Genomic DNA, 56,470 nt, shown 5'->3' on the forward strand with positions numbered 1-56,470 from the left:
TGGTCTGGTTACGCATATAAGAGACACGCCCTAGAACACGTGCACCGTAAAAAGTAAAAATCCCCACAACACAGCGTAGCGGTTAACCGCTACGCTTCTTTTATGCTCTTCCTATGCCCCAACTTTGCAACAGCACCAATAAACTGGCGCCCCGGTTATAAGTTGGGGCGCCAAGTCGATGTGCTCGAGTCGGGGGATGTTAGTGGCCGGTGCCAAACCGGCCAGACAGGCGGTTCAGCCGGTCCTGACTGGGACCGTCGAGCCCGATAATGGACACGGTTTTGCCTCTGTCCTGGAACTTCTGCGTAATCGCGTCAAAGGTCGCGACCGTGGAGGCATCCCAGATCTCCGCCTCAGTGAGATCAATAGTGATATGACGGGCAGAATCGGTGTAATCAAAGCGATAAACCAGGTCATTGCTTGATGCCCAAAACAACTGGCCATGCACCCGGTAGGTACGAGTATCAATCTCTCCATCGCCGTCGCCGTCGATCTCGGAGACCTTTTCAATGGAAGCGATATGTGCCATCCGACGGGCGAACATGATCATCGCAGTGAGCACGCCCAGCACCACGCCGATGGCCAGGTTGTGGGTGGCCAGGGTGGCGATGATGGTCACGGCCATGACAATGGTTTCGCTCACCGGCATGAGCTTCAGGGTGCGTGGATGCACGGAGTGCCAGTCGATCGTGCCGACCGAGACCATGATCATGATCGCGACCAGTGCGGCCATGGGGATCATGCCGACAATATCGCCCAGGGCCAGGACGAGGATGAGCAGGAAGACACCCGAGAGCAGGGTGGATAGTCGGGTCCGGGCGCCGGATTCGCGGACGTTGATCATGGTCTGGCCGATCATCGCGCAGCCACCCATGCCGCCGAAGAAGCCGGAGGCGATATTCGCGACACCCTGGCCGAGGCTTTCGCGGGTCTTATCGGAGTGGGTGTCGGTGAGGTCGTCGACGAGCTTGGCGGTCATCAACGATTCCATGAGACCGACCACGGCCATGGCCAGGGCATAAGGCGCGATGACCTGCAGGGTCTCCAACGTCCACGGCACGTTCGGAATAAACAGGGACGGTAAGGTCTCCGGCATCTTGCCCATGTCCGAGACCGTCGGGACAGTCAAACCGGCGGCAATGACCAAACCGGTGAGCACGATAATCGTGACCAGCGGGGCGGGGATCACACTGGTGAGCTTGGGGAAGAAAATCATGATCACCACACCCAAGCCGACGAGTGGGTAGACTATCCAAGGCACATCAATGAGGTGTTCGAGTTGGGCGGTGAAAATCATAATGCCCAGTGCATTGACGAAACCCAGCATCACCGATCGGGGGATAAAACGCTGAAGTTTCGCCACACCGAGGGCGCCGAGCACGATTTGTAGGACACCGCCCAACAGGACGGTGGCGATGAAATAATCCATCCCGTAACCACGCGCCACAGGAGCAATGACTAGGGCAATAGCCCCGGTGGCGCCGGTGATCATTGCCGGGCGGCCACCGGTAAAGGCGATCGCAATGGCCATGACTACCGAGGAAAACAGACCCATGGCTGGGTCAACACCGGCAAGGATGGAAAAGGCAATGGCCTCAGGGATCAGCGCCAGGGATACCGCCAGTCCGGCCAGAATCTCTATACGGATACGGGCGGGGGAAGAAAATGCGTAACGGAAGGATGCGATGATCCCGGTAGGGGCATCAGCGCCGTCTGGACTCAGGAGGGGGCGGGGGGCCGCCGTGCTAGTTTCAGTCATAGATGTCCAATCTTTGAGGGGATAGGTAACTGGGCGAACGCCCGAAAGGAATCCAACCCTCTAGTAACTTTAGGTTTGGTGATGGTGGTCATGGTAGCGGGAGTTTTACTCAACCGCCAACCCAGGCACAGGAACCCGTGGGCAACATCACCGTGAAGGAGAACAGGCAATGCAAAACAGTAATTTCAAGATCGGCGAGGTCGTTGACCAGACGGGGTTGTCGATTCCCACCTTGCGTTATTATGACAACGTCGGCCTGATTACCCCATCGGGGCGTAGCCCTGGTGGGTTCAGGCTTTATAGTGAGGCTGATGTACGTCGTGTTTTGCTGGTGCGACGGATGAAACCGCTGGGGTTTACTCTGGATCAGATGCGGGAATTCCTGGAAGCTGCGGAGATTCTTCATAGTTCAGATGGCGGGCAGGACAGTGATACCGCACAGCAGGCACGGAGTAATGCCAAGGCCACCCTTGCCGACATTCGTGAGGAGACGCGCACCCGCTACGAAAAGCTACGCAAGCAAATTGCCTACGCTGAGGAATTCCTCGATCTGGTCAACACCCTGGTACCCTAAACTGCCCCCATCCTTCGCAGGGAGAAAAAGACCATCGTATTGAATGCGCTCTGTCGAATCGCGTTCCAGATGAAGTGGACGAACGCCCGCGGCCTCTCCGGAGTGGATGGCGATAGTACAGAGGACTTCTGAAATCCGTGCAGACGACTCCTCAAAACGACACAGTCATCCAAGGTCACAAAATCGAAAATTGTCACTTAACCCCATCACTTCCAAACCGGCTTAAGTGACAAAATGCCATCGCTAAAGTCCCGATTTGAGTCCCAGGACGTGCGCCTTAAGAGAAATAACTAAAGCCCCTACCAGTGTTTCTCCTGGTAGGGGCTTGGAAGTTGGTAGCGGGGGCAGGATTCGAACCTACGACCTCTGGGGTAACAAGAGCCGTGTCATACTTCCTGCGAACGCCACGGTTGAGCAGTGTCGCCCCCGATACACGAAGGCAGATCTCCCCCGAACTGCCGGCTCCCGTGGCGTTCCTTCGTAAGAGCTTTGCGCGCCGCAGCGCATGCGCGCGATTGTTGACGTGTCACACACTGCAACCTAGTTCCACACGATCTGCACCGATTCAGGGTTAAAGGTCTTGGTGCCGCGCACGCCACGGCGCAGGCGCACCTGGCACAGGGTATTGATGACTCGGCGCTGCACGGCAAGCTCTGCGTTGTCGAAGGCATCCACGGGCGAGGCGTAGCCGGTTGTGTCGAGCAGCGCCGATGCGCCAGCAAGACGGGCACGGCGCGTTTCGAGTTTCTCGATCTGCGGCTCATAACGGTTTCGCGCGCGCTTGAGGTCACGGGCCTCGATAAGCTCCTCATCGTAGTCAGCCTGGACGCGGGCGAGCTTTGCGCGAAGCTCAGCGAGTTCGTCGTCGATGGCGTTGACCTCGTCGTCGTCCACAGTCGGCAGCAGGTCCGCCAGGTCGTCACGGCCAAGGCGGGCGCGGATCACGGCGAGCACAAAATCATCGACGCTATGTGTGCGCACTAATCCACAGGCGGCGCAGCGGTAGCGGTCGGCATGTGTGCGCACGGGGTTGCCACACTCGTCGCAGACATACAGACCCGAGCCGAGATGGCGGCGAGTGTTCCGGCGCTCCTTGTTGGTCAGCCGGTCGGGATCGTCGAGCACGTTCTGCACGCGCCACCACAGATCTGGTGTGACGATCGGCTCCCACTGCCCTTTCACCGGCTCGCCGGTATCGGGGTCGCGGACGATATGCGTGACACGGCGGTATTTGTTCTTCACGCCTTTGCGCTTGGCCTTCTTATAAGTGGAGTAACCCGCATACACGGGGTTGCGCAGGATCGAGTGCAACGACGTGTAGGCCCACGGCTGCGCGTCGGGAACCGGCTTTTCTTCCTGGCCTTCAGCGCGGCGTCGAGCGTTGCGCTCTGTGACCACGGTGTACATATGGCGCGGCGTGGTCGGGATATCCGGCAAGCCCGGTTGATCGACCCCAGATAAGGCGCGCGCAATGTCGCGCATGGAGTTGCCCCTCTCGACAGCGCGGAACATACCGAGCACGGCGGCGGCTTCGGATGGAATGATCTCGCCGGTGGAGGTGTAGCCGATAGGGCGCACACCGCCGGAGTACCAGCGGCCCTGCTCGGCGCGTTGCTGTTGCGCACGAGACTGGCGCATGCTCTTTCGCTCGATCTCGCCGCGTGCCACGGCTGCTTTGATGCGCGCGTACATTCTGCCGCCGTCGGTGGCAAGGTCAGCATCACCGTTCGCAGTGACGAGTTTCAGCCCCTGCTCCTCTGCCCTGTCGATCCACTCTTCGAGCTGCCAGGGCTGCCGTGTGAGGCGGTCGAGGTCCCAGCAAATGATCGCGTCGATCTCGCCGCGCTCAAAGGACGCCACCATCGCGTCGTAGTCGGGGCGGTCCACGTCCTTCTTCGACGCGGAGATCGACTGATCGACGTAGGTATGCACGACGTCCCAGCCGCGTTGCTCGGCAAGGGCTTCGCAGTCCTGGCGCTGCCGGTCGATGGCGAGGCCGTCCATGGCAGCATCGAGCGAGATACGGAGGTAAATAGCAGCACGTGTTGTCATGCCGCTAACACTAGCGCGCCTCAGGTTACATTGAAACGAAACTCCACCACGTCACCGTCGGCCATAACGTAGTCTTTGCCTTCCATGCGGACCTTGCCGGCGGCTTTCGCCTCGTTCATCGAGCCCAGGTCATCGAGGTCTTCAAAGGACACGATCTCAGCCTTGATGAAGCCCTTCTGGAAGTCGGTGTGGATGACGCCGGCAGCCTCGGGAGCGGTCCAGCCCTTGCGGATGGTCCACGCACGTGCCTCCTTCGGCCCGGCAGTCAGGTAGGTCTGCAGACCAAGAGTGTCGAAGCCAACGCGAGCCAGCTTGTCCAGACCAGGCTCGTCCTGACCGGTAGATTCGAGCATTTCGGCGGCTTCTTCAGGATCCAGCTCAATGAGTTCAGCTTCGAACTTCGCATCGAGGAAAATCGCCTCAGCCGGAGCCACGAGCTCGCGCAGCTGCTTCTGCATGTCCTCATCAGCCAGGCCCTCTTCATCAGTGTTGAACACGTAGATGAAGGGCTTTGCCGTCATGAGCTGCAGTTCGCTCAGCAGCGAAACATCAATCCCGGCTTTCTCCGCACCCTGGAACAGGGTGGTGCCGTCTTCAAGAAGAGCCGCGGCTTTATCCATCGCTTCAAGCACCGCACCGTCAATGAGCTTGCGCTTGACATCCTTTTCAATGCGCGGACGAGCGTTCTCCAGCGTCTGCAGGTCAGCCAGAATCAGCTCGGTCGAAATCGTGTCGAGGTCACCCGCCGGGGTCTCTGAACCTTCAACCCGGGTGACATCCGGGTCGGAGAAAGCGCGCGTCACCTGGCAGATGGCATCGGCTTCGCGAATATTGGCCAGGAACTTATTCCCCAGGCCCTCACCTTCCGAGGCGCCCTTGACGATGCCCGCAATGTCCACAAAGCTCACGGTCGCCGGCAGGATCTTCTCGGAACCGAAGATCTCAGACAGGCGGTCCAGCCGCGGGTCAGGCAGCGGCACAACGCCCACGTTCGGGTCAATCGTTGCGAACGGGTAGTTCGCCGCGAGAACTTCAGCACGGGTCAAAGCGTTAAACAGGGTCGACTTGCCCACATTGGGCAGTCCCACAATTCCAATAGTCAAAGCCACGCGGACATTTTAGCCCGCGCCCGGCACACGCTCACCGACGGGCGTGCCTCGGGAGAAGGCGCGTCCGTCCCACGACCGTCCGCCCGCGCTTTCAGCTTTCTGTGCGGACTTGTTCAGCCGATGTCCTCCTGCACGCCGCTTTGAATCCATAAGCTGAGCAGATCAGCTCGCTGTGACGAGCTGTGTTCAGACCCGCCGACACCGCACGGAAGGAATCCCGTGGCACCAGCCGAGCACACCGGCCCCGCTGATCCTCAGCAGCCTAACCGCAAGCCCACCCCCGAAGAATGGGCTCAGGCTTTCCGCACCTCCCAGGGGCGGCCGCCGACGGTCGAGGAGTACCGGGCAGCTCTTGACCGCGGCGAGATCCACAATGATCAGCACCAGTCCTTCGACCAGTTCGGCGAGCAGCTCAGCTCCGGCTTCCGCAACTTCACTGCCAGCGCGAAGGACGCCTACACCACCCATGTTGCGCCGACGGTTGAACGCTCCAGCGCAGAAGCGCAGGACTTCCTCAACAAGCACGGCGCACAGGGCAGCGGCAAGATCGGCACCTTTGCACGCTGGGCATCCTTTGGTCTGCCCGCCGCAGCGCTCCTGGCAATCATCAGCCTTTTTCTGCCGTTCGCCATGGTCGACATACTGGGCGACCACGGCACCCTGAACTTCTTCTCGTTCTCGGTCATGGTGAGCGGTCGAGCCTTCGCCGGCATCCTCATCATGTTGCTGTGCCTGGGCGCAATCGGCACTGCAATCGCTGCGATCATCACGAAGAAGCCCATCCTCAAACTGATTGCCGGCGGTGCGGGTGCGCTGGCGGGCCTGCTGGGCATCTTCAACGTTTTGGCCCGCCTTCCCTATGTCTTCTCCGGCATGTTCCCGCACGTGGGTCTTGGCCTCTTGGTCCTGATGTCGCTGGTTTTGATTGCCGGAGGTGGCCTGCTCGTGGTTGAGTTCTTCACCCAGCGCGGCACCAAGCCGCCTGCTGCTGGGCAGCGGCCTTCGGGCCCCGCTGACGAGGCGCCGCCACAGTCACCCCACTCCCCCGCCTAAGTGCCGGGCGGGCTGGCTACCCCGGCGGGTTTCTCCCAGATCAACTGATGGGATACCCCTCCGTGGGGCCCTGCCAGGCCGGCTGCCAGCCGAGTTCAGGCGCAACGTGTGTGGCGAAAACTTCCAAAATGTGGAGGTTGTAATCAACACCGAGCTGGCTGGGAATGGTGAGCATGACGCTGTCAGCGTCCATGAGCGCGGTGTCCTGCTTGAGCTGTTCGACCAGCTGGTCTGGCTCCGCCGCGTAGGTCTTGCCGAACGTAGAGCGGAAACCGTCAATGACGCCGATCTGGTCGTTCGCACCCTGGCCGCGAGCGCCGAAATACATGGCATCGAGCTCGTTGACGATCGGGAAAATGCTGCGTGAAACGGACACGCGCGGCGTCCAATCATGGCCGGCCTTTTTCCATGCATCGCGAAACAGTGCGATCTGCTCCGATTGCAGCTGTGCGAAGGAATCACCCGTGGCCTCTGTCAGGAGGGTCGAGGACATGAGGTTGACACCCTGCTGTGCGGCCCACACTGCTGTTTCGCGGCTGCCAGCGCCCCACCAGATGCGGCGGTCAAGACCTGGCGAGTGCGGTTCAATGCGCAGACGCCCGTGTTCATCAGCCGGTGAGGGCGGGAAGCCGGATTGCTGACTGGCAGGTTCGACCATGCCTTCACCGCGGATTGCCGCCATGAACTGTGGGAACTTTTCGCGCGCGATATCGGCTCCGCGCGGGTCGGTGGAACCTGCGTAGCCAAAGGCTTCCCAGCCGCGCTCAGCCGGTTCTGGTGAGCAGCGCGAGATTCCCAGCGCCACCCGTCCATCGGACAAGAGGTCGAGTGCGGCGGCTTCCTCTGCCAGGTACAGGGGATTTTCGTAGCGCATGTCGGGCTTGTGGCGTTGGTGCGACCGGCTCTGCCGTTTACAGGTACCGGCAGACCTGGTCCGCGCTGCACGAGTCGGGGTCGGGCTGCGCGGCGTCGCGTCTGAGCTCGGTGATGGTGTCGCGCAGCGCGGCGAGCTGGGCGATCTGCTGCTCGATCTCGGCGAGGCGTGCGTCGAGGAGGTCGCGCACGTGCTCGCAGGGAGCAGCGCCGTCGTCGCGGATGTCGAGGATCTGGCGGATCTGGGCGAGGGTGAGGCCCGCGGCCTGGCCGCGGTGGACAAAGTCGATCCGGGCGGCCGTCTCGGGCGCGTAGTCGCGGTATCCGGACGGCGTGCGCTCGGCCGGCGGCAGCAGGCCCTGCTCCTCGTAGAACCGCAGCGTCTTCGCCGTCGTTCCCGCCCGCTCGGCGAGTTCCCCGATGCGCATCGCAGGCCCCCTCTTCTTTCGGCAGAAGTCCTCTTGACCTTCCCCTGCACTGGAAGGTCCAGTATGGCTGAGACAGACCGGAAGACCAAGTGTTGACAGGAGCTGCGATGCCCACGAAGTACGACCTCGCCATCATCGGATCGGGCGGTGGTGCGTTCGCCGCCGCGATCCGCGCGACCACGCTCGGCAAGTCGGTGGTGATGATCGAGCGCGGGACGCTGGGCGGCACCTGCGTGAACACCGGCTGCGTGCCGTCGAAGGCCCTGATCGCCGCGGCCGACGCACGGCACTCCGCGGCCGACGCCGCCGACCGGTTCCCGGGGATCGCGACGACGGCGGGGCCGGTGGACATGCCCGCCCTGATCGCCGGGAAGCAGGCGCTGGTCGAGTCGCTGCGGGGCGAGAAGTACGCCGACGTCGCCGACTCCTACGGCTGGCAGGTCCGCCGCGGCGATGCATCGTTCGCCGGCGGCCCAGACGCCCCGGTACTGGAGATCATCGCCGGCGACGGGACGGTCGAGACCATCGAGGCCGACCACTTCCTGGTCGCGACTGGTTCTCGCCCGTGGGCTCCGCCGATCGACGGCCTGGAGGAGACCGGGTACCTGACCTCGACCACGGCAATGGAACTCGCTGAGGTTCCTGAGTCGTTGCTGGTGCTCGGCGGCGGCTACGTCGCCCTGGAGCAGGCGCAGCTGTTCGCTCGCCTCGGCTCGCAGGTCACGCTGCTGGTGCGGTCCCGGCTCGCCTCGAAGGAGGAGCCGGAGGTGTCCAAGGCGCTTCAGGAGGCGTTCGCCGACGAAGGCATCCGCGTCGTCCGCCGCGTGGTGCCCACCCGGGTCTCCCGCGGCACGGGAGGCGAGGCCGTCGTGACCGCCGACGTGTCCGGCGACTCGCAGGAGTTCCGCGCCGAGCAGGTGCTCGTCGCCCTCGGACGCCGTCCCGTCACCGATGGCCTGAACCTCGATGCGGTCGGGGTGAAGACCGGGGACTCCGGCGAGGTGGTCGTCTCCGACCGGCTGCGGTCCTCGAACCCGCGGATCTGGGCCGCAGGCGACGTGACCGGGCACCCCCAGTTCGTCTACGTCGCCGCCCACCACGGCACCCTCGTCGCCGAGAACGCGTTCGCCGACGCCGATCGTGCCGTCGACTATTCCCGCCTGCCGCGGGTGACGTTCACCGGGCCCGCGATCGGAGCGGTCGGGATGACCGAGAAGGAAGTGCTTGCTGCGGGGATCCGCTGCGATTGCCGCGTCTTGCCGCTGCACCACGTGCCCCGCGCGCTGGTCAACCGCGACACCCGCGGGTTCATCAAGATCGTCGTGAACGCCGACACGAACGAGATCCTCGGCCTGACCGCCGTCGCCAAGGACGCCGGAGAGCTCGCCGCCGCCGGTGTCCACGTGCTCGGCAAGACCGTCGCCGAGATCGCCGACGCCTGGGCTCCCTACCTGACGATGGCCGAGGGCATCCGGATCGCCGCGAAGGCCTTCACCACCGACCCGTCGCTGCTGTCGTGCTGCGCATGACCGGCAGCGCAGGCAATCGGGGAGATCTCATCCTGAAGAGGTGCAGACGACGAGCGCCGATCAGGACCGCGACGAACGGCGCGCCGGTCCCGTCGTCGCTGCAGGGACCGGACTGCTCTTGCTGGCATGCTGCGCGCTTCCGTTGCTGCTCTGTTGCGGCCTGCCGCTCATCGCGGCGGGCGGAGCACTCGCGGGCGTCGGTGGGCTCCTCGGTAACCCCTGGATCATCGGTGCCGGGATCGCCGTCGTGATGGCCGTCACGGCGGGGATGCTCGTCAGGTTAGGGCGGCGGCACCGAGGCCGCAGGACCGGCTGCTGCGAAAATCCTTCGACCGCTGATCGGAACCGGTAGCTCGAGCGGATCCAGCCATCATCGCCACCTCGGCCACTTCGGCACCCCGCGACCCTTCCACGTCTCCACGAGACCGGCGGCCGAGCGGACGGACGCGAAGAGCCCGTAGCCGGCCCCGGCGAGACCCACGGAGACCACGAGCCAGCGCCCGATGCCGAGCCAGATGCGCCCGTCCACGGCGAGCGCCCACTGAGCGCCCGTGATGAGACCGGCGATGCCCATCCAGAGCCCGGCGACGACCACGACCACCGGCAGCAGGGCGAGGCACATCGCAGCGGCGGCCGACCAGAGCTGACGCGCTTCGAGCTTCGCCGTCGCCGCCATCATCCGCTCGGCGCGCTCGTTCGAGGCGTCGAGGTTCGCGGTCATCGTGGCCGAGGCCTCCCCGGCGACCTGCTCGACGGCCTTCTCGACCCGCTCCTCAGTACGCTTCTCGATCCGCTGCACCGCGCCGCCGACCTGGCTCACAAGCTTCTGGTTCGTTGTGGCCTGCACCTTCAGACCCTCAATCGCCGAGGCCGTAGCCGCGCGATTCTTCTGCGCCTCCGCGACCAAGGTTCGCGACGCGGCAGAGAAGGCGTTCTTCGATCTCGCTGAGTACCTGCCGCATGAGTCGCGGGGGAAGAACGCCATCCCGGGCATCCACCAGTCGGATCGGCATTACCTCGTGGACAAGACGCAGGAGGGCATGCCTGGCAAATATCAGTACGGCCGTGGGCGGATCGTCGCGAACTTCGATTTCGGGCGGGAACTGGACGCGCACATGGCGATGCGCCGCAACGCCGCGGAGGGTGGCGGGGGTGCGAAGCTCAGCAAGCTCTTCCAGGCCGTGGGCAAGGGCTCGCTGACGTTGAAGCAGGTTCGCGATCAGGAGCCCGCGATCTACTTCGCGAAGGGAAACCTGGCGCATTTCCAGAAGTTGCGGGGCGACTTCCTCGCGTATCAGGACGCGCCTGAGTCGGTCATGAACTTCTACGTGTTCGGCGAAGGCGGCACGGGCAAGGATCTGCTTGCGAAGGCGCTCGCTCGCGCTCTGGCCCCGGACGCGGATAAGCCGTACTTCAAGGTGGGCGGCGAGAACGTCTCTTGGGAGGGGTACGACGGCGAGCCGGTCGTGATCTGGGAGGACATGCGGGTTGGCGACATGATCCGCACGGCAAAGAGCCGCGGAATGCTCTTCCGCATCCTCGGCCCGTGGCGTGAGCCGGACGAGAAGCCGATCGTGAACATCAAGGGGTCGAAGACCCAGCTGCTCAACCGGGTGAACATCGTGACGGGTCCGGAGGGCTACGAGGAGTTCCTCCGGGGCCTGGCTGGCGAGTACGAGTCGATGCAGGGAGGCGTGCGGGTCAAGCACCAGGCGGAGAACCTCGGGCAGGGGTTCCGTCGCTTCCCGGTGATCATTCCGGTCGCCGAGCGGGAGTTCTCGATCTTTGTGAATTCCGGCGTGCTCAACGGCACCCGCGAGTACCGGAGCTACGAACGGTACGAGCACATGCGCCAGGACCTCGAACTGCTGGCGCGCAGGTGCAAGGCGATCAGGGACACCGCGGAGCGGGAGCGCGTGCGCTGTGAGATCGAGGCGCGCACGGTCGCGCCGATCGTCAAGCAGCACGATCGGATCGCCCGCCCCGAGCTGGACGCGATCGACGGGCACGATCTGTTCGCGGAGTTCGCCGGGGTCGGCCAGCCGATCCAGCCGAGCGCTGAGGAAATCGCCGTGGCGGAGGAGGCGGCGAAGCGTGACCGCGAGATCGTCGAGGAACAGCAGCGCAAGCGTCTCGCCGAGCTGGAGGAGCACAACCGTGAGTTGAAGCTGTGCACCTGTTCGACGCCGCAGTCGGGCACCTATGCGCGTCATGGCGACGACTGTCCCGCGCTCTCCGAGGAGGAGCGCAAGCGTCGTGCCGACGCCAAGCGGAAGGCCCTCGAAGCGAAGGTCGAGCGCCTCCGCGCGAACGGTGGGCTGCTGGTCGCGGGAGGTGTGCGATGAGCACCAAACGCGATGCGCTCTTCCAGGGGGTCGAGGGGGCCGGAGGCCCCTCGCAAGCAGCCGGGGAGGACATGAGCGTCAGCGAAATGTCCGACGCGGCTACTGCTTGCCACTCTGGCGTACAGGTGGAGCAGCAGGCCGACTCCCAGGTGAACATCGGTCGGTTTGCTGTGGAAGCTGTGCGGCAGAGTCACGGTGGCGCGAAGCGTCGTCGTGGGGGCCGCGCGAAGCTCGATACCGACTTCGGCGAGGAGACGCTCGCGGCGTTGCGCACTCGTGCGAAGCGGCTCGGGCTGGCTCCGAGCGCGTGGGTGCGGGCCGTGGTGCGCGACGCGCTCCACGCCTCTCGGAGCGAGGAGCTGGACGCTGCCGTGGCCGCGCACCTGCTCTGGGGCGAGGCGCGCGTGCAGGCGTCGGCGGACGCTCGCGAGCTTGCCGCGCAGGTGCGCCCGCTGGCGATCAACGTGAACGATCTGGACCGCCGCGCGCGGGCCGGTGAGTCGGTGGCGCTGTCGGCGGAGGTGCCCGAGCTGATCGAGCTGCTGCGCGAGGTTCGCGCCCTGCTCGGGGATCGGACGGCCTCATGAGCACGACGCACTACAGCCCGAGCGCCAGTGCCGCCGACACGGAGCGCTATATCCGTGGCAAGGAGGACGCGCGGGGCGTAGCGATCACGTGCGATGTGCCGGGAGGCCTCGGCGCGTTCTCGGCGCGCGCTCGGGCGCTGACGCAGAACACGACGCGCGAGGTCGAGGCGCTGCATTACCGCCAGTCGTTCAGCGACGAAGAGTTCGATCCGAAGAATCCGGAGGACGTGCAGAGGGTGAACGATCTGGGCTACCAGCTCGCGAAGAAGATGCACCCGGATTCGGACTGCCTCGTCGTCAGTCATGTGGATGGGCGGGGAAAGAAGCCGCACAACCATATTTTGGTTCTCAATCACAACAACCGCACGGGAAAGGCGCTCTCGGACTATCGCACGTTCCACGACCGCAAGGCCGGGAACCAGAAGGGCGTGCAGTCGGCAAACGACGAGCTGATGCGCGATCACGGGCTCTCGGTCGTGAAGCGGCTGGAGCACGCGCCGAAGGACTGGGAGCTGCGCCGAGAGGACTTCGCCGAGGGATCGCTCGACCGCGAGATGGGTGACCGGATGAGCGCGGCGCTGGCCGACCCCCGCGCGGTGGACAAGGCCGGTCTCGAAGCGGTGATCGAGGAGCAGAACCAGCAGCTCGGCGATGACGGGGAGCGGGTGCCGCGGATGCGGCTGCACAGCCCCGTCAGCAAGAAGGGCAGGCGCGCCGGGCAGGAGACCTGGACGCTCTACATCGAGGACCGCCGCGGCGAGTCCGGGCGCGCCGAGCGCCGCAAGCGCGCGAGTGCACTCTCGGCGGACTTCACCCCGGAGGGCGCGCAGGCGTTCTTCGACTACCACCAGCAGCAGAAGGAGCAGGACTATGAGCGCAGCACTCGACAGGCTGAAGCAGCAGAACGGGCCCGTACAGTCGCAGCAGCAGCTCGGCAGTCCGGAGATGATGGAGTTGTTGACCTCGATCCTCGCCGCCGTCGAGGCGCAGAATGCGAGGATCGCCACGCTGACCGAGCAGCAGAAGAAGCTCGCGGGGTTCGTGAAGGTCATGGACGAGGAGACGACGAGGCGGCTGGAGCGGATCACGGCCCCGGCGTCGACCTCCTCGCCCTCCAGCGACGTGTCCGCGAGGATCGCGAGCATCGAGAGCAGGCAGAACGAGATCGCGAGCACGCTCGGCGAGTTCGCGCAGAGTCTCAACGGCGAGAGCTTGAACGCCGCGTCGCGGAGCTTGGTCGCGGAGGCGCAGAAGAATCGCGCGGCTACGGCCTCGGCGATTGAGGGGCTGAAGACGCAGGCCGCAGCGAACCATAAGCTCGTGAGCCAGGTCGGCGGCGCGGTCCAGCGGATCGAGAAGCGGACCGAGGAGCGGGTCGAGAAGGCCGTCGAGCAGGTCGCCGGGGAGGCCTCCGCCACGATGACCGCGAACCTCGACGCGTCGAACGAGCGTGCCGAGCGGATCCTGGCGGCGACGGCGAAGCTAGAGGCTCGTCAGCTCTGGTCGGCTGCCGCCGCGATGTGCCTCGCTTTCCTGCCAGTGGTCGTGGTCGTCGCTGGGCTCTGGATGGCGATCGCCGGGCTCATCACAGGCGCTCAGTGGGCGCTCGACGTGGACGGGAGCCTGTGGCTCGGCATCGGGCGCTGGCTCGTGGTCACCGTGGGCTTCGCCGGGGCCGGCTACGGGCTCTTCGCATCCGTCCGCTGGGTTGCCGGCCTGGAAGGGCCGCGGGTTGCCGAAGTGGCCTCGCTGGCACAGATAGCGCATCGTGTGTCTGCTTCGACTCAGTCCGAGGAGTGCGCGGCGAGCAGGCCGATGAACTCGTCAGCGGCGTCAAGCTGCTTGGCAAGCTTCGCGCGGCGTTCATCCGCGTCGGTGCGGAAATCGTTCAGCGCCCGCCGGGCGCTCTCGGCGGCAGCACCGACGCCATCCGCGCCGTCGAGCGCCCGGAGCAGGTCGCCCATCTGATCGAGCGAGTATCCCAGTGGCTTCATGCGCCGGATCAGCAGGAGTCTGCCGAGATCGCCCTCAGTGTAGAGCCGGAACCCGCCCTCGGAGCGTCCGGAGGGCGTCAAGAGTCCGATCTCGTCGTAGTGGCGGATCGTGCGCTGCGACAGAGCTGTCCGCTCAGCCAGCTCTCCGATGTGCATCATTCCCGCTTCGGGCACGGAGGCCTCCTCATCTCATCGTCTCAGTTCGACACAACTCTCACGTTACGTTAGTGTTGACTCTCGTGTCCACATGAGCTGGACATGCCTCCGCCGTGGCGATCTATCACCAGGCGAAGCCGCGCGTTGTCGCGCACCACCAGACATTCTCCGCTCTCGGCCTGAGAGCGCCGCCCTGAACAGATGGAGGTACCGCATGGCCGTGCCCACTGCGACCAAAGAAGACAAGGGTCGGTACCGGCCCGAACCGTCGGTGCTCACCGCACTGAAGACCCCGCGCATCCTCACCCGCGAAGTTCTCGCAGGCCTGGTCGTGGCGCTGGCGCTCATTCCTGAGGCGATCTCGTTCTCGATCATCGCGGGCGTCGATCCACGTGTGGGCTTGTTCTCCTCATTCGTGATGGCAGTGTCCATCGCGTTCCTCGGTGGCAGACCCGCCATGATCACCGCGGCGACGGGCGCTATCGCTCTCGTTATCGCCCCCGTCGCCCGCGACTACGGCTTGGACTACTTCATCGCGACGGTGCTTCTGGCTGGGGTCTTCCAGATCCTCCTCGCCGTCTTCGGAGTCGCCAGGCTCATGCGATTCATCCCGCGCAGCGTCATGGTCGGCTTTGTCAACGCGCTGGCGATCCTCATCTTCATGGCACAGGTGCCCGAACTCATCGGCGTGCCCTGGATGGTCTACCCCCTCGTCGCGGTCGGGCTGCTGATCATGGTCTTCATGCCGAAGATCACCAAGGTCATACCGGCCCCACTGGTCTCGATCGCTCTGGTGACCGCCGCCGTGGTCGTCTTCGCGATCAACGTACCCGCAGTCGGCGACAAGGGTGAGCTGCCGCGCAGCCTTCCCGAGCTGTTCATACCGAATGTGCCGCTGACATGGGAGACTTTCACGATCATCGCGCCGTTTGCCCTCGCGATGGCGCTGGTAGGCCTGATGGAATCGATCATGACGGCGAAGCTCGTGGACGATGTGACCGACACCCACTCAAACAAGACCCGGGAGAGCTGGGGGCAGGGCGTCGCGAACCTGCTCTCCGGCCTGTTCGGCGGCATGGGCGGCTGCGCGATGATCGGGCAGACCATGATCAACGTGAAGGTGTCCGGGGCCCGCACCCGCATCTCGACGTTCCTCGCAGGTGTGTTCCTCTTGGTCCTCATCGTCGTCCTCGGCGACATCGTTGCGATCATCCCCATGGCGGCGCTGGTCGCGGTGATGATCATGGTCTCCGTAGGTACCTTCGACTGGCACTCCATCAAGCCCTCCACCCTGCGCCGGATGCCTAAGAGCGAGACGACCGTCATGGTCATCACCGTCGCCGTCGTCGTCGCCACCCACAACCTCGCCGTCGGTGTCGTCGTCGGCGTGTTCGTCGCCTCTGTGATGTTCGTGCGCCGCGTCGCCCACCTCATCGACGTAAAGCGTGAGATCACTGAACATGATGGCGCTCGGATCGCGCATTACACAGTCGAGGGTCAGCTCCTGTTCGCCTCCAGCAACGACCTCACCACCATGTTCGAGTACGCCGACGACCCTGACCGAATCATCATCGACCTCACGAGATCCCACATCTGGGATGCCTCCACCGTCGCGGCGCTCGACGCAATCGAGACCAAATACGAACAGCACGGCAAGGCGGTCGAGTTCGTCGGGATGAACGAGTTCACGACTGCGTTCCACGCCCGACTCACGGGAGGACTCGGCAACGGTCACTGACAGGGGCTCGGGTGGGCCAGTCGGTCACGTTGGGGGCAACCGCGGCGCAGCCGCGGGCGGCAGCCGCTATCCAACGTCACAACCATGAGATGCGCTAACGCAGGTCGATGACACCGGTGCCGACTTCGATGTTGCGCGTCTTGGCCGCAATCGTCGCCAGCAGCGGCATGGGCGAACCCGACTGCGGCGCAAAGTGGTGAACACGGAAATAGGCGCCGTTGACACCAAGTTCGTCGGCACCCTGCGCGATATCAACCGCGTCAGTGAGCATCTGTTTGGCATCAAGGTCACTGCCCGGCACGTAATGCCCGAAGCTGAGGAATCCAAAAGACTTCATGCCAGCCAAACAAAGTTGAACCTTTGACTATTCCCCTTGGATTGAATCTGATCCGAAAACAGCTGCCCCTGGTTATGTCAGTGCCTCGGTGCACACTGGGGGCATGACTACAGCAGCCCTCGTCACCGCCGCCGTTGCAGCGATCGTCTTCCTCGCGCTCGGTGCTGTTATCGGCTTCCTGTTCGGTTCAGCGCGCACCCGCTCGGAAATGTCCACCAGGCTTGCTCAAGCGGAAACAGCCCAGCAGCTTCTGACTGACCGTTCCGAAGCACTGGAGGCTGATGCGCGCCTAGCCGGCGAACTCACCGGCGCTGTCGGCCCTCTTGCAGCCGGAGTGCGCCGGCTGCAGGAAGACCTCACCGAAACAGAGCGCCAGCGCATTGAGCAGATGACCAGGCTGAGCGAACAGCTCACTCACTTAAGCCAGCAGAACCGGGACCTTCGCGAATCGACCGGACGGCTTGGACAGGCGCTCAACGCGACCTCGTCCCGCGGTGCGTGGGGTGAGGTTCAACTGCGCAGGATCGTCGAATACGCGGGAATGCTTCCACACGTCGACTTCGACACTCAGGTCCGCGTGACCACAGCACACTCCGCCCTCCGCCCCGACATGGTCATCAACCTGCCCCACGGCGGAACCATCGTCGTCGATGCAAAAGCACCGCTGTCAGCACGCCTGCGGGCAGAAGAGAACGGCAAGCCCGCCGCGGACGAACACGCGCGTGCCTTCCTGCGGCACGTCGACTCGCTGGCATCAAAGGAGTACTGGAAGCAGTTCGCCGCTTCCCCTGACTTCGTCGTCTGCTTTGTGCCCAGCGATTCTCTCCTGTCAGAGGCCGCGGCTGCTTACCCACAGCTCATCGAACAGGCGATGTCGCGCAATGTCGTCATTGCCTCCCCTTCGACCCTCCTCGTGCTGCTGAAGACCGCAGCCATGGGCTGGCGGCACGAAGCCATCAGCAGCTCCGCAGAAGAAGTCCTGCAGTTGGGCCGGGAACTCTACGACCGCGTGGGAACGCTTGCCGGTCACGCAGCCCGAGTCGGTACGGCACTGCAGCGAGCGGTCGGCGACTACAACACGTTCATTGGGTCCTTTGAAAGCAGGTTCCTGGTAACTGCACGGAAGTTCACCCACACAGGCCTGAGCACCGAACAGATCGATGCCCTGCCCGGTCTCGACGCCGCTGTGCGCAAACCCAGCGCAGACGAACTCAGCCGGCCAGATCACTGATCTGGCCGGCTGAGCGGCAGGCTGTGTGACGTTTAAGAAACGTCAGCGCAGGTCGTGTTCGCGGTCCGCGCCATCCTTCTTGTTTGACGTCTTGTGTCCGGCAGCCTTGAGGTCCTTGCGCAGTTCGCGCGGCAGCGAAAACATCAGGTCCTCGGTAGCGGTCTGCACTTCTTCGACATCCGTGTAGCCGTACTCGGCCAGAAGCTTCAGCACTCCCTGCACCAGAACCTCGGGAACAGAAGCACCGCTGGTCACACCGACGGTGGCAACATCGTGGAACCACTCTTCGTCGACTTCGCGCGCAAAGTCCACCCGGTGCGCGGCCTTCGCTCCGGCTTCCAGAGCAACTTCGACAAGACGCACCGAGTTCGACGAATTCGCCGAGCCCACAACGATCACCAAATCTGCCTGCGGTGCGATCTTCTTCACCGCAACCTGACGGTTCTGGGTGGCGTAGCAGATGTCATCGCTCGGCGGATCCTGCAGCTGCGGGTAGCGCTCCCGCAGAATATTGACCGTTTCCATGGTTTCGTCCACCGACAGGGTGGTCTGCGAAATCCAAATGAGCTTTTCGGGATCACCCAGATCGACCGTGCGAGCCTCATCCGGGTTCTGCACCAGCACAATGTGGTCAGGGGCTTCGCCCATCGTGCCCTCGACTTCTTCGTGACCATCGTGGCCCACAAGGACGATCAGGTAGCCCTCTTTGGCAAAGCGGATTGCCTCACGGTGTACTTTCGTCACCAGCGGGCAGGTGGCGTCAATCGTCTCGAGATTGCGCGCAGCGGCCTTGGCGTGCACCTCCGGAGACACACCGTGGGCAGAGAACACCACGCGTTCGCCTTCGGGAACATCATTGGCGGAATCGACGAAGATCGCGCCGCGCTCGGTGAGCGTCTCAACAACATGGCGGTTGTGGACGATCTCCTTCCGAACATAAACGGGCTCACCATAGTGCTCAAGGGCACGTTCAACGGCGATGACAGCACGATCAACGCCCGCACAGTAACCGCGGGGAGCCGCCAGCAGAACCTGCTTAGCGCTCTCGGGCTGTCGGATTTCACTCGGCTCTTTGCGCACACGAGGCATGGCCGGCATGGGAACGCTCACAGTACTCACGCCACCATTGTAGGAAGCGCCTATGAGAATTCTGTGTCAGCACCTGGCGTTAGACTTCCCGACAACCCCAAGCGACGGCAGCAGAAGCGGAGGAAGCGTGGCACAGCGGATCAGCGGAACCCCGGGAACACTGGGCGCGCACACCCCACGCCCCCTGCCCGCACTGGCCGGCGACACCACTGCGGACAACCCGTGGCCCCTGGCTCTTCTGTCGCGCAAGATGAAAGAGTACATCGACCGCATGTCGGTCGTGTGGGTCGAAGGCCAGGTCATCCAGTTCAACCGGCGCGGCCGGGTCAGCTACTTCACGCTGCGGGACCTCAACGAAGAAATGTCGCTGCCCGTGCAGGTGTTCAACGACGTCCTCGAAAGGCTCGAATCCCCCATCGAAGAAGGCTCGCACATCGTCGTGCAGCTCAAAGCAGACTTCTGGGGCAAAGCCGGACGCCTGTCCATGCGCGCTCGCGACATCCGCCCGGTCGGTCTTGGCGAACTCCTCGCCCGGCTGGAACGCCTGCGCCGTCAACTGGCGGCTGAAGGCCTTTTCGACCCCGCGGCCAAAAAGCCGCTGCCGTTCCTGCCCGGCAGAATCGGGCTCATCACCGGACGGAACTCCGATGCCGAAAAGGACGTCCTGCGCAACGCGACACTGCGCTGGCCGGCCGTGCAGTTCGAAGTTCGCAACACAGCGGTGCAGGGAACAACCGCGGTCGGCCAGATCATCAGCGCACTGCGCGAACTCGACAGCGACCCCACCATTGACGTCATCGTCATCGCCCGCGGCGGTGGCAGCATGGAAGACCTCCTGCCGTTTTCCAACGAAACGCTCATCCGCGCGGTCTCTGATGCCACCACCCCCGTGGTGTCAGCCATCGGGCACGAAGCCGACAACCCCATCCTCGACGAAGTCGCGGACCTGCGCGCGTCCACGCCGACCGACGCTGCCAAGAGAATCGTGCCGGACGTCCACGAAGAGAACATGAAGATCCTCCAGGCCCGCGCCCAGCTGGACGGAGCGCTGGAAAGGTTCATCGCCCGGGAACTCACAGCACTGGAATCCGTGCGCTCAAGGCCTGTCCTTGCTGAACCGCAGCAGATGATCACCTCACGCCAACGGGATGTCGAAAACTGGCGCGAACGCGCCTGGCAGCTGGGCAATGCAGCAGTGCAGTCCGGCTTGGCGGAAGTCCAGCATCTGCGCACCCAGGTTCGCTCGCTGTCACCGCTGAACACCCTGGCCCGCGGCTACGCCGTGGTGCAGAGCGCTGACGGAACCGCCGTGCGCTCTGCGGAAACACTTACACCCGGCGATCACCTGACCATCACAGTCGAACGCGGTGTCTTCACCGCCGACGTCACTGAAATCGCCAACACCGACGGCCCCGGACGCCCCACGGAAGGAACAGATTCACATGACTGAGAACACCATGCCCGAAAGCACCGCCGCACCGTCGGATGCGCAGAACATGAGCTACGAACAGGCGCGCGACGAACTCGTCACTGTCGTGCGCACACTCGAAGGCGGCAACCTGCCGCTGGAAGAATCACTGCGCCTGTGGCAGCGCGGAGAAGAACTCGCCGACAGGTGCCAAGCATGGCTCGACGGTGCCCGCGAAACCCTCAACGAGGCTCAGGCCAAGCGCGAAAACACCACGGAGTCCGCTGAATAAAGGCTGCAGCTTCAGCGGCGGTTTCCGACCGCTCAACGGCGTTCAGCAGCCACGCTGGAGCAGAGCCAGTGAAAGAAGCACTCAGCCGTTCAGCTGCTCGACGGCCTGCTTCGCGTATTCGTGGTAGCTCTCCCACCGGGCTGAGCCCTTGAGGACGACCGTTGTTCCGGCAATCTTGCCCACCAGCGCCTGCTGGGTGAGGTCCTTCGATTCGTATTCGGTGAACTTCACACCGTCGATGTCCGACTTTCCGCGTTCGACAGCGCCGTCGAGAACGGAGGCGAGCCAATCATCGTCGCCCTCAGACTGGCGAACAGAAACCCACTGGTCCTGGGGGCCGACCATCGACACGTACCACGTATCTGCCTCAGGGTGGCCCATCTTGGTGAAGTGGGCGTCATTGGCGTTCCAGTCCTCGAGAAGCTTCGGTGTGTAGAGATCGAAGCCGGCGTGATCCTCGGCAGCCTGGCCGATCGAGGCAACATCAACGCTGCGCGTAGGATCGCCCTTCGGCTGCGGAACGAGCATAAAAACGACGAACACCACGCCGAAGCAGATGAGCAGGGCGATGATCATATTGACCCAGTTCGACGTCAGGCGGATCTGGCGCATTTCTTCCCGCGAACCGGGAACGGGCTTCTTCTCAGACACGCCCCCTATTGTCTCTGAGCGCGAACGCAAACGCACACCCACCCACCCCTTGGCCCATCTGAGTTCGCTGTGTCACAGCCGGGTGGCACAATAAGGACTATGAGCACCAGCGAAACACCGGCAGAAAACCCGACTGTCAAAGGCCACCACAACGGCGGACGGGCTTCTGCCCCGCCTCAGGCCGTCACCGATGAATGGACGCAGCGTCTGCGCACGCAGGCCGGCGAACCCGACCGCAACCTCGCACTCGAACTCGTCCGCGTCACAGAAGCCGCCGCAATCGCGGCAGCCCCGTGGGTGGGACGTGGCGACAAACTGGCCGCCGACGGCGCCGCAGTTGCCGCCATGCGCAATGTCATTTCAACCGTCACCATGAACGGCACCGTCGTAATCGGCGAAGGCGAAAAAGACGAAGCCCCCATGCTGTACAACGGCGAAGCAGTCGGCAACGGCGACGGTGCTCTGTGCGATGTCGCAGTCGACCCCATCGACGGCACCACGCTGACCGCCAAGGGCATGCCCAACGCGATTTCCGTCATGGCGGTCTCTGAAGACGGCTCCATGTACGACCCTTCGGCTGTCTTCTACATGGAAAAGCTCGTCGTCGGCCCCGACGCCGCAGACTACGTTGACCTTCGCCTGCCGGTGGACGAAAACATCCGCCGCGTTGCAAAGGCCAAGGGCAACCCCGGCAACCCTTCCTCGGTCACCGTCGTCATCCTCGACCGTCCCCGCCACAAAGACCTCATCCAGCAGGTCCGCGACGCCGGCGCACGCGTCAAGCTCATCTCCGACGGCGACGTCGCGGGCTCCATCGCAGCCTGCCGCCCCGGCACTGGAATCGACATGCTCATGGGCATCGGCGGAACCCCCGAAGGGATCATCTCGGCCTGCGCAATCAAGGCCCTCGGCGGCGTCATCCAGGGTCGCCTGTGGCCACAGGACGACGCTGAACGCCAGGGTGCAATCGACGCGGGTCTCGACGTCGACGCCGTGCTCAGCACGGACGACCTCGTCACCGGCGACAACACGTACTTCGTCGCCACGGGCATCACCGGCGGCGACCTCCTGGGCGGTCTTCGCTACGAAGGCAAGCGCGTCGTCACCGAATCACTCGTCATGCGTTCAAAGTCCGGCACGGTCCGCACCGTCATGGCGGAACACCTTCTTGAGAAGACCCACTCCTACGAAGAAGCGGCAAAGGAAGCCGCTGCGCGAGGTCTGGTCTGATGCCGGCACGCAATCTTTCTCCGCAGCAGGCACTCGACCACCTGATGGAAGGCAACAAGCGCTTTGTTGCAGACACCCCGTCGCACCCCAACCAGAACTCCAAGCACCGCAGCACGCTGACCGACCACCAGCACCCCTACGCAACACTGTTCGGCTGTGCTGATTCGCGCGTTGCCGCGGAAATGATCTTCGACGTCGGTCTTGGCGAAATGTTCGTCGTCCGCACAGCCGGCCAGGTCACGGACGCGGTCACCATCGGCAGCCTCGAATACGGGGCATCCAACCTCGGCACGCCGCTGCTGATCGTGCTGGGCCACGACAGCTGCGGGGCTGTAACCGCCGCAGTCGAATCCCTCGAAACCGGCGAAACGCCCAATGGATTCGTCTACGACGTCGTCTCACGACTCCTGCCGACCGTCATCCACGCTCGTCGCGACGGCTTCAATGACATCGGCGGCGCTGTACACCAGAACACCGTCGACACGGTGCACCTGCTGTACGAACGCTCTCAAATCCTCAAAGAGCTGGTCGACTCCGGCCAGCTCATGATCGTCGGCATGACCTACAAGCTCAAAGACGGCCGCGCCAAGATCGTCGCCCAGATCGGCGGCGAAGCGGCCACGGAAAAGGAACTCACGGAGGCAGCACAGTGACAGAATTCCGCATCGAACACGACACCATGGGCGAAGTCAAAGTCCCCAAGGACGCCCTCTACGCCGCGCAGACCCAGCGCGCCGTCGAGAACTTCCCCATTTCGGGCAAGACCCTCGAAAACGCCCATATCGCAGCTCTCGGTCAGGTGAAGAAAGCCGCGGCGCGCGCCAACCAGGAACTTGGCGTTCTCGATGCCGAGCGCGCCGAAGCCATCGCCCAGGCAGCTGACGAAGTCATCGCCGGCAAGCACAACGGCGAGTACCCCATCGACGTGTTCCAGACCGGTTCGGGCACATCCTCGAACATGAACACGAACGAAGTCCTGGCCAACCTCGCCACCCAGATCCTCAAGGACAAGGGCATCGAGGTTCACCCCAACGACCACGTGAATGCTTCCCAGTCCTCCAACGACGTCTTCCCCACCTCGGTGCACGTTGCCGTCACCGGCGCACTGGTCAACGACCTCATTCCGGCTATGCGCACGCTCGCCGAATCGCTGGAAAAGAAGGCCGAAGCCTGGAAGGACGTCGTCAAGGCCGGCCGTACGCACCTGATGGACGCCACACCTGTGACGCTCGGCCAGGAATTCTCCGGCTACGCCGCACAGGTTCGCATCGGCATCGAGCGCATCGAAGCCTCGCTCCCCCGCGTGGCTGAAGTCCCGCAGGGCGGCACCGCCACCGGCACCGGCATCAACACGCCCGACGGCTTCTCCAAGCGCGTCATCGAACTGCTGGCCGAACAGACCGGCCTGCCCATTACGGAAGCGCGCAACCACTTCGAAGCACAGGCCAACCGCGACGGCCTCGTGGAGGTCTCCGGTCAGCTGCGCACCATTGCCTACAGCTACATGAAGATCAACAACGACCTGCGCTGGATGGGTTCGGGCCCCAACACGGGTCTGGGCGAAATCCACATCCCGGACCTCCAGCCCGGTTCGTCGATCATGCCCGGCAAGGTCAACCCGGTCATCTGCGAAGCCGCAATCATGGTTTCAGCTCAGGTCATCGGCAACGACACCACCATTTCGCTGTCCTCGACCAACGGCGCCTTCGAACTCAACGTGGGCATCCCGGTCATGGCTGCGAACCTGCTGGAATCCATCCGCCTGATGGCCAACACCTCGGTCGTCATGGCTGAAAAGATGATCGACGGCCTGACCGTCAACGAAGAGCGCGCCCGCTTCCTCGCCGAAGCATCGCCGTCGATCGTGACCCCGCTGAACAAGGTCATCGGCTACGAAGCAGCTGCAGCAATCGCCAAGCACGCTGTTGCAGAGAAGATGACGGTCAAGGAAGCCACCATCGACCTGGGCTACGTCGAAAACGGCACCATCACGGAAGAAGAGCTCGACAAGGCTCTCGACGTGATGACCATGGTCGGCAACTACAACCGCTGACGCAGCGCTGGGCAAACCAGTCTCGGCAAGCCCCTGACAGCAGAACGGGCGCCCGCCGGCTCCACACGGAGTCGGCGGGCGCCCGTCTTTTAGCTGCCTTATAGCTTTAGGCGCCACGCCCCGGTGGCGCCACGCCCGGTGCGCATTCGGCCCGTCAGCGGCCGAAGCGGCGTGAACGGTTCGAGAAGTCGCGCACCGCGCGCAGAAAGTCGGTTTTGCGGAAAGCCGGCCAGTAGGCCTCACAGAAGTAGAACTCCGAATAGGCGCTCTGCCACATAAGAAAGCCTGACAGACGCTGTTCGCCCGACGACCGGATGATCAGATCGGGGTCCGGCTGTCCCTTCGTGTACAGGTGCTCTGAGAGCTTCTCTTCGGAAACATCGTCAATTGCACAGCTGAGGTCGCGTCCGGCTTCGAGTTCTGCCTTCAGGTAGGACCGAACCGCGTCGATGATTTCAGCCCGTCCTCCGTAGCCGACGGCAATGTTGACCGCGACACGCGAAGCTGTTTCAGACGCTCCGGCAGACCGTTCCTGTGCCGCCTGCAGTCGGCTGCGCAGACCACCGGGAAGAAGTTCAAGATTGCCCACAAGGTTGACGGAGTACCACTCAGTGTCGGCGATTTCGTCAACAAGGTCGCCGATGATTTCGGTCAGCGCCGCAACTTCTTCTTCGGCACGGGCCAGGTTTTCCTTCGACAAGACGTAGAGGGTAACCATTTCGACGCCGATTTCATCGCACCAGCCCAAGAACTCGATGATCTTCTGAGCTCCGGCCCTGTGGCCCTGTTCGGTGGTTGCGCCGAATTCGCGCGCCCAGCGACGATTGCCGTCGGTGATGACTCCGATGTGACGGGGAATCGCGGTGTCCGGCTGCAGGGATTTGACCATGCGCAGGTTGTACAGCCAGTGCAGCAGGCCCGTGGATGAACCAGCACGCGGTATTCTCGGTGCTTTCATCTTTCGGCCTTCCTCCCGTGCGGACAGTTGACTCATGTGAGCCTTCAGCCCATCGACTTCCGCATCCACCGTGTGCTTGTGGGTGCATTCCTAATCTAATAGATAGCAGGGGCCGCCCTGTGGAATGCCCACGCTTCTGTCAGTCCCAAAACATACACTTCACATATGGAGCACCAAACCGCCGCCTCGGCCCTTGTTCCGGACGATCGGCCACGTGAAGAAACCACTGCCCCCGGCCGCAGGGTCTCTGTGTCGCGCAGCCGCATGTCACGCCGCAGGCGAGCCTTTCTTCGCACTGAGCTGGGCCGTATGGTCGGGCAGAAGAAAACATCGTGGCGCGGGTGGATTCACGTCGGCGCATTCCCTCTGGCCGTCATCGGCGGACTCGCTGCCGTCATCCTCGGTCCGACCATCCCGGTGCGCCTGGGTGCTGCTGTTTTCGCCCTGACCGGCATGCTGCTGTTCGGCACTTCGGCTGTATATCACCGTGGACCGTGGCGCATGCGCATTCGCCTGCTGTTGCGCAGGTTCGACCACGCCAACATCTTCCTCATCATCGCCGGCACCTACACTCCCCTGGCACTGCTCCTGCTGCCGTCTGACGAGGCACTCATCCTCTTGACCGTCATGTGGGTTGGGGCGGCTGCCGGTGTTGCCTTCCGGCTCATCTGGACGTCCGCCCCGCGTGCGCTTTTCGTGCCGGTCTACATCGGCATCGGTGTGGCCGGGGTCGGCTATGTGCCGCACATGTGGGTGGCGAACCTTGCCGCGGGAATCCTCGTGGTGATCGGCGGGGCTTTCTACATTGCCGGTGCTGTCATCTACGGGCTCAAGCGCCCCAATCCGGTGCCGGGAGCCTTCGGCTTCCACGAGATCTTCCACGCCTGCACCGTGGTGGGCTACGGCTGTCATCTGGCGGCTATGCTCACCGCCTCCGCTATGGCCATATAAAAGCGGGGCGACTGCCCTGTCAGGCAGTCACCCCGATCTTTTAGCATTCCTCTTAAAGGCGCCGATCAGCTTTCAGCTGTCTGTGCGGGTGTCTTCGGGTCCGGTTTGTCCGCTGTCGCCGTCCTGCCTCTCTTCCGGCCCCTGCCAGTCGGGGCGGGCTGACTGCTGTCCTTCGAGGTCGCCGTCTTTGCGCAGCGGAATGGTGTATTCGACCCGTGCGCCGTCGCGTGCGCGAATGCGGCGAATGCGGCGTACGGCGTCGCGGATGAGGAAGATCGTTGCAACCACAACAAGCGCTGTGGCGACGAACCCGATTGTGCCGGGGGTGACCAGCACGGGGTCCGGCATTTTCGGCGGCTGTTCCTGTGCCACGGCGAAGACGATGGTGTCGAGCATCATTCTCCTTGGAGTTTCTGGGCGGGTTCGACGATCTCAATTCCGGCTGTGCGCATGGCGGCTTTCAGGTCTCCCGGCGCTACGAAGGTGCCGTCTTCGAGTGTGATTCCCTCAAACAGGTCATGTTCGGAGAACTCGCCGAAATCGCCGTCCCTGCCGGTGTTGTCGACGGCGAGTTCGAACTCTTCTGTGGGCCAGTACTGTTCAGCCATCATCTGCACTTCCGAGAAAAACCCGCTGCTGGGGTCGATCTGGGTTGCGTGAGCGCGCAGCGCTTCTGCCGCGGTTTCCAAGAAGGCCCCCGCGGGGATTGATGCGGTCAGCTTGTAGTCGCGTTTGTTCGCCGAGGTGCGGATGCGCTCCTGGCGTTCAGCGCTCAGGGGCGATTCAGCGCCCAGTTTCGCCATGATGCCGTGAATGTGCATCCACTTAGCCGGCGTGAGGTCCATGTTGTAGTAGACCTTCGGCACCTGCCAGGCCTCGCCCAGTTCGGGGTTGCAGTCAGCATCAGCTGCCATCTGGACTGCGAGCATCGTGGCTTCGTGAGCGCGGATGTGGTCCGGGTGAGGGTACCCGCCGAGTTCGTCATAGGTCGTCACCACGTGCGGGCGCAGTTGGCGGATGAGGTGGACCAGCGGCCGTGCCGCGACTTCTGTCGGAGCGGTCCAGAACGTTCCGTGATCAATATCGTCGAAGCCGCCTTCGGGCAGGCCCGAATCAACGAAGCCGATCCACTTGTGCTGGGCACCAAGACGCTGTGCGGCACGCGCCATTTCGTCCCGGCGCAGACCCGCGATGTCGCGAATGGCCGCGGGGCTTCCCTCGAGAGCAGGGTTGAGAATCGAACCCGCTTCCCCACCGGTCATCGTGGCGATCGTGACCTGCGCTCCGAGTGTCGTGTAGAGCGCCGTCGTCGCACCTCCCTTAGACGATTCGTCGTCAGGGTGAGCATGCACTGCAAGCATGCGCAGCTGCGAATACGGCGCGGTTGATTTCACGTAGACCTCCATGAGGGCGCGGGCTCGCTCCCGGCGGAAATGACTACTCTAGACTAGTACGTCGAACATGAACGCTTGGCAGAAAGGTCGGCTGTGAGCGAAAGGTACGGGGGGCGTGCACCCGGCTATCGAGGTGCACAGCTGAACAGACGCACGCTGCTCATCATTGCCGGCATCATTGCTGTCCTGATCACAGCCGGAGCTGCCTTTTTCGCCTTTCGACCGGCGGGCGCACCGACTACGGCATCCGATGTCGCCTTTGAAGCCGTCGATTCCAATCGGGCGATCGTGGAATTCAACATCCGGCCCGACCGCAGCCGCGATTCTGTGTGCTCTGTGGTTGCGAAGAACGACTTCGAGGCCGTGGTGGGATACCGCGAGGTGACGATCCCCGCAGCACCTGACACCGCCTCGTCAGACCTGTTTCATCAGGAAGTCAGTGTCAACACAACCCAGCTTGCAGTGCAGGGGCACTTAGAAACCTGCTGGTTTGTCAGCTAAAATGACGTGATAACCATCCCGGGTCCTCTGCGGACCCGGGATTTCACTTAGACATGCGCTGCACGGTGCAGCGCCTAAGGAGGAAACATCATGGCTGAAGAAAACGTCGGCGACAAGACGTGGCTGACCAAAGAGGCCTACGAGCGCCTGACAAAGGAACTCGAACACCTCCAGGGCCCCGGCCGAGCAGAAATCGCGGAGCGCATTGACGCTGCGCGCGAAGAAGGCGACCTCAAGGAAAACGGCGGCTACCACGCTGCGCGCGACGAGCAGGGTCAGATGGAGGCCCGCATCCGCCAGCTCGAAGAGCTGCTGCGCAACGCCGAAGTCGGCGAAGCGGACGCGGACGACAAAACCGCAGGACCCGGCAAGCTGATCGTCGTTGAGATGAACGGCCGAAAGATGGAGTTCCTGTTGGGTTCGCGCGAAATCATCTCGGAAGAAGACAAAGTCGAAGTGTTCTCCGAACAGTCGCCTCTGGGCCAGGCGGTCAACGGGGCGAAGGTCGGCGACGACGTCGAATACGAAGCCCCCAACGGCAGGAAGATCACTGTCACCGTGAAATCGGCGAAGGCGTACTGATCACCTGACACGCCGGAAGGCTCAACCTTTCTGAAGACGAAGACGGCGGGAGCAGACACTGTGTCTGCTCCCGCCGTCTTCGTCTTCAGCCCGACTCACCCGGAGGCTTCACTCTGTTTGAAATCGGAGATGATGACAGTGCGCCTCTGACTATCGGGGGTTCTGGCCGCAACACCCGGTGAGGTTTCGCCCGGCAGGTTCGGCCCCTCCCCGGACGCGATCACGCCTTCGCGCCGAGCATCGGCGAGCATCTGCTGGGAGGACAGTTCGGCCAGGTATCCAATAGCCGCAGACACGGAGGCGACAAGCGGCACAGCGAACAGTGCGCCGACAATGCCGAACTGATAGGAGCCGACGGTCACAGCAAGGACAACGGCAAGCGGGTGGACCGACACGGCCTTGCCCATGAGGAACGGCTGCAGCACGTTGCTCTCAACCTGCTGCACCAGCAGAACGATGCCGAGCATGACGATCGCGTGCACGAAGCCCTTGGCCACGAGAGCCAAGAGGACCGCGATGATGCCCGTGGCGACAGCACCGACAAACGGGATGAATGACGCCAGGAAGATCAGCACAGTCAGCGGGATGACAAGCGGCACACCCAGAATGAGCGCACCGATGCCGATGCCCAGAGCATCGACCGCCGCAACGATCACCTGGATCCGGGCGTACTGGCCCAGTGCCATCCAACCTCGGAAGGCGGCACCCAGTGCCGGTTCCCGTGCCGGAACCGGAAGCAGGCGGGTGATCCAGCGGGTGATCCGGCTGCCTTCGAGCAGGAAGAAGAAGGTGGCGAACAGCGAAATCAGCAAACCGGCGAAGAACGTGCCGACACTCGAAGCGGCGCCGAGAACACCCGTTGCGATCTTGCCCTTCTGAGCACTGAGAAATTCATTGACCTGCTGTGTTGCATCGGCAACAGTCTGCGCGATCACCGTCGAATCCAAGCCCAGCGGGTTCGACTGAATCCAAACGGCAATAGCGTCGACACCCTTCATGGTGGTCGACGTCAAGTCGATGATTCCGGCGACAAGCTGCTGGCCGACGAGCGCGAGCAGACCCGCTACCACCAGGATGAAGCTCAGAAGCACCGTCGCGGCGGCGGCCGTCCGGGGCCACTTGTGCCGAGCCAAGAAGTTCACCAGCGGCGTCAACAGGGCTGAAATCAGCAGAGCGACAAGCAGCGGAATGAGAACGTATGTGATCTTCGACAAAAGCCACAGCAGAACGGCCACCGCCGCCAATACAACCAGCGAGCGCCAGCTCCAGGCCGCAGCCAAGCGCAAACCGCGTGACACAAAGGGAACATAGCTTCGCGACTGCAGCCGGTACGCATCTGCCAGCGCGGGATCCGTCAGCTGCTCGGCAGCTGCCCCCGGCTGGTCTTTGGGGCTCTTCTTCGTCATGGGACCAGGCTATATCCTGTGCGCCCTTCAGCGCTCACGCCCGGCCGAACCGACGGCACTTACCGCAAACACGCTTTCGCGCGGAAACAGACCCTTCGTCGAGGGCAGATAGAGTGGGATCGTGAAGAACAGCTGGAAAGCGATACTCGCAGTCGGAACCACAGCCGGTGCCGCTGCAGGAGCCGGAACGGGAATCCTGCGGGCTCAGTCCAAACGAGTCCGCCGTGCATTCCGCGCTGATGCGCAGCGGCGCAAATATCCCCACGCTGCCGTTGTGTGCGACGACGGGACCCGAGGCCCTCTCAGCACCGAGGACAGCGAACTGCCAGCAGTTGCCGTCATTGGGGATTCGTGGCTGTCGGGAATCGGCCTGGAGACCGCTGATGACCACCCCGCAGTGCGCATTGCCCGCGGTTTTTCGGCCTTGACGCAGTCACCGGTCCGCCTGCGCAGCCTCGCTGTTCCCGCTGTCGGAGCGACCGCGATCGCCGCACAGGTCTCAGAGCTCTTGGCCGATCCGACCATGGAGCGCACACCCGGAGGCTCCCAGCTTCGCCTTGCTGTCATCTCAATGGGCACCGCCGATGTCGTCCACCCGGTCAAGGGCACCATCGGCCTGCCGATTCTCACCAACGCCATCAACCGCCTGCAGGTCGAAGGCAACTACAGGGTGCTCGTTCTGACCACACCCAATCTCGGCAGCCTGCCGGGACTGCGCAATCCTGTGCGCACGGTCCTGCGCCGCTCGTCGCGTGTTCTTGCCGGGTCCCAGACCGTTGCGGCCCTGTCGACGAACGCGGTCCCCATCAGCCTCACCCACTTGCTCTCCGGGACATCGCGTATGAGCCTCCTGGCCCCAGAGGGTCGCTATCCGTCGCGCTTCGGCAGCGCCCAGATCGCCTCGGCAATTGTCACAACAGTTGCCCGGGTCATGGATTTTCCCACTGCGATCGCACAGCAGTCCCAGCCGTCGTCCACTCCCCCGGCACCCACATCTGCCTTGCAGAGGCAGGCCGCCCGGGCGCCTAGGAGCTGTGCATCTGCAGAAGAACAGGACAGCGCCGAATGACCGCTGTGATCCTCGCGTCCGGGTCGCCTTCCCGACTGTCGATTCTGCGAGCCGCCGGCATAGAGCCGACCGTGATTGTCTCCGGTGTTGACGAAGATGCGGCGCTGAGCCTCGCTGCGCAGAAAGTGGGCCGCGAACTCACCACTGCCGAGCAGACAGCCGTTCTGGCATCTGCCAAAGGCCGTGCGGTCATCAGCGAACTCACTGCTGAAAATCTGCCGGGCAAAGCGGGAGAACCCGTTGTTCTCATCGCCTCTGATTCCATGCTTGAGCTCGACGGGCAGGCTGTCGGCAAGCCCCACACCCCGCAGCGCGCCCGCGCACTGTGGCGGACAATGGGCGGACGCACAGCTCACCTGCACAGCGGAATATTCATGGCCCGCCTGGACTGTCCGACCGGCGGAAGCGCACCGAGAGTCGAAGACTTCACGGAGGCCGTGGGATCGACGCTCATCACAACCGCTGAACTCACAGATGCCGAAATCGAGGCCTACGTGGGAACCCAAGAGCCTCTCAAAGTGGCTGGCGGGCTGACAATCGACGGCTATGGAGCCGCTTTCGTCACCCGAATCGAAGGCGATCACACCAACGTTCTGGGCATGTCCGTACCCCTGCTGCGCGATATGTGCCGACAGCTGGGCGTCGAATGGCACTCCCTGTGGAACCGGGCCTCCGGTGCGAGCGTCTGATCGCGGCTGAAGGCGGGTGTCACGGCCCGGGCAGAGTAGGCCAGCCCACAGCAGACACGCACACCCAATGCTTGCGCCAAAAGCTTTTCCATTCCTTTTGTCACCAGCACACAAACCATTAGTGCTCATCACTAGATTTGCTGTGTCTATCCCCGACCCTCTCAGGAGAGCGAATGTCGCCGACCTTTTCCGCAACGGTGAAAACCAAGCCGTTCACGCGGGTGCTCATCGCCAATCGCGGTGAAATCGCCCTGCGGGTTGTCCGGGCGTGCCACGATCTCGGTCTGACCGCGATCGCCGCCTACACAACACCCGATTCGGACGCCGACTTCGTCCGCTACGCCGACGATGCCTGGCTCATGCCCGGCAGCGGTGCGGCTGAAACCTACCTCGACATCGACTCCATCCTCACAATCGCCGAACGCTCCGGCGCTGAAGCCGTCCACCCCGGCTACGGGTACCTGGCAGAAAGCCCCGAATTCGCCCAGGCGGTCATCGACGCGGGCCTCGTGTGGGTCGGACCTCCCCCGGCAGCCATCGCAGGCCTTGCAGACAAAGCCAACGCCCGCGCTGTGGCGCGTGAAGTCGGCGCACCCACCACGCGCGGATCCAACGGACCGGTGGAGAGCGTCGACGACGCCCTCGCCGTAGCCGACGAGATCGGCTACCCCATTGTCATCAAAGCCGTGCACGGCGGCGGCGGGCGCGGCTTCCGCACGGCGGCCAGCCGGGCCGAACTGCCCCACGCATACGAATCCGCCGGCCGCGAAGCCAAAGCCGCTTTCGGCCGCGACGACGTGCTGGTCGAACAGCAGATCCTTCGTCCCCGCCACATCGAAGTCCAGGCGATCGCCGATGCCGCCGGGCGTGTCCTCATCGGGTCGACGCGCGACTGCACTCTGCAGCGCCGCAACCAGAAGATCATCGAAGAAGCCCCTGCACCGTTCCTCAGCGACGAACAGGTTGCCACTCTTGAAGAGGCAACCACGAACATTCTGCATGCCGTGGGCTATGTGGGCGCTGCCACCTGTGAGTTCCTCATGGGCGACAACGGCACGCTGTCGTTTATGGAAACCAACGCCCGTATCCAGGTCGAGCACACCATCACGGAAGAGGTCGCGGGCATTGACCTTGTCGCATGGCAGCTGAAGATCGCCCAGGGCGAATCTCTGCCCGAATCCTTCCCCGCACCCCGCGGCCACGCCATCCAGTTCCGCATCAACGCAGAAGACCCCGCCCAGAACTTCTTCCCCGCAACCGGCAAGATCACCGCTCTGCGCGAGCCTGCCGGACCCGGCGTGCGCATGGACTCCGGCGTGGAAGTCGGCCGTTTCGTCACCTCGGACTTCGACCCCATGCTCGCCAAGCTCATTGTGACCGGCGAAGACCGCCAGCATGCACTCGCCCGCGCCCGCCGCGCACTGAGCGAATACGTACTCGAAGGGGTCGCAACGCTTCTGCCGCTGCACCGGGCCTTGGTGAACGAGCCGGCTTTCGCAGACGACTTCTCTGTGTCGACCGAATGGCTGCAGACCGAGTACGTCCCGAACTTCGACATCTTCGCTTCAACGCAGGCCGACCAGGGTGCCGAAAGCAGCTCGGTCGATGTTGTCGTCGAAGTCGACGGGCACCGCCTGACCGTCAAAGTTCCCAAGGAGCTGGCGGCGGCCGGCAACACAGCCGCTGCGACCGAACGCCCCGCCCGTCGCCTGCGCCGCAAGGGCTCACGGCGGGCAAGCGAATCGGCTGAGCTGGCAGCACCCATGCAGGGCACCATCGTGTCCGTCGAGGTGGCTGCCGGCGATTCAGTGTCCGAAGGTCAGACGCTGGCTGTCATCGAGGCCATGAAGATGGAGCAGCCCCTCAAAGCCGCCCGCGAAGGCGTTGTGAGCGACGTTCTCGTGGAGGCTGGCGCTTCCGTTAAGTCTGGAACAACACTCATCACCTTCGCTTCCTAAGCTCTGCCCGCTGAGTCTGCGCCCTAGGTCGGCAAGGCACCTGATGCCGCAGGCAGCAGTTGAATCGCAGGGCCACAGACAGCAGCAGAGCCGCACTTTGTGTGCGGCTCTGCTGCTGTCTGCTGTAACCGCCGCTGCGGTACGGCTTTGCGGCTGAAACTCAGAAGTCCAAACCTGCCGAGTGGTGCAGGCGGCGGGCGGCTTCTGTAATCGACCCGGACAGCGACGGGTACACGGCAAAGGAAGCTGAGAGCTGATCGACGGTCAGGCGGTTCTCAACAGCAACCGTGATCGGCATGATCAGTTCGGATGCCTTCGGGCCGACGACAACGCCGCCGAGTACGGAACCTGATCCGCGGCGGGCGTAGATCTTCACGAAGCCGTCCTTGATGCCCTGCATTTTTGCCCGCGCGTTGGTCGGCAGCGGCTGCAGCAGCTCTTCGACATCGTGGCCGGCTTCGGCCATCTCCGCCTGAGTGAAGCCGACCGTTGCGATTTCCGGTGCCGTGAAGACGTTGGAGGCCACATTGCGCAGCTTCAGCGGCATAACGGCGTCGCCGAAAGCGTGCCACATGGCAATGCGGCCCTGCATGGCGGCAACCGAAGCAAGCGGCAGCACGGGTGTGCAGTCACCCGCAGCGTAGATGCCCGGAACTGTTGTGCGCGAAACCCGGTCAACCACAATGTGACCGGAGTCTTCGAGTGCGATTCCGACGTTGTCCAAGCCGAGGTCATCGGTGTTGGGGATGGAGCCGACCGCCATGAGGCAGTGTGAGCACTTGACCTTGCGGCCATCTGCCAGTTCCACCGTCACACTGTCGCCGTCGCGGGTGACTGACGCCGCCCGCGAACGGCTGAGCACGTTCATGCCGCGGCCGCGCAGAGCGTTTTCGAGCACTTCGGCGGCGTCCTGGTCTTTGCCCGGCAGCACCTGGTCTCGGGAGGACACGAGGGTGACTTCGCACCCGAGCGCCTGATAGGCCGAGGCGAACTCGGCACCCGTCACACCGGAGCCGACAACCACGAGGTGCTCGGGCAGTTCATCGAGATCGTACAGCTGCTTCCAGGTGAGGATCCGCTCGCCGTCCGGCTTGGCGGAATCGAGTTCGCGCGGGTGCGCGCCGACGCTGAGCAGAATAGTGTCGGCTTTGAGCTGGTATTCGGTGCCGTCGGTTTCGGTCACGTCGACAAGATCGGGCCCGGCCAGCCGTCCGCGGCCCTTGATGACTTTGACACCGGCTTCGTGCAGTCCGTGCTTGATGTCAGTCGCCTGAGCATCTGCAAGCCGTTTGATTCGCGCATTGATTCTGGCGAGGTCGGCACCCAGGACGGAGTCGTCTGAGTCTCCGGACTGAACGAGGCCTAGGTGCGAAGCCGATTCCATCTCAACCATGAGCTCGGCAGTTGCGATCAGCGATTTCGAGGGAACAACGTCGGTTAGAACTGCCGAACCGCCGGTGCGGTTGCTTTCGACCAGCATGACTTCACCGCCCATCTGAGCGGCGACGAGAGCGGCTTCGTATCCGCCGGGACCACCGCCGATGATGACTACACGGTTCTGCGAGGGATCAAGCACATTCTTCACAGGTGCATTATGGCAAACGCCCGGGGTGGCCTAACTGACCGGTCCGCGCGTTCCCGGCAGACAGCTCCGACCATCACTCTGCGGCCAACCTGAGTTGTCATGGAGTTCACACAAGAAACCCCTTGTGCACGAGTGCGCCATATGTGACCCTTGAAACAGGCTGTGAGCTACAGGCCATTCGAAGCACCCTCGCTCCCTTATTCAACACCTGGAACAGGTGCGCTTCGTCGCCCTCACCAGCCGCCTGCCTAACGGCAACCGTACGAAAGGACACCATGGACTGGCGCCATCGCGCAGCGTGCCTCAATGAGGACCCGGAACTCTTCTTCCCCATCGGAAACACAGGGCCGGCCCTGCTCCAGATCGAAGAGGCCAAAAGTGTATGCCGTCGTTGCGAAGTTGCTGAAACCTGCCTGCAGTGGGCCCTTGACTCCGGTCAGGACGCCGGTGTGTGGGGCGGTATGAGCGAAGACGAACGCCGTGCCCTCAAACGCCGTGCAGCCCGCGCACGCAGAGCACGCTGACAACAGACAAAGCCGGCGGGGACTGAGGCTTCAGTCCCCGCTTCTGCATTTGCACGCAGCTGCTCTCAGAGTTCTTCCGCCCCGCGCAGGTGTCGCTACGAACCTTCGCGCAGCGGCACGTCGATGACTGCTTCTGTTCCCCCACCGGGGCGCGGCCGCCACTCAATGGTCCCATCCAGGTTGGTTGTGATGAGCGTGCGGACAATCTGCGTTCCAAGGCCGGAGCCCGGTCCGCGCTCATCTGAGATCCCCACCCCGGTGTCAGCGACGATCACCTCGAGGCGGTCGTCGTAGCGGCGGGGTGTAACAGTCACCGACCCCTCAACCGACTCTTCTTCGTCAAAGCCTCCGAAGCCGTGTTCAACCGCGTTGGTGACCAGTTCTGTCAGCGCCAGTGCAAGCGAAGTCGAATCAGCCGAGCTGATCGGCCCAAAGCTGCCGCGTCTGCTGACGGCCACCCGGATGTTCGGCGAAGCCAGCTCGGGGGTCAGGCGCAGACCCTTGTCGACGATCTCATCGAAATTGACTTCCGTTTCTATTCCCTGCGACAGCACGTCGTGGACAACCGCGATCATCTCAACCCGGCGCATAGCCTCCGACAGCGATTCTTTGGCATGCGGAGATTCTGCCCTCCTCTGCTGCAGGCGCAGGAGAGCCGACACTGTCTGCAGGTTGTTCTTCACCCGGTGGTGCACTTCGCGAATCATGGCGTCACGACTGAGCAGATCGCGTTCGCGCCTGCGGATCTCCGAAACATCGCGCAGCAGAACCAGCGCACCCGTTCGCACACCGCCGCGAGAAAGGGGAATAGACCGAAGCGACACTGCTACCCGGCCGGCTTCGACCTCCGTTCGCCACGCGGCCCGACCGGTGAGCACCAACGGCAGCGCCTCGTCGACGGGCCGCTGCTGTTTGATCAGGCCCGATACGATCTCAGCCAGGTAGCGGCCCTCGATATCACCTTCGTGCCCCAACCGGTGCAGCACCGAAATCCCATTGGGCGAAACATACCGAACCCTGCCCTCGCGGGCGAGAACAGCCAAACCGTCGCCCACCCGAGGTTCACCTCGGCGAGCAGCCGAGGGCGCCTCGGTTCCAGGGAAAGAGCCTTCGGCAACCATCGCCATGAGAGTCGATCCGCACAGGCGATAGTTCCGCTCCAGACGGCTCACGCCCCCGCGCCGCACGCCCTGAGTGTGGCGGGTCATCAGCGCAATCGTGCGCCCGTCGCGCCTGACCGGCACAGCTTCGACCTCCGCCAGATCGCACTCGTCTTCGTGGGAGGCCACAATCCGGTTCTGCGCGTAGGCGCGGGACAGCAGATCGTGCACCCCGGGCTCAGCGCGTTCGCCCACCTGGTCGCGGTGAAACACAGTCGCCCCGGTGGTGGGCCGACAGTGCGCGATGATGCGGAAGCTCTCGTCGCCGTCGACGCTTTCGGGAACCCACAGCACGAGGTCGGCAAACGACAGGTCGGCTATGAGCTGCCAATCCCCCACCAGCAGGTGGATCCACTCAATGTCTTCCTCACCGCGAATCGACGGGGCAGCCTGCAGCTCCTTTGAGAAGGTCATCGGACTTCAGACTGGAACTCGGTGGAGCGGACGACCGAGCGCAGCATGCGCAGCAGAACCGAAATCGGCGCCTGGCCCGGGTCGTCAATCCTGCTGATCTCCTCAATGAGCCCCACCACCTGCTCCATGCTCGTGCGGTTGGTGTACTCCCACTGCTCCATGCGCTCCACTGCGCGGTCTTCCAGCGTGGGCGCGGTGGTGTGTGAGACATCGAAAACAGACACCACGATGCCGTGCAGGGCCTGGTAGAACTCATCGCGCGTTGCAGCGCGTGCCAGTGCTTTCCACCGGCTGCTGCGGTCGAGCCTGCCGATCATCTTCAGAAGCGAAGCCGCTTCGAAGCGGGCCGACATGCCGTAGTAGACGGCCGCCACATCAAGGGCCGGGCGGTCCACGCGGCTGGCGATCTGCACGATGTCCAGAAGTGAGAACTCATCGAGCAGCCCGGCAGCCCGAGCCGCGACGTCCTCCGGAACACCCTCATCGACATAGGCCTGCTTGTTCGCTTGGTAGTCGGACAGGTCCTTGCCCTGCAGCACCGACGGCATGAGCTCACGCAGCTGAGCGACGGTCGCCTGGTAGTACTCGAGGGCCCTGAGCACATCGAATTCGCCGGGAGCCTGCTGAATGAGCCAGCGCGAAGCGCGGTCCAGCAGTCTGACGGCGTTGTACTGCAGGCGCTTCTGCACATCAACGGACACCCGGTTGTCGAGTGTGCGGATGTCATCCAGGTGCGCCTCAAGGCTGAACAGCTCATTGACGACGGTGTAGACGCGCGCCGCGTGCGCGATTGTCGTTCCGGTTTCCTCCAGCAGGCGGTAGAGGTAGCTGATGCCGCCGAAGTCCACGATCCTGTTGACGAGGTTCGACACCGCGATCTCGCGGGCCAGCGGATGAGATTCGATGATGTCGGAGAAGCGCTCAGCCACTGATGGTGGGAAGTAGCTTGCGAGGTACCGGCGCATAAACGCCTCATCCGGCACAGCGGAATTGAAGATCTGGCTGCCGGCATCCATTTTGACGTAGGCCAGCAGAACGGCGGTTTCCGGCGTTGTGATGCTTCCGCCTGCGTCGTGGCGCTGGGTCAGTTCGGCGTCTGTGGGCAGCGCTTCGACTTCGCGGTCGAGCCCGGCGTGCTCTTCGAGGTAGGCCATGAGCCGTTCGTGTGTCTGCGTCATAGACCGGGCGTTCCACGCGGCATCGCCGAGCGCGGCGTTCTGCGCGTAGTTGTGTTCGAGCACCGACCGAGCGACGTCGTCCTGCAGCGAGCGCAGCAGCCCGCTGCGGTCTTCGCGGGCCAGTGAGCCTGCCGCAATGGCCTGTTCCAGCAGCAGTTTGATGTTGACCTCGTGGTCGGATGCGTCGACGCCGCCGGAATTGTCGATCGCGTCGGTGTTGATGCGCACCCCGCTGCGGGCGGCTTCGACGCGGCCGCGCTGAGTGCAGGCGAGGTTTCCGCCCTCCACCACGACGCGCGCCTGCACGTCGGAACCGTTGATGCGGATGGCGTCGTTTGCCTTGTCGCCCACGTCGAGGTCGGTTTCTTCCGACGCTTTGAGGTAGGTGCCGATGCCGCCGAAGTACACGAGGTCGACCGGAGCGCGCAGGACTGCGCGGATGAGGTCATCCGGCGAGGTGGAGCCCGGCTCAATCCCAAGGGCCTCGGCTGCCTCCGCACTGACCGTGATGGCCTTCGCACTGCGGGAGAACACGCCGCCGCCGGCGGAGATGAGCTCTTGCGAGTAGTCCTTCCACGATGAGCCGGGAAGATCGTACAGCCGCTTGCGCTCCTGGAAAGAAGCGGCAGCGTCTGGGTTCGGGTCGATGAAGATGTCGCGGTGGTCAAACGCAGCAACCAGGCGGGTGTGGGGTGTGCGCAGCATTCCGTTGCCGAAGACGTCCCCGCTCATATCGCCGACACCGACGACGGTGAAGTCATCTTCATCCGTGTTGACCCCGAGCTCACGGAAGTGGCGTTCCGTGGACTTCCAGGCACCTCGTGATGTGATGCCCATTTCTTTGTGGTCGTAGCCGTTGGACCCGCCGGAGGCGAAGGCGTCGCCCAGCCAGAAGCCGCGGGCTGTTGAGATCGCGTTGGCGACATCGGAGAAGCGGGCGGTGCCCTTGTCGGCGGCGACGACGAGGTAGGCGTCTTCGCTGTCGTATACAACAGTGCGCTCGGGGCTGACAGCCGTGCCGCTGCCGTCGAGGTTGTCGGTGATGTCCAGCAGTGCGCCTATGAACTCTTCGTAGGCGGCCTGACCGGCGGCTGCGCGGGCTTCGGGGTCGCCCACCGGCAGCCCCTTGGGGTAAAAGCCGCCCTTCGCACCGGCGGGAACGATGAGAGCGTTCTTGACCATCTGGGTTTTGGCCAGGCCGAGAGCTTCCGTGCGGAAGTCATCGCGCCGGTCCGACCAGCGCAGGCCGCCGCGAGCCACAGCGCCGAAGCGCAGGTGCACGCCTTCAACCCGCGGCGAATATACCCACGTTTCGATCTGCGGGCGCGGCAGCGGCAGGAAGCCGAGCTCTTCGGGCAGCAGTTTGAACGCGAGCGCCGTGGGCAGGGCGCCGTCGGCCGGGTGGTAGAAGTTGGTGCGCACCGCGGCCCGAATAAAGGCCAGCATGGAGCGTACGATGCGGTCCTCATCGAGGGTTGCCAGACCGCGCAGGCCTGCCTCCACCCGGTTATCGTGCTCACTGACCGCAGTTTCGCGATCACCGGAGAACTCGGGGTCGAACTTTGCGGAGAACAGGTCGACCAGGCCGCGGGCCAAGTCGGTGTTCGCTGCCAGCACGCGGGCAATGTAGCTGTCGGAATAGGCCACCGAGGCCTGCCGCAGATAGCGGACGATCGAGCGCAGAAGTTCGACTTCGCGCCAGTTCAGGCCCGCCAGCAGCAGACGGTCGAGGTTGCCGTACTCGCGCTCTTCCATCCACCCTGCCAGGTAGGCATCTTCCAGCCGGCCGAAGTCGGCCTGCGTGATGGGTGTGGGGAACTCGATGCCGAAGTCGTACAGGTAGCGCTGCGTGCCGTCGCCGAGTGACAGGCGGTACGGACGTTCGTCGATGATGTCCCCGCCCATGGACGACAGCAGCGGCAGCATGGTCGACAGCGATGCGGGCTTGCGCTTGTAGAACAGCATGCGCACCCGGGTCAGTTCGGCGTCTTCCGGCAGTGTTTCCGGGTCGATGCCGCTTTCGCGCAGATGCTCGGAGTCCGGTTCGAACCGCATGAGTGCGCTGCCGAGCCGTTCGCACTCTTCAAAGCGGGCAATGTCAGTCAGGGCATCGTGCGGCGTGTAGGACTCTTCGTAGGCTCCTGGGAAAGCATTGCCCCACAGGGCGACTCGGGCTTGGTCGCTGTGGGATACGCGCGTGCCGGAAGGGGCGAGGAATTCCTGCACGTCTTCGCTCCAGGACCGCACGGCCCCGCGGATCCGGGCGGCGACTTCTGCGGAGTCGACCGCGGGCAGCGGCTCACTGCGGGCAACCCGGGCGGTGAAGTGCAGACGAGCCAGCGCCGAAGAGCTCAGCTGGACGTCGAAGTCCACGCTCTCAGCCCGATAGCGCTGACGCAGAACTCGCTCTACACGTTTGCGGGAGGCCGTGTCGTAGAGGTCGCGCGGAACATACACGAGCACGGAGACGAAGCGTTCGTAGTCGTCACGGCGGATGAACACGCTGGCTTCGCGCTTCTCCTGCAGATTGACCACCGGCAGGACGACCTTTTCGATGTCCTCGACTGACGACTGCAGGATTTCATCACGCGGGTAGCTTTCAAGCACCGACAGCAGTTCGTCGCCCGAATGCGATTCGCGCGACATTCCGGAACGTTCGATGATCTCTCGGGCTTTGCGGCGGATGACGGGAATGTCGAGGACTGACGAGGTGTACATCGACGAGGTGTACAGGCCGACAAAGCGCTTTTCGCCCACGATCTGCCCGTTCTCGTCAAAGGTTTTCACCCCCAGGTAGTCCATGTAGTCGGGGCGGATGATGTGGGAGCGTGAGTTCGCCTTTGTCAGGACGAGAACGTGACGGTCCTCTGCATGTGCCGCAACGGCTTCTGACAGAGGTGAGGTGGTGGCGCTGCGCATAGCGGAAATGCCCAGCGCGGTGGCTTCAATGGGTTCGAGAACCGACTGGCCGTCGATGTTCTTCAGCCGGTACTCGCGGTAGCCCATGAAAGCGAACCGGCCGTCAAGCCACTCCAGGAGTGCCGCGGCTTCGCTCGCTTCGTCTTCGAGGTCGTCTGCCGGCGGATTTTCGCGCAGCCGCTGAGCGATCTCCCGAGCTCGGTCCCGCATGGCCGGATAATCGCCGGTGGCAGCGCTGAGCATGCTGACAACACTGGCGAGAGTCTCCTGCAGCTGGGCGAATTCCTCTTCAGGGATCCGGTCAATTTCAATGTGGATCCACGATTCGACGTTCGTCTGCCCGCCGTCGCCTAGTTCAGCCGAGATGATCGGCAGGGCCGATGTATCGGTTGTGGTCTGCTGCAGCTGTGCCGGGTCAATGACCTCAAGCGTGCCACCGGTGCGCACGGTCCGCAGGATGGGGTGGTGCACAGCCCGGATGGCGTAGCCGAGGCTGGAGACCTTATTGACAATCGAGGACAGGAGGAACCGCTTGTCGCCGACGACGATGTCGATGATGGTGCGATTGCCCGTGTAGTCAGGATCGTCAGCGTCAGGGTTGTGAATGTCAATCTGCGGTGCTTCGCCGTCGAAGCGCCCGGCAACACCGAAGTGGTAGTCGAGGGTGGCCGCGAGCACTTCCGGACCGTACACCTCGAAATCGCTTTCGGTGACATTCGGATAATACGCGCTGACAAGGGCTGCTGATCCGGGATTGCCGGACAGCTGCTGCCAGCTCTGTGCGATTTCGGCGGTGTAGGCCTGCGTCACGCTCATCACCTCATGAGTGGTCTAAAGCTTTCGGTACCACTCTAGGTCGTCAACGACGATCGGTATATTTGCCGAATGAAGAAAATCCGAGTGAGTGAACGACTCCGGGCCGAAACCACCTCAGTGCGCTCGATCCTGGCTTCCCCGCACAGCTGGCAGACAGCAGAGGGCTCCACCGCGACGGCCGAAGCCGGTGATGCTGGAACGGTCGTGCGGGCCCGTGCTTCACTGGCCTCTTTTGACCTTCCCGATGCGGCAGCCGCCTTTGTGAGCAAAGCCGCCAACCTGGAGCAGACGATCACAGTGCCCGACGCATTCCCGGATGAGCCGGCCGCCTACGCGGCTGAAATCCCGGGTGTGCCGCTGCGGATCACCGCCGATGTCACGGCTGAGGGACTGGGCGATGGGCATTCGCTCATCACGGTCGACGCCGAGGCGGAATCGTCAGTCCCGCTGCTGGGCGGCATGATCGAAGAAGCCGCGGCAGCCGCCGTCGAACGGGTTTTCCGCGACCGGCTGGCCTCAATCGCCAAAGCCGGCTGAGGTTCTGACCGACGGGCGGCTTCTCAACCGGCGAGCGGAAGTCTGAGGCCGACTGATTGAGACCGGCGGTCAGGCGCGGAAGTCTGCAAGCAGGTGGTCGATCTCAGACGGCGCATACCACAGCAGGTCCTGCTCGATCAGCTCATCTTCCGTGCTGCTGTGCCGTAAGTGCTCATCAACATGAAAGCTCACAACGGCGGCCGCGGGAAGACTCGCTGTGCTCACCGCGATCTGATCATCCACGTTCGAAGCTCCGCCCACCTCAACATCGGCAGCCGCCACAATCCTGGCGGTGCCGCTGGAAGCCGCAGAAGCGGCTGCCGCTGTCGCCGCGGCTGTCATCGCGCGCCACTCGGCATAGTCAAGGTCATCCCCGCGCAGGGCCGCGGCAGAATCTGTCAGGAAGAACACGGTTCGCTCCCCCAGGTTCGGCCAGGCGGCAGCGAATTCTTCGAAGTCACAGGCTGTGTACACGCGCTTCTTCATACGCCTATTGTCCAATGGCGCTGGGCTCAACAGCACCGGCCCCGGTATCGCGGAGTGATGAGCGCAGCAGATCGGCAAGCCCCCGCCGGCGGTTCCGTCCCGTTCGCCTGCGGGCAGCCGGTGCCAGTCCCAAGGTCCTGGCGAAGTCCCACAGGGCGATGCTCAGAGCACTCTTCGGCGAGGCCTCGATGATTGTGGTGCCGGAGAGGACAGCACGGTCGAGCGCATCGCGCGCATCCGGCAGAAGAACCGGAGATTCACAGCCGACAAAGCGCATCAGCGTCTGCTTGATCCGCTGCTCGGGATCGGCCCCGACAGCGCTTTCGCGCACACGATTGACCACGGTGTGCAGTTTCTTTGCCCGTCGAGCCCGCTCACTTCCGAGGACATTCATCAGTCGCACAAGCGCCGGCGGTTCCGCCGCGCCGACCACGATGAGGTCATCAGCGGAATCAAGGACCGCCCGGGTTGCCGCATGCCGGTCGTAGAAGGGATCCGCGAGAGGATCATCCGGGTCGATGCGGGCCGCAACATCGACAATGACAGCCGAATAGCGTTTGGCAAGCTCCTCCAGAACAGCTGTCAGCGCTGCGGCCCGCACCTCCGGCCACCGGTCAGCGCGACTGAGCCCGGTCACAACGTCAAAGCCCGGCCGGACACGCGCAGTGCAGCGCGAGATGACGGCCTCGTCAAGAGATTCTGCACTGCGGCACAGCGCAGCAATCTTCGACGCGTCGTCCAGCAGCCCCAACATCACCGCCTGAGAGGCGTGCACCGTGTCAGCGTCCACCAGAATCGTCGAAGCCGCCCGCGAACTGATGTCGGCAAGTGCTGCCGCAAGCGTGGACCGTCCAGGCGCACCGTCAGCGCCCCACACCGCGACGATCCGCCCCGGACTTCCGCTGTATACCGGGGCAGCCGTCGGCGGTTCGGGAATATCAGCCGGTTCGGCAAGCGCGCAGGCGCGCACCGCATCACACAGGGCTTCTGCCGGACAGCCGGCCTCCACCTCGGCAGCCACGCCCCAGTCGGACACCAGCCCCGAACCGTAGCCCAGAATCCGAACGCCCAAACGCCGAGCCCTGTCCCGAAATTCGGCGTCCACGCCCGGAAAATAGCGGCTGACCACATAGACTTCGGCCGCACCGGCCGACATCGCGGCAGCCAGTTCGACCGCATCGGCAGGACGGGAGCGGACCGCAATGTCGCCTGCGGCAGAAAGCGCCGCCGCCGCGGAGCTTTCAAACTCGACATCGACCGCGACAACAACTGAAATCATGGGCTGTCCTTCGGAATCGACACCACCGACAGGTGATCTTCTGCCGCAATCGCCTGCAGAACCTTCTGCAGGCTGTCATTGGGCACAAAGACCTCGACACTCACCCCGGAGTTGACCGCAAAGCCCCCGCCCTCACGCTGAACAGAAAGAACTGCGGCATTGCGCAGAACAGCCTGGGGCTCTCCCCTGTCCTTGCGCATGTCGACTGCCCACACATCAACCCGGGAACCGGCCTTCACATCTGCCGGCAGGGACTGCTGGAGCAGCAGGGAAACCCGACGACCGCCCAGGCTGTCACCGGAACCGACCTGAGAGGTCGGCACGAGGTCCCCGGCAGCGATAGGGCTGAGAACAGTCTGGCCGATGAGGTCGTCATCAGCAGCGCGCTTGTAGCCGCCGCTGTCTTCTGGCAGACGAACCTCAACCGGACGGATGTTCTCGCGAGTGATGACAGTTCCCGGTGCCAGCGGTTCCGCAGCCGCCCACACCGTCGTGGTTTTCGCAACGCTCGTCACGACAAACCACGTGGCGACAACAGATGCGACAAGTATGAGAACAGCTACGAGAACGCGCGGATCGCGAAGCTTGGGAGCGCGAAAGCGAGGTGCAGTGTGCATCAGATCTCCATTGATCGATTTTTCTGCCGTTACATGTATTTTGCTACCATTTGATGCAGTTTGCGGGATATTCTTCTTTGAATATACACGGACGCACCATCCGTGCCCACCCCCTGCGCTTCACCACCAGTCAAAGGAGCTCAGAATGGTCGTCGAAACCCGTTTCCTCCCACTCACCGACGTTGCAGAGATGCTCAGCATTTCGACCGCCGGAGCGCGCAACCTCGTCCGCTCCGGCGAACTGCGGGCCATCAAGGTCGGCGGCCGAGGCCAGTGGCGCGTGGAGAAGTCAGAAATCGAAAACTACATTCAGCGCATGTACGCCCAAACCCAGCAGGAGATCGAAGCCGGCACCGACATGTGATCGCCGCTAGCGCAGAACCCTGACCACAGAGATCCGGCGCAAAGGCACCAGCTCAAAGACTCCCCGCCTGCGCAGCTGCAGGTAGTCTCGGGCCACAGCGTGCAGCAACCCTTCAAGGCTCGCCCCGGCGGTTTCAACGCGCACCTGTGCCCGCTGCGCACACCACTGCCCCAGTATCGACCGCGCCGAACGCCAGCGTCCCTGCGCCGCGTGTTCGCGCGGTCTCAGAGCAGCCCCTTCAACCGCTGCAAGCATCACGAGAACTTCGCCCTCAAGACAGCAGCACCCCTCGCCGACAGACACCAGTGTGCCTGAAACAGCGCCGGAGGCAGTGCGCAGATGAACGTGCTGACCGACGGCACCGGCCAAGCGCTCAACAAAGGTGACCTCGTAGAAGCTTTCAGCAACAAGGTCACCGTATTCACCCTCGCGTTCGCGGGCTGCCTCAGCGGCAGCCTGGCCCTCGAGATCGGCAAAAAGCTCATCAAAGCGGTCCATGAATACATTGTGCCGCGAGTCACAGAATCCAGCCATTGAGCAAAAACTTTAATCGAAGTTATTCGAACATCGTTGCACTTTAGTTCCTGTGATGTATTTTAATATCAGCTGATCACAAAGGAGTGACTATGAAGCCAACCGAACTTCACCTGGGAGCGTCCGCCCTGCACCTGCTCATCTGCATCGCGCTGCTGACAGCAGGGCCCTCTCTGGCAGACCGAGCCCTGAACGCAGACATCGGCGCAGCAGCAGTCGTGACAGCCCTGTGCGCGGCCGCACTCGCCGGACTTCGCCTGCAGCTGTCCCTGGCACTCATCGCGGCCGCTCGCGCCTTTGACCTCATCGGCCTGCCGGGTGCCGCAGCGCTTGCGGCCGGAGCACGCAGAGTCGCCCCCGCCGCATTGAAAGCATCGGCAGCTTCCATGACGGCAGTCGTTCTCGCAACGAGCACAGCCCACGCCGCACCAAGCCAATCCGCACCTGCGCAGAGCTCATCAACAGCACCCCAGACTGTCGGCGCACACAGCACAACACCACCTCCCCACTGGCCGACAACACCGCCGGGAGACACCCCCTATCTCGACACTCGCACCGACGCTCCGGCAGACCCCAGCTGGCCGACACAGCCGCCTGAGTCGAGTTCGCCGGGCTCACAAGCGCCAGATTCACAAGCGCCGGAAACACCGACGCGCAGTTCACAGCCAAAGGAGAGTCCACGTGAAACTCGCGAAACGGCAGAGGCGAAGACCTCGCACAAAGCCGGCGCGCCCCATCGCGTAACAGTCGCAGAGGGCGACAGCATCTGGAAGATCGCACTCGCTCACCCAAAGCCCGGACAGTCAACAGCTGAGCGCGTCAATGCCATCAGTCGCGCCAACGCAGACGTGCTGAACGGCAACCCCGACCTCATCTATCCCAACACCGAACTGGAGCTGCCATGACCGCCGAACCGCTCACCCTGACCCGACCCGCCGGAACCCGCGTTCGCGCACCGAAGAAACCTCTTCCAACGCCGAAAGAGCAGACAGCTGCTGAAAAACAGCGCGAAGCGGAAGCCGCAGCCGCCTTTGTCCGCTCAATCGTCACCGCTTTGACCGAAGTCGAATACGGCGTGCGGACCCTGCAGTCCATTGAACGGTGGCTCGCCCCGGAAGTCCGCAGCGCCATCGTATCCTCACTGCGAGTGCGCCGGACCCTGCGCGCCGAACAGCCTGTGGACTACATCCGGGGAATCGGCCGCCCGCGCCTGAGCAGTCCCGCACCGAACGTCATAGAGGCCGCTGTCTCCATCGCACTGAGGCCCCGGACGAAAGCGTGTGCGCTGCGGTTGGAAAAGAACCGCGGGCGATGGATTGTCCGCGAATATCTGACAGGCTGACACAACAGGGAAGGCCTGCTCATAAACCGAGCCCCGCGCTGCAGCGCGGGGCTCGGTTTATGAGCAGGCAAAAGACTCAGCGGCGCCTTCTCCTTCTGCGGCGCTCAGCGCGGTTGACACCGCCGCTGTCTTCATCCGCAAGGCCTTCAGAGCGCTTCTCACCTTCGCCGGGCTCGCTGGGGCCGGCCAGCGTCAGCTTCGGCAGCGTCGTGCGCAGCGCGTCGGACTCGACTTCGACCTCGTCGCTCTGGACCGTCTTGACCTGCACCTGCAGTTTGTTGACAAGGCGCGTGGCGTCTTCTTTGATGCCGTCCTGCATCCTGGTGAACATCTCAAAGCCCTCGCGCTGATACTCCACGAGCGGATCGCGCTGGGCCATAGCCCGCAGACCGATGCCGTTCTTGAGGTAGTCCATTTCGTACAGGTGCTCGCGCCAGCGCTTGTCAATAGTGGTCAGCAGAACGCGGCGCTCCAGCTGGCGCAGCGCTTCCGAACCGAGTTCGCGTTCGCGCTTTTCGTAGGCAAGTTCGGCATCCGCCTGAATTTCTTCGAGGATCTTTTCGCGGCTGAGGCTGCCCTTGCCGCCGGCGTCCTCGTAGAGATCTTCCGGGGTGATGGAAGTTGCGTAGAGATCCTGCAGGGCAATGAACAGCTTGTCCATTTCCCAGTCTTCGGGATCACCCGCCGTTGCACCGTCAACGTAGGCGCGCAGAACATCGTCGCGGAAGTCGTGAATCTGGTCTGCGAAGTCGTCGCCTTCGAGAACGCGCTGGCGTTCGTCGTAGATCACCGTGCGCTGGCGGTTGAGAACGTCGTCGTATTTCAGGACGTTCTTGCGCTGTTCGGCATTGCGCTGCTCAATCTGGTTCTGCGCGGACAGGATAGCGCGGCTGACGAACTTCGATTCGAGCGGTTCGTCTTCGGGAGTGTTCGCAAGGGCGAGTGCCCGTTCGGCGGCACCGGCTCCGAACAGGCGCATAAGGTGATCCCGCATAGAAAGGTAGAAGCGCGATTCACCGGGGTCACCCTGACGGCCGGAGCGTCCGCGCAGCTGGTTGTCAATACGGCGCGATTCGTGGCGTTCAGTGCCCAGAACATACAGCCCGCCGAGCTTGCGGATTTCTGCTGCGGCTGCTTCCACCTGTTCTTCGGCTGCTGCGAGGACACCCGACCACTGGGCTTCGTACTCTTCGGAATGCTCAGCCGGATCGAGGCCCCGCCTTTCCATTTCCGCAACCGCAATGTGCTCGGCATTGCCGCCGAGCATGATGTCGGTACCGCGCCCGGCCATGTTGGTGGCGACCGTGACGGCCCCCTTGACACCCGCCATCGCGACAATCGATGCTTCACGCGCGTGGTTCTTGGCGTTGAGGACCTCGTGGCGAATGCCCCGCTTGGCCAGAAGCGATGACAGGTACTCCGACTTTTCTACGCTCGTCGTGCCGACGAGCACCGGCTGGCCCTCTTCGTGGCGTTCGGCGATGTCTTGGACGACAGCGTCGAACTTCACTTTTTCGTTGCGGTAGACAAGGTCGGGCTTGTCCTCCCGCAGCAGCGGCTTGTTCGTGGGAATCGGCACCACGCCGAGCTTGTAGGTCGAGTTGAATTCGGCCGCTTCGGTTTCGGCGGTGCCGGTCATGCCCGCCAGTTTGTCGTACAGGCGGAAGTAGTTCTGCAGAGTGATCGTCGCGTGCGTCTGATTCTCAGCCTGGACTTCGACGTTCTCCTTGGCCTCCAGCGCCTGGTGCAGGCCTTCGGAGTAGCGGCGGCCGGGCAGAATACGGCCGGTGTGTTCGTCGACTATCATGACTTCGCCGTCAAGCACAACATAGTCCTTGTCGCGCTTGAACAGCTCCTTGGCCTTGATCGAGTTGTTGAGGAAGCTGATGAGCGACGTGTGGTCTTCGTCGTAGAGGTTGCCGATTCCGAGATAGTTCTCCACCCGCTCGATGCCGGGCTCGAGGATGCCGACTGTGCGGTTCTTTTCGTCGACTTCGTAATCGCGGTCAAGTTTAAGGCGCTTGACGATCGTGGCGAATTCGCCGAACCAGCGGTTCGCGTCGCCTTCTGCCGCGCCCGAAATGATCAGCGGGGTGCGTGCTTCGTCAATGAGGATCGAGTCGACCTCGTCGACGATCGCGAAGTTGTGGCCGCGCTGAACCATGTCGGCGACTTCCAGCGCCATATTGTCGCGCAGATAGTCAAAGCCGAATTCGTTGTTGGTGCCGTAGGTGATGTCAGCCGCATACTGTTCGCGGCGCTGGGCAGCCGGCATATTCGACATAATGCAGCCGGTTTCCATTCCGAGGAACCGAAAAACACGCCCCATGAGGTCAGACTGGTAGCTGGCCAGGTAGTCATTGACCGTCACGACGTGCACGCCTTTGCCCGTCAGAGCGTTGAGGTACGAAGGCGCTGTCGCAACGAGAGTCTTGCCTTCACCGGTCTTCATTTCGGCGATGTTGCCCATGTGCAGAGCCGCACCGCCCATGAGCTGAACGTCGAAGTGCCGCAGGCCCACCGTGCGCGCTGAAGCTTCGCGAACTGCCGCAAAAGATTCGGGAAGCAGCTTGTCGAGGCTTTCGCCGTCGGCAACGCGAGCCTTGTAGCGGTCTGTTTCTTCGCGCAGCTGCGCGTCTGTCATAGCGCTGTACTCGTCAGACAGATTGTTGATCGCCGTGGCGTAGTTCCGGAGCCTCTTCAGGGTGCGTCCTTCGCCAATCCGAAGCAGCTTCTCAAGAATGTGGGCCACGTTTCTCCTCTGTCCGTTTCAGCGCAGCGAATCTCGACATGCGTCAGATAAGTCTAACGCGCAGACGTACGGCTGTCGCGCGGCCAACCCGCGGCAGCGCCCGTCAGAGTTTGCTCAGCGCTTCGCAACCGGCGGTCGCAGTGCAGCCGGAGCAGACAAGAAGCGCGGCGGACGCCCGGTGGCATCCGCCGCGCACAAGCTGCAGAAGTGGAGTATCAGCTGCTCTGCGAGTCTTCCAGCGCAATCACGCCGTAGCTCCATCCCCGCCTGCGGTAGACAACCGAGGGCTGGGAGGTGTCCTGGTCTATGAACAGGTAGAAGTCGTGCCCGACCATCTCCATGCGGTTCAGAGCCTCTTCGATGCCGATCGGCTCAGCCGGGAAGGTCTTCTCGCGCAGCACCACCGGAGAATCACCCTCGGCCCGGATGCGGCCGTTGGTGGGGTCTGCATCATCGACGTCTTCTGCCTCATCCACAGCCGGTTCGCTGTCTTCGGCGGGCGCGGGAGCCGCGGGCGCGTCGACAACCGGCATGTCAGCGAAGACTTCGCCGGTCGATTGGCGGCGGTGTCCGCCCTTGCGCGAGATCTTGCGCCGGTCGCGAGCACGGCGCAGACGCTCAAGGAGCTTCGCCCACGCAAGATCAAGCGCTGCGTACTTATCGGAAGCGTGCGCTTCGGCGCGCAGAACCGCTCCCCTGCTGAAGACGGTGATCTCCACGCGGACGGCTTCGTCCGGGCGGCGCACGCTTTCTTCGTGGGTGATGTTGACTTCAACGGCCTGGGCATCAGGACTGAGCTTTTCAGCCTTGGAGATCTTGTCCTCGATATGAGTGCGGAAGCTGTCCGAGATAGCAAGACCGCGTCCCTTGACGACGATGTCCATTGTGCTCTCCTTTGACGTCGGAAAACCATCAAAAACGATGGTCACCTTCATTAAAGCGCATTCGGCACCGGCTGACGAGAACTCCCCCGTGCGATTCCGATAACCGCGAGTCCATCCGGTGTGCACCCGGCGTTCATCAGCGCCCGAGTCGTCTCGGCACCCGTGGCCCCCGTGGTGGAAATATCGTCGACGACGATGACCTTTGCCCGCCGGTTCCAGTCGCCGACCAGGCTCGCGTGCTCACGTGCAACGGCGTGGGTGCCCTCGACATTCGCCTTCCGCGCCGCACTGCCAAACCCCACCTGATCACGGTGACCGCTGACGGTCAGCACTTCCGCGCACCCGACACTCACACCGTCGGATCGCAGCATCTGCGCCGCAGATTCAGCACACGCTGCGACGTGATTGCCTCCTCGTCTGCGCACCGCCGCCGGCGAAGAGGGCACCGGCACGAGGATCACAGGGCGACCATCCACCGGGCTGTCCTGAAGCGCGTCGACAACAGCACGCGCCAGCAGCAGACCCAGGACTGCCACGATGTCGCGTCTGCCGTGCTCCTTATACGCCACGAGCACGTGCCGGAGCACACCGTCGTACACGCCCGCGCCGCTGACAGGCAGTCGGCCAAAGCGCGGCTGACTGCGCAGCACAGGACCGTCAAGGGCCTCTATGCAGTCCCCGCACAGCGACACGGTCTCAATCCCACACCCGGCGCACACGCGCGGCAGGAGCAGATCGGCGATGTCGGACAGCAGCTTCACAGTCAGCCCGGGTACATGGGATTCCACGCCTTTGCCCCGACAACCCTCTGCCACGTCCCTGACGTATACGTGTACACAACACCGTTGTCAGAGCCGACCCGCATGCTGCCGAGGTCCCCGGCTGCTGAAATCGTCAGCCCGTCGGCAATTGCTCCCAAGCCCACGGAGGGCCCGCCAGTCCACAGGCGATGCGCGTTGGCCGCGGCTTCATCTTCCGACAGCACCGCCAGGAACGAGCTTCCGGCCCAGCTGAAGTCCAGCACCTGTCCGAATTTCTGGCCGACCGGCAGCGGATCACCCGCGCTCAAACGGTCGGGCTTGCCTTCGCGGGAGCGGACGATTCCCACAACGTCGATGCGAGTGCCCCCAGCACCGGAAGACAGCACAGCCAGCCGACTGCCTTCACGGGACACCGCGATTCGCTGTACCGTGCGATCTTTGGCAAACGGCATTGCCATTGACACGAGTTCTCCGGTTTTGCCGACAGCCCGGATCTCCGCCGACTTCGCTTCGACCGTGTACACCCATTCGAAGCGGTCGACGCTTGGGCTCACGAAGCCGTGTCCGGTGATGAGGGTTTCGACATCTTTTTCTGCGCTGAAGCGCTCAATCTGCTTGCGGTTTTCGCTCGTGTAGTAGTAAGACTGACCGTCATAGGACTGAGCCGGAAGAACTTTGTCCGACACTTTCGGCGAGTTTTCAACCGGGTCAAAGGAATTGCCCGCGACCCTCGCGATCCTGCCGCTGGAAACCACCACGGCGGCTGCGTCCACCGGCAGGTCAGCAGACACATCGGAACCCGAAGTGATGTTCGACTGGGGTGTTTGGACGCGAACGTCCGAAATCGAGGTGTTTGCGCGCATGGTTTGGGAAATCTGCGAATACAGGCGTTTGCTCGTCGTGTCATCGAGATCGCCGACTTCCTGGGACAGGCCGACGTCGACCGTGCCGCCCTCAGCGGTGACGACGGAGGGTTCGAGTGTGGTTCCCTCCGGCACGGCGGAGATGACTGCGCCGCGCAGATGTTCCCCGGGGCCCTTGAGCAGCTGGCGGGCCACTTCCGTCAGCGTGCCGTTGCCGCGGACAAACCACCGAACGTCCGGCACGAGATACGAATAGTCCTGCGTGAAGAAGTACAGCGGGTAGGCCTGGAAGATCCGGTTGAAGTTCGCTTCGGACAGCACGATGCCGTCGGGAGCATCCGAAATCCGCCATTCGCCGTTGACCTGGCGCAGGCTGAACTCCAGCTTCGTTTCAGTGCCGGAGGGGCTGTCGCGGTAGACGTGGGAAGAGTCGAGGGAAGCCTGCACGGGAACCGCAAACGACACATTGCGCGAATTGGTCGTCACAGAGGCCGTGAGGCTTTCAAGTGACAGGCCCGCTTCGACAATCGACACGTTTTTGAGCGGACTCCATTCACCGGCAAGGTCATCGGTCAAAAAGGAACGGGCCACCGCGAAGCTGCCGGATGAGCTCGAACCGGCAGCCAGGAAGCCGCGCACGATCGAAGCGGGGCTGGCCCCCGGTGCAGGACCGTCTGGGTCTGTGCGGGACTGGACGTCGTTCTCGGATTCCTCCACCGCGGCCGTTCCGATCTGCCCTCCGTGGGGAATGGTGGCGCATCCGGCTGCGCTGAGAGTCAGCAAGAAGGCGCTTGCAGCAGCCGCGAACCGTCGGAGGCGACTGGTCATGACTGTTCTCCGTCCTCATCTGCCGCATCGGCCGGTGATGCGGTTTCGACGACAATCGGTATCGACCCCGTCTGCACGCGCACAGAACCGTCCGAGGTTGCCGGCCCGGCAATGAGCGCGGGCCCGTGTGCGGGAGCATCCGCGGGAGGCAGCGGAAGCGGGGACGATGTGATTTCGGTTCCCTGCCTGCGCGGAAGGGTCAGGCGGAAGCAGGCGCCGTCGCCGGGACTTCCCCACGCTTGGAGCCAGCCGTCGTGCAGGTGCGCGTCTTCCAGCGCAATCGCCAGGCCCAGGCCGGTGCCGCCGAGTGTGCGCCGGCGGGACGGATCTCCGCGCCAGAACCGGTCGAACACGTGCTCGACCTGCTCGACGGTCAGCCCAACACCGTGATCGCGGACGCTGATCGCGCAGGATTCTGCGTTCGCGGCCACATACACATCGATGTTCTTCTTTTCGCCGTGTTCGATCGCGTTGACGACGAGGTTGCGCAGGATCCTGCCGATGCGGATCTGCTCGACTTCCGCTGTCACCGGCGTCGACGGCGTGTGCATGACGATCTGACTGCCCGCCTGCTCAGCCACGATGGTCAGCCCGTCGACGACGTTGGACACGATTTCGGTGATGTCCTGTTCCTTGGTCTCAAGTTTGACGAAGCCGGCGTCGTGCCGGGACACTTCGAGGAGGTCGGACAGGAGCAGTTCAAAGCGCTCCACCTGCGATTTCAGCAGCTCAACGGAGCGCTGTCCGGTTGTGTCGAGTTCGTCTTTTTCCGCGTACAGCATTTCCGTGGCCGCGCCGATCGTGGCCAGCGGTGTGCGCAGTTCGTGAGAGACATCGGATACGAACTGGCGCTGTAAGACGGTGAGCTCTTTCATGCGCACAATCTGATCCTGCAGGGTGTCCGCCATGTCGTTGAAGCTTCGGCCCAAAGCGCCGAGCTCGTCATGGCTCGTGACTGTGACGCGCTCGTCGAGGTCGCCGTCGGCCAAGCGCAGTGCGGCCCGTGCTGTTGAGCGAATCGGCGAAACGACAAGCCCGGTGACAAGCCAGGCGACGGCCACGACGAGGACGACCATGACGATCCCCGCGACTGTGAGCGCACGCTGAATGAAGTTGAGCGTATTCTGCTCCTCCTGCAGGTCGGCGACGACGTACAGGTCGAATTTGCCGCTTCCCGGCAGAGAAACAGACTGTGCTACCACAATGCCGGGCGAGCTCTTCTGCCCCGGCAGGGTGATCGACTGGTACGTCTGGGTTCCCACGGGAGTTTCCTGTGCTTTGGTGAGAAACGCCTCGTCGAGTTCTGATGGGCGCACGGGCTCCTGGCCGTACGGAAGGGCGATGATCGGCGCGACAGAACGTCCGCGATCCCGCGGTTCCAGGGCAATGCTGCGCAGCGGAGTAGACGATCTGACCATCATGGAGCGCAGCTGGGTGTTCACGGTTTCGCTCAGCTGGGCAATGCCCTCGGATGTCGCGGTGGATTCAAGCTCCGAGGCATAGCCTGCCGTTTGGGAGGTGATCGACTGGAGTTTGGCTTCAAACAGGCCGCGGGCGATTTCCCGCGACACGTACGAACCGACCAGCAGAACCGCCGCAATCGACAGGATGAGCGTCAGCGCAACAACGCGCACCTGCAGGGAGCGGCGAAACAGCCGAACGGCGAGCAGATAGGCTCGCAGCCCCAGCCGACGGGCGGTCGTCCAGAGTCTCACGCAGCGTGACCGGCCCGATAGCCCACACCGCGAACGGTGACGACGATTTCCGGGTTTTCAGGGTCGCGCTCGATTTTGGAGCGCAGACGCTGTACGTGCACGTTGACCAGGCGCGTATCCGCCGAGTGCTGATAGCCCCACACTTCTTCCAGCAGCTGTTCGCGTGAGAACACCTGCCACGGTTTGCGGGCCAAGGCGGTCAGCAGGTCGAACTCCAGGGGGGTGAGCGAAATCGGCTCGCCGCCGCGAGTCACGGTGTGGCCGGACACGTCGATCGTGACGTCGCCGACGGTCAGGTGCTCAGGCGCGGTCGGTTCGCTGATCCGCAGCCGTGCGCGCACCCGGGCGATGAGCTCCTTGGGTTTGAACGGCTTGGGCACGTAGTCATCGGCCCCTGCTTCGAGGCCGGCGACAACATCAACCGTGTCGGATTTGGCGGTGAGCATGATGATCGGAACATCGGATTCCCTGCGGATCTCGCGGCAGACCTCCATTCCGTCTTTGCCCGGCAGCATGAGGTCAAGGAGCACGAGGTCGGGTTTGGATTCGCGGAATGCGCCGAGAGCTGCATCGCCCGTCGCGCAGAAATCAGGTTCAAATCCTTCTGACTTAAGCACAATGCCGATCATCTCGGCCAGCGCTGTGTCGTCGTCTACCACAAGAATCCGTGCGTTCATAGCCTTTATTGTTCCCTACCCACCAAAGGTTTTCACTTCGGCCCGCCGATTTTCGCGCAGCCTGATCACGGGAAGCTGTGGAATGATGGGCTCGTCAAAAGCTCATCACGCAGGAGTGAAGTGTTCACACAGAACAGCCCCGACTGGGGTCTGACCGTCGACTGGTCGACGGGCCAGCGGGTTCCGGCCAAAGCCCGCCGCAGGCCCCAGTGGTCTCCCCCGCCTGTCCCGGGGATTCT

53 protein-coding genes (1 of these 53 cut by a window edge) are annotated in these 56,470 nt (G+C 63.3%); 25 read left to right on the plus strand and 28 right to left on the minus strand.

The annotated features are described in order from the left end of the window. Nucleotides 1-199 precede the first annotated feature (199 nt). Entirely contained in the window at nt 200-1,759 is a 1,560-nt protein-coding gene (locus HMPREF2757_RS10590; protein ID WP_070576589.1) for a SulP family inorganic anion transporter, read from the minus strand. A gap of 169 nt (nt 1,760-1,928) precedes the next feature. Here HMPREF2757_RS10590 and HMPREF2757_RS10595 point away from each other — a divergent pair, with 169 nt between their 5' ends. Beyond that, complete coding sequence (locus tag HMPREF2757_RS10595; RefSeq protein WP_048733850.1) at nt 1,929-2,333, plus strand: MerR family transcriptional regulator; 405 nt, start codon at nt 1,929-1,931, stop codon at nt 2,331-2,333. 540 nt (nt 2,334-2,873) lie between these two features. Here the strand turns inward: HMPREF2757_RS10595 and HMPREF2757_RS10600 are convergent. Both HMPREF2757_RS10600 and ychF read right to left on the minus strand, forming a co-directional pair. Continuing rightward, entirely contained in the window at nt 2,874-4,385 is a 1,512-nt protein-coding gene (locus HMPREF2757_RS10600; protein ID WP_070421670.1) for a recombinase family protein, read from the minus strand. A 20-nt stretch (nt 4,386-4,405) separates the two neighbouring features. Beyond that, nucleotides 4,406-5,494, minus strand: coding sequence for a redox-regulated ATPase YchF (gene ychF, locus HMPREF2757_RS10605; protein ID WP_070576591.1), 1,089 nt, complete (start codon nt 5,492-5,494; stop codon nt 4,406-4,408). Between the two features lie 219 nt (nt 5,495-5,713). Between ychF and HMPREF2757_RS10610 the strand changes: the two genes are divergently transcribed. Continuing rightward, nucleotides 5,714-6,547, plus strand: a complete 834-nt coding sequence (locus HMPREF2757_RS10610; RefSeq protein WP_070576594.1) for a hypothetical protein — start codon at nt 5,714-5,716, stop codon at nt 6,545-6,547. A gap of 40 nt (nt 6,548-6,587) precedes the next feature. On the opposite strand, the gene HMPREF2757_RS10615 is transcribed toward HMPREF2757_RS10610, so the two are convergent. After that, the gene (locus tag HMPREF2757_RS10615; RefSeq protein ID WP_070576597.1) at nt 6,588-7,421 is read right to left on the minus strand and encodes an LLM class flavin-dependent oxidoreductase; all 834 of its coding nucleotides are present in this window, start codon (nt 7,419-7,421) and stop codon (nt 6,588-6,590) included. 37 nt (nt 7,422-7,458) lie between these two features. Then, nucleotides 7,459-7,848, minus strand: coding sequence for a heavy metal-responsive transcriptional regulator (locus HMPREF2757_RS10620; RefSeq protein ID WP_010079214.1), 390 nt, complete (start codon nt 7,846-7,848; stop codon nt 7,459-7,461). A gap of 107 nt (nt 7,849-7,955) precedes the next feature. Between HMPREF2757_RS10620 and merA the strand changes: the two genes are divergently transcribed. Further along, nucleotides 7,956-9,377, plus strand: a complete 1,422-nt coding sequence (gene merA / locus HMPREF2757_RS10625; RefSeq protein WP_070576600.1) for a mercury(II) reductase — start codon at nt 7,956-7,958, stop codon at nt 9,375-9,377. Nucleotides 9,378-9,747: 370 nt separating this feature from the next. On the opposite strand, the gene HMPREF2757_RS10635 is transcribed toward merA, so the two are convergent. After that, on the minus strand, nt 9,748-10,224 hold the full coding sequence (locus tag HMPREF2757_RS10635) for a hypothetical protein (RefSeq protein WP_239232704.1): 477 nt from the start codon (nt 10,222-10,224) through the stop codon (nt 9,748-9,750). Here HMPREF2757_RS10635 and HMPREF2757_RS10640 point away from each other — a divergent pair. Genes HMPREF2757_RS10640 through HMPREF2757_RS10650 form a run of 3 tightly spaced genes read left to right on the plus strand, consistent with a single transcriptional unit; the run spans nt 10,214 to nt 13,592 of the window. Continuing rightward, complete coding sequence (locus HMPREF2757_RS10640; RefSeq protein WP_239232705.1) at nt 10,214-11,722, plus strand: hypothetical protein; 1,509 nt, start codon at nt 10,214-10,216, stop codon at nt 11,720-11,722. The genes HMPREF2757_RS10635 and HMPREF2757_RS10640 overlap by 11 nt on opposite strands. Then, a complete protein-coding gene (locus tag HMPREF2757_RS10645) occupies nt 11,719-12,309 on the plus strand; it encodes a hypothetical protein (protein WP_070514611.1) in 591 nt (196 codons plus the stop codon). The genes HMPREF2757_RS10640 and HMPREF2757_RS10645 overlap by 4 nt, the downstream gene beginning before the upstream one ends. Continuing rightward, entirely contained in the window at nt 12,306-13,592 is a 1,287-nt protein-coding gene (locus tag HMPREF2757_RS10650) for a relaxase/mobilization nuclease domain-containing protein (RefSeq protein WP_070576604.1), read from the plus strand. Before HMPREF2757_RS10645 ends, HMPREF2757_RS10650 begins: the two co-directional genes overlap by 4 nt. Before the next feature lie 199 nt (nt 13,593-13,791). Here HMPREF2757_RS10650 and HMPREF2757_RS11965 read toward each other — a convergent pair whose 3' ends face one another. Together HMPREF2757_RS11965 and HMPREF2757_RS10660 are read right to left on the minus strand one after the other, a co-directional pair. Next, nucleotides 13,792-14,076, minus strand: a complete 285-nt coding sequence (locus HMPREF2757_RS11965; protein WP_070576606.1) for a hypothetical protein — start codon at nt 14,074-14,076, stop codon at nt 13,792-13,794. A gap of 17 nt (nt 14,077-14,093) precedes the next feature. After that, nucleotides 14,094-14,477, minus strand: coding sequence for a MerR family transcriptional regulator (locus HMPREF2757_RS10660; RefSeq protein WP_062019803.1), 384 nt, complete (start codon nt 14,475-14,477; stop codon nt 14,094-14,096). Between the two features lie 196 nt (nt 14,478-14,673). Between HMPREF2757_RS10660 and HMPREF2757_RS10665 the strand changes: the two genes are divergently transcribed. Then, nucleotides 14,674-16,197: a SulP family inorganic anion transporter gene (locus HMPREF2757_RS10665; protein ID WP_070576609.1), complete on the plus strand. Its 1,524-nt coding sequence runs from the start codon at nt 14,674-14,676 to the stop codon at nt 16,195-16,197. A gap of 94 nt (nt 16,198-16,291) precedes the next feature. Here HMPREF2757_RS10665 and HMPREF2757_RS10670 read toward each other — a convergent pair whose 3' ends face one another. After that, nucleotides 16,292-16,534 (minus strand): LLM class flavin-dependent oxidoreductase, encoded by a 243-nt coding sequence (locus HMPREF2757_RS10670; RefSeq protein WP_082790969.1) that lies wholly within the window; start codon nt 16,532-16,534, stop codon nt 16,292-16,294. Nucleotides 16,535-16,637: 103 nt separating this feature from the next. On the opposite strand from HMPREF2757_RS10670, the gene HMPREF2757_RS10675 reads away from it, so the two are divergent. Further along, nucleotides 16,638-17,765: a DNA recombination protein RmuC gene (locus HMPREF2757_RS10675; RefSeq protein ID WP_062019797.1), complete on the plus strand. Its 1,128-nt coding sequence runs from the start codon at nt 16,638-16,640 to the stop codon at nt 17,763-17,765. A gap of 42 nt (nt 17,766-17,807) precedes the next feature. Here HMPREF2757_RS10675 and HMPREF2757_RS10680 read toward each other — a convergent pair whose 3' ends face one another. Next, on the minus strand, nt 17,808-18,863 hold the full coding sequence (locus HMPREF2757_RS10680; RefSeq protein ID WP_062019795.1) for a 4-hydroxy-3-methylbut-2-enyl diphosphate reductase: 1,056 nt from the start codon (nt 18,861-18,863) through the stop codon (nt 17,808-17,810). 118 nt (nt 18,864-18,981) lie between these two features. Here HMPREF2757_RS10680 and xseA point away from each other — a divergent pair, with 118 nt between their 5' ends. Together xseA and HMPREF2757_RS10690 are read left to right on the plus strand one after the other, a co-directional pair. Beyond that, complete coding sequence (gene xseA, locus HMPREF2757_RS10685; protein WP_070514606.1) at nt 18,982-20,304, plus strand: exodeoxyribonuclease VII large subunit; 1,323 nt, start codon at nt 18,982-18,984, stop codon at nt 20,302-20,304. Beyond that, entirely contained in the window at nt 20,297-20,554 is a 258-nt protein-coding gene (locus HMPREF2757_RS10690; protein ID WP_061944103.1) for an exodeoxyribonuclease VII small subunit, read from the plus strand. Before xseA ends, HMPREF2757_RS10690 begins: the two co-directional genes overlap by 8 nt. Nucleotides 20,555-20,635: 81 nt before the next feature. Here the strand turns inward: HMPREF2757_RS10690 and HMPREF2757_RS10695 are convergent, their stop codons facing one another. Continuing rightward, on the minus strand, nt 20,636-21,205 hold the full coding sequence (locus HMPREF2757_RS10695; RefSeq protein WP_070428038.1) for a DUF4245 domain-containing protein: 570 nt from the start codon (nt 21,203-21,205) through the stop codon (nt 20,636-20,638). A 99-nt stretch (nt 21,206-21,304) separates the two neighbouring features. Here HMPREF2757_RS10695 and glpX point away from each other — a divergent pair, with 99 nt between their 5' ends. Genes glpX through HMPREF2757_RS10710 form a run of 3 tightly spaced genes read left to right on the plus strand, consistent with a single transcriptional unit; the run spans nt 21,305 to nt 24,488 of the window. Further along, on the plus strand, nt 21,305-22,435 hold the full coding sequence (gene glpX, locus HMPREF2757_RS10700) for a class II fructose-bisphosphatase (RefSeq protein ID WP_083272006.1): 1,131 nt from the start codon (nt 21,305-21,307) through the stop codon (nt 22,433-22,435). After that, entirely contained in the window at nt 22,435-23,088 is a 654-nt protein-coding gene (locus tag HMPREF2757_RS10705) for a carbonic anhydrase (RefSeq protein WP_019175597.1), read from the plus strand. The genes glpX and HMPREF2757_RS10705 overlap by 1 nt, the downstream gene beginning before the upstream one ends. Then, the gene (locus HMPREF2757_RS10710) at nt 23,085-24,488 is read left to right on the plus strand and encodes a class II fumarate hydratase (protein WP_082784787.1); all 1,404 of its coding nucleotides are present in this window, start codon (nt 23,085-23,087) and stop codon (nt 24,486-24,488) included. The genes HMPREF2757_RS10705 and HMPREF2757_RS10710 overlap by 4 nt, the downstream gene beginning before the upstream one ends. A gap of 154 nt (nt 24,489-24,642) precedes the next feature. On the opposite strand, the gene uppS is transcribed toward HMPREF2757_RS10710, so the two are convergent. Then, the gene (gene uppS, locus HMPREF2757_RS10715; protein ID WP_070576612.1) at nt 24,643-25,446 is read right to left on the minus strand and encodes a polyprenyl diphosphate synthase; all 804 of its coding nucleotides are present in this window, start codon (nt 25,444-25,446) and stop codon (nt 24,643-24,645) included. 165 nt (nt 25,447-25,611) lie between these two features. Here uppS and HMPREF2757_RS10720 point away from each other — a divergent pair, with 165 nt between their 5' ends. Next, nucleotides 25,612-26,397 carry a PAQR family membrane homeostasis protein TrhA gene (locus tag HMPREF2757_RS10720; protein ID WP_062019785.1) on the plus strand — a complete coding sequence of 262 codons (786 nt, stop codon included), beginning with the start codon at nt 25,612-25,614 and terminating at the stop codon, nt 26,395-26,397. A 72-nt stretch (nt 26,398-26,469) separates the two neighbouring features. On the opposite strand, the gene HMPREF2757_RS10725 is transcribed toward HMPREF2757_RS10720, so the two are convergent. Both HMPREF2757_RS10725 and mca read right to left on the minus strand, forming a co-directional pair. Next, the gene (locus tag HMPREF2757_RS10725) at nt 26,470-26,793 is read right to left on the minus strand and encodes a hypothetical protein (protein ID WP_141738929.1); all 324 of its coding nucleotides are present in this window, start codon (nt 26,791-26,793) and stop codon (nt 26,470-26,472) included. After that, nucleotides 26,793-27,791, minus strand: coding sequence for a mycothiol conjugate amidase Mca (mca, locus tag HMPREF2757_RS10730; protein WP_083304259.1), 999 nt, complete (start codon nt 27,789-27,791; stop codon nt 26,793-26,795). Before mca ends, HMPREF2757_RS10725 begins: the two co-directional genes overlap by 1 nt. A 93-nt stretch (nt 27,792-27,884) precedes the next feature. Here mca and HMPREF2757_RS10735 point away from each other — a divergent pair, with 93 nt between their 5' ends. Together HMPREF2757_RS10735 and greA are read left to right on the plus strand one after the other, a co-directional pair. Beyond that, a complete protein-coding gene (locus HMPREF2757_RS10735; RefSeq protein WP_070576618.1) occupies nt 27,885-28,292 on the plus strand; it encodes a DUF4307 domain-containing protein in 408 nt (135 codons plus the stop codon). A 90-nt stretch (nt 28,293-28,382) separates the two neighbouring features. Further along, nucleotides 28,383-28,874: a transcription elongation factor GreA gene (greA, locus tag HMPREF2757_RS10740; protein ID WP_070576621.1), complete on the plus strand. Its 492-nt coding sequence runs from the start codon at nt 28,383-28,385 to the stop codon at nt 28,872-28,874. Between the two features lie 95 nt (nt 28,875-28,969). On the opposite strand, the gene HMPREF2757_RS10745 is transcribed toward greA, so the two are convergent. Then, entirely contained in the window at nt 28,970-30,280 is a 1,311-nt protein-coding gene (locus HMPREF2757_RS10745) for an AI-2E family transporter (protein ID WP_070576624.1), read from the minus strand. A gap of 121 nt (nt 30,281-30,401) precedes the next feature. Between HMPREF2757_RS10745 and HMPREF2757_RS10750 the strand changes: the two genes are divergently transcribed. The 3 genes from HMPREF2757_RS10750 (at nt 30,402) to HMPREF2757_RS10760 (ending at nt 33,996) form a co-directional block, all read left to right on the plus strand. After that, the gene (locus tag HMPREF2757_RS10750) at nt 30,402-31,349 is read left to right on the plus strand and encodes an SGNH/GDSL hydrolase family protein (protein ID WP_070576627.1); all 948 of its coding nucleotides are present in this window, start codon (nt 30,402-30,404) and stop codon (nt 31,347-31,349) included. Further along, nucleotides 31,346-32,038: a Maf family protein gene (locus HMPREF2757_RS10755; protein WP_070576629.1), complete on the plus strand. Its 693-nt coding sequence runs from the start codon at nt 31,346-31,348 to the stop codon at nt 32,036-32,038. Before HMPREF2757_RS10750 ends, HMPREF2757_RS10755 begins: the two co-directional genes overlap by 4 nt. Before the next feature lie 173 nt (nt 32,039-32,211). Further along, nucleotides 32,212-33,996, plus strand: a complete 1,785-nt coding sequence (locus tag HMPREF2757_RS10760) for an acetyl/propionyl/methylcrotonyl-CoA carboxylase subunit alpha (protein ID WP_070576632.1) — start codon at nt 32,212-32,214, stop codon at nt 33,994-33,996. A gap of 160 nt (nt 33,997-34,156) precedes the next feature. Here the strand turns inward: HMPREF2757_RS10760 and HMPREF2757_RS10765 are convergent, their stop codons facing one another. Beyond that, nucleotides 34,157-35,581, minus strand: coding sequence for an NAD(P)H-quinone dehydrogenase (locus tag HMPREF2757_RS10765; protein ID WP_070576635.1), 1,425 nt, complete (start codon nt 35,579-35,581; stop codon nt 34,157-34,159). Nucleotides 35,582-35,856: 275 nt separating this feature from the next. On the opposite strand from HMPREF2757_RS10765, the gene HMPREF2757_RS10770 reads away from it, so the two are divergent. Next, entirely contained in the window at nt 35,857-36,105 is a 249-nt protein-coding gene (locus HMPREF2757_RS10770; RefSeq protein ID WP_019175610.1) for a WhiB family transcriptional regulator, read from the plus strand. Nucleotides 36,106-36,200: 95 nt separating this feature from the next. Here the strand turns inward: HMPREF2757_RS10770 and HMPREF2757_RS10775 are convergent, their stop codons facing one another. Together HMPREF2757_RS10775 and HMPREF2757_RS10780 are read right to left on the minus strand one after the other, a co-directional pair. After that, nucleotides 36,201-37,679: a sensor histidine kinase gene (locus tag HMPREF2757_RS10775; protein ID WP_070576638.1), complete on the minus strand. Its 1,479-nt coding sequence runs from the start codon at nt 37,677-37,679 to the stop codon at nt 36,201-36,203. Further along, on the minus strand, nt 37,676-42,592 hold the full coding sequence (locus HMPREF2757_RS10780) for an NAD-glutamate dehydrogenase (protein WP_070576641.1): 4,917 nt from the start codon (nt 42,590-42,592) through the stop codon (nt 37,676-37,678). Before HMPREF2757_RS10780 ends, HMPREF2757_RS10775 begins: the two co-directional genes overlap by 4 nt. An 84-nt stretch (nt 42,593-42,676) precedes the next feature. Between HMPREF2757_RS10780 and HMPREF2757_RS10785 the strand changes: the two genes are divergently transcribed. Beyond that, complete coding sequence (locus tag HMPREF2757_RS10785; protein ID WP_070576643.1) at nt 42,677-43,129, plus strand: DUF2505 family protein; 453 nt, start codon at nt 42,677-42,679, stop codon at nt 43,127-43,129. Nucleotides 43,130-43,198: 69 nt separating this feature from the next. On the opposite strand, the gene HMPREF2757_RS10790 is transcribed toward HMPREF2757_RS10785, so the two are convergent. From HMPREF2757_RS10790 to HMPREF2757_RS10800, 3 genes are read right to left on the minus strand one after another with little or no spacing between them, the layout of a single operon-like run. Further along, nucleotides 43,199-43,615: a DUF6912 family protein gene (locus HMPREF2757_RS10790; protein ID WP_070576646.1), complete on the minus strand. Its 417-nt coding sequence runs from the start codon at nt 43,613-43,615 to the stop codon at nt 43,199-43,201. A 4-nt stretch (nt 43,616-43,619) separates the two neighbouring features. After that, the gene (locus HMPREF2757_RS10795; protein WP_070576649.1) at nt 43,620-44,894 is read right to left on the minus strand and encodes a CpaE/TadZ family protein; all 1,275 of its coding nucleotides are present in this window, start codon (nt 44,892-44,894) and stop codon (nt 43,620-43,622) included. Then, nucleotides 44,891-45,511 carry an SAF domain-containing protein gene (locus HMPREF2757_RS10800; RefSeq protein ID WP_070576652.1) on the minus strand — a complete coding sequence of 207 codons (621 nt, stop codon included), beginning with the start codon at nt 45,509-45,511 and terminating at the stop codon, nt 44,891-44,893. Before HMPREF2757_RS10800 ends, HMPREF2757_RS10795 begins: the two co-directional genes overlap by 4 nt. Before the next feature lie 145 nt (nt 45,512-45,656). On the opposite strand from HMPREF2757_RS10800, the gene HMPREF2757_RS10805 reads away from it, so the two are divergent. Continuing rightward, nucleotides 45,657-45,875 (plus strand): helix-turn-helix domain-containing protein, encoded by a 219-nt coding sequence (locus tag HMPREF2757_RS10805; protein ID WP_070576656.1) that lies wholly within the window; start codon nt 45,657-45,659, stop codon nt 45,873-45,875. A gap of 6 nt (nt 45,876-45,881) precedes the next feature. Here the strand turns inward: HMPREF2757_RS10805 and HMPREF2757_RS10810 are convergent, their stop codons facing one another. Continuing rightward, nucleotides 45,882-46,373: a hypothetical protein gene (locus HMPREF2757_RS10810; RefSeq protein ID WP_070576659.1), complete on the minus strand. Its 492-nt coding sequence runs from the start codon at nt 46,371-46,373 to the stop codon at nt 45,882-45,884. Between the two features lie 128 nt (nt 46,374-46,501). Between HMPREF2757_RS10810 and HMPREF2757_RS10815 the strand changes: the two genes are divergently transcribed. Together HMPREF2757_RS10815 and HMPREF2757_RS10820 are read left to right on the plus strand one after the other, a co-directional pair. Then, the gene (locus HMPREF2757_RS10815; RefSeq protein WP_070576662.1) at nt 46,502-47,314 is read left to right on the plus strand and encodes a LysM peptidoglycan-binding domain-containing protein; all 813 of its coding nucleotides are present in this window, start codon (nt 46,502-46,504) and stop codon (nt 47,312-47,314) included. After that, entirely contained in the window at nt 47,311-47,751 is a 441-nt protein-coding gene (locus HMPREF2757_RS10820; RefSeq protein ID WP_070576666.1) for an Rv3235 family protein, read from the plus strand. Before HMPREF2757_RS10815 ends, HMPREF2757_RS10820 begins: the two co-directional genes overlap by 4 nt. A gap of 76 nt (nt 47,752-47,827) precedes the next feature. Here the strand turns inward: HMPREF2757_RS10820 and secA are convergent, their stop codons facing one another. From secA to mtrA, 6 genes are all read right to left on the minus strand, one after another. Beyond that, nucleotides 47,828-50,503, minus strand: coding sequence for a preprotein translocase subunit SecA (gene secA / locus HMPREF2757_RS10825; protein ID WP_070576669.1), 2,676 nt, complete (start codon nt 50,501-50,503; stop codon nt 47,828-47,830). A gap of 215 nt (nt 50,504-50,718) precedes the next feature. After that, nucleotides 50,719-51,387 (minus strand): ribosome hibernation-promoting factor, HPF/YfiA family, encoded by a 669-nt coding sequence (hpf, locus tag HMPREF2757_RS10830; protein ID WP_070576672.1) that lies wholly within the window; start codon nt 51,385-51,387, stop codon nt 50,719-50,721. Nucleotides 51,388-51,437: 50 nt separating this feature from the next. Then, nucleotides 51,438-52,175, minus strand: a complete 738-nt coding sequence (locus HMPREF2757_RS10835) for a ComF family protein (protein WP_176745933.1) — start codon at nt 52,173-52,175, stop codon at nt 51,438-51,440. Next, entirely contained in the window at nt 52,151-53,839 is a 1,689-nt protein-coding gene (locus tag HMPREF2757_RS10840) for an LpqB family beta-propeller domain-containing protein (protein WP_070576678.1), read from the minus strand. The genes HMPREF2757_RS10835 and HMPREF2757_RS10840 overlap by 25 nt, the downstream gene beginning before the upstream one ends. Continuing rightward, complete coding sequence (gene mtrB / locus HMPREF2757_RS10845) at nt 53,836-55,554, minus strand: MtrAB system histidine kinase MtrB (RefSeq protein ID WP_070576681.1); 1,719 nt, start codon at nt 55,552-55,554, stop codon at nt 53,836-53,838. The genes HMPREF2757_RS10840 and mtrB overlap by 4 nt, the downstream gene beginning before the upstream one ends. After that, the gene (gene mtrA / locus HMPREF2757_RS10850) at nt 55,551-56,231 is read right to left on the minus strand and encodes an MtrAB system response regulator MtrA (protein WP_070576684.1); all 681 of its coding nucleotides are present in this window, start codon (nt 56,229-56,231) and stop codon (nt 55,551-55,553) included. The genes mtrB and mtrA overlap by 4 nt, the downstream gene beginning before the upstream one ends. A 120-nt stretch (nt 56,232-56,351) precedes the next feature. Between mtrA and HMPREF2757_RS10855 the strand changes: the two genes are divergently transcribed. Next, on the plus strand, nt 56,352-56,470 hold the 5' portion of the coding sequence (locus HMPREF2757_RS10855; RefSeq protein ID WP_070576687.1) for a hypothetical protein. Its footprint extends 940 nt past the window's final position; the window shows 119 of its 1,059 coding nt (coding positions 1-119); it begins with the start codon at nt 56,352-56,354; its stop codon lies beyond the right edge, outside the window.

The organism is Brevibacterium sp. HMSC063G07 (assembly GCF_001810665.1).
In the GTDB taxonomy this organism is placed as follows: domain Bacteria; phylum Actinomycetota; class Actinomycetes; order Actinomycetales; family Brevibacteriaceae; genus Brevibacterium.

Coding starts and splice junctions, on each gene's coding strand:
- HMPREF2757_RS10675 (WP_062019797.1), top strand. CDS start 16,638: ATGACTACAGCAGCCCTCGTCACCGCCGCCGTTGCAGCGATCGTCTTC.
- HMPREF2757_RS10590 (WP_070576589.1), bottom strand. CDS start 1,759: ATGACTGAAACTAGCACGGCGGCCCCCCGCCCCCTCCTGAGTCCAGAC.
- HMPREF2757_RS10595 (WP_048733850.1), top strand. CDS start 1,929: ATGCAAAACAGTAATTTCAAGATCGGCGAGGTCGTTGACCAGACGGGG.
- HMPREF2757_RS10680 (WP_062019795.1), bottom strand. CDS start 18,863: ATGCCGGCCATGCCTCGTGTGCGCAAAGAGCCGAGTGAAATCCGACAG.
- HMPREF2757_RS10800 (WP_070576652.1), bottom strand. CDS start 45,511: ATGCACACTGCACCTCGCTTTCGCGCTCCCAAGCTTCGCGATCCGCGC.
- HMPREF2757_RS10795 (WP_070576649.1), bottom strand. CDS start 44,894: ATGATTTCAGTTGTTGTCGCGGTCGATGTCGAGTTTGAAAGCTCCGCG.
- HMPREF2757_RS10620 (WP_010079214.1), bottom strand. CDS start 7,848: ATGCGCATCGGGGAACTCGCCGAGCGGGCGGGAACGACGGCGAAGACG.
- HMPREF2757_RS10600 (WP_070421670.1), bottom strand. CDS start 4,385: ATGACAACACGTGCTGCTATTTACCTCCGTATCTCGCTCGATGCTGCC.
- HMPREF2757_RS10645 (WP_070514611.1), top strand. CDS start 11,719: ATGAGCACCAAACGCGATGCGCTCTTCCAGGGGGTCGAGGGGGCCGGA.
- HMPREF2757_RS11965 (WP_070576606.1), bottom strand. CDS start 14,076: ATGCGCTATCTGTGCCAGCGAGGCCACTTCGGCAACCCGCGGCCCTTC.
- HMPREF2757_RS10745 (WP_070576624.1), bottom strand. CDS start 30,280: ATGACGAAGAAGAGCCCCAAAGACCAGCCGGGGGCAGCTGCCGAGCAG.
- hpf (WP_070576672.1), bottom strand. CDS start 51,387: ATGGACATCGTCGTCAAGGGACGCGGTCTTGCTATCTCGGACAGCTTC.
- uppS (WP_070576612.1), bottom strand. CDS start 25,446: ATGAAAGCACCGAGAATACCGCGTGCTGGTTCATCCACGGGCCTGCTG.
- HMPREF2757_RS10790 (WP_070576646.1), bottom strand. CDS start 43,615: ATGAAGAAGCGCGTGTACACAGCCTGTGACTTCGAAGAATTCGCTGCC.
- HMPREF2757_RS10820 (WP_070576666.1), top strand. CDS start 47,311: ATGACCGCCGAACCGCTCACCCTGACCCGACCCGCCGGAACCCGCGTT.
- merA (WP_070576600.1), top strand. CDS start 7,956: ATGCCCACGAAGTACGACCTCGCCATCATCGGATCGGGCGGTGGTGCG.
- HMPREF2757_RS10690 (WP_061944103.1), top strand. CDS start 20,297: ATGACTGAGAACACCATGCCCGAAAGCACCGCCGCACCGTCGGATGCG.
- HMPREF2757_RS10775 (WP_070576638.1), bottom strand. CDS start 37,679: ATGACCTTCTCAAAGGAGCTGCAGGCTGCCCCGTCGATTCGCGGTGAG.
- HMPREF2757_RS10720 (WP_062019785.1), top strand. CDS start 25,612: ATGGAGCACCAAACCGCCGCCTCGGCCCTTGTTCCGGACGATCGGCCA.
- HMPREF2757_RS10755 (WP_070576629.1), top strand. CDS start 31,346: ATGACCGCTGTGATCCTCGCGTCCGGGTCGCCTTCCCGACTGTCGATT.
- glpX (WP_083272006.1), top strand. CDS start 21,305: ATGAGCACCAGCGAAACACCGGCAGAAAACCCGACTGTCAAAGGCCAC.
- HMPREF2757_RS10815 (WP_070576662.1), top strand. CDS start 46,502: ATGAAGCCAACCGAACTTCACCTGGGAGCGTCCGCCCTGCACCTGCTC.
- HMPREF2757_RS10725 (WP_141738929.1), bottom strand. CDS start 26,793: ATGCTCGACACCATCGTCTTCGCCGTGGCACAGGAACAGCCGCCGAAA.
- HMPREF2757_RS10780 (WP_070576641.1), bottom strand. CDS start 42,592: ATGAGCGTGACGCAGGCCTACACCGCCGAAATCGCACAGAGCTGGCAG.
- greA (WP_070576621.1), top strand. CDS start 28,383: ATGGCTGAAGAAAACGTCGGCGACAAGACGTGGCTGACCAAAGAGGCC.
- HMPREF2757_RS10840 (WP_070576678.1), bottom strand. CDS start 53,839: ATGACCAGTCGCCTCCGACGGTTCGCGGCTGCTGCAAGCGCCTTCTTG.
- HMPREF2757_RS10770 (WP_019175610.1), top strand. CDS start 35,857: ATGGACTGGCGCCATCGCGCAGCGTGCCTCAATGAGGACCCGGAACTC.
- HMPREF2757_RS10665 (WP_070576609.1), top strand. CDS start 14,674: ATGGCCGTGCCCACTGCGACCAAAGAAGACAAGGGTCGGTACCGGCCC.
- HMPREF2757_RS10760 (WP_070576632.1), top strand. CDS start 32,212: ATGTCGCCGACCTTTTCCGCAACGGTGAAAACCAAGCCGTTCACGCGG.
- HMPREF2757_RS10650 (WP_070576604.1), top strand. CDS start 12,306: ATGAGCACGACGCACTACAGCCCGAGCGCCAGTGCCGCCGACACGGAG.
- HMPREF2757_RS10805 (WP_070576656.1), top strand. CDS start 45,657: ATGGTCGTCGAAACCCGTTTCCTCCCACTCACCGACGTTGCAGAGATG.
- mtrA (WP_070576684.1), bottom strand. CDS start 56,231: ATGAACGCACGGATTCTTGTGGTAGACGACGACACAGCGCTGGCCGAG.
- HMPREF2757_RS10615 (WP_070576597.1), bottom strand. CDS start 7,421: ATGCGCTACGAAAATCCCCTGTACCTGGCAGAGGAAGCCGCCGCACTC.
- HMPREF2757_RS10670 (WP_082790969.1), bottom strand. CDS start 16,534: ATGAAGTCTTTTGGATTCCTCAGCTTCGGGCATTACGTGCCGGGCAGT.
- HMPREF2757_RS10705 (WP_019175597.1), top strand. CDS start 22,435: ATGCCGGCACGCAATCTTTCTCCGCAGCAGGCACTCGACCACCTGATG.
- HMPREF2757_RS10810 (WP_070576659.1), bottom strand. CDS start 46,373: ATGGACCGCTTTGATGAGCTTTTTGCCGATCTCGAGGGCCAGGCTGCC.